At 72.0% G+C, this 56383-nt stretch carries 56 protein-coding genes and 1 pseudogene (2 of these 57 only partly in view); 29 read left to right on the plus strand and 28 right to left on the minus strand.

Annotation, left to right across the window (positions count from 1 at the left end; genetic code table 11):
* A protein-coding gene (locus DFJ68_RS14660; protein ID WP_121034365.1) for a vWA domain-containing protein crosses the window boundary here: on the plus strand, positions 1–539 show its 3' portion. The gene continues 613 nt to the left of window position 1, outside the view; 539 of the gene's 1152 nt are visible here — the last part of the coding sequence; its start codon lies beyond the left edge, outside the window; its stop codon occupies positions 537–539.
* Positions 540–687: 148 nt separating this feature from the next.
* Here the strand turns inward: DFJ68_RS14660 and DFJ68_RS18980 are convergent, their stop codons facing one another.
* Positions 688–1155 (minus strand): Rossmann-fold NAD(P)-binding domain-containing protein, encoded by a 468-nt coding sequence (locus tag DFJ68_RS18980; RefSeq protein WP_276330708.1) that lies wholly within the window; start codon positions 1153–1155, stop codon positions 688–690.
* 101 nt (positions 1156–1256) lie between these two features.
* Positions 1257–1598, minus strand: a pseudogene (locus DFJ68_RS19035) (NAD-dependent epimerase/dehydratase family protein); the annotation flags it as partial.
* 277 nt (positions 1599–1875) lie between these two features.
* Here DFJ68_RS19035 and DFJ68_RS14670 point away from each other — a divergent pair.
* Positions 1876–2544 carry a TetR/AcrR family transcriptional regulator gene (locus tag DFJ68_RS14670; RefSeq protein WP_121034367.1) on the plus strand — a complete coding sequence of 223 codons (669 nt, stop codon included), beginning with the start codon at positions 1876–1878 and terminating at the stop codon, positions 2542–2544.
* Complete coding sequence (locus tag DFJ68_RS14675; RefSeq protein WP_121034369.1) at positions 2541–3770, plus strand: lycopene cyclase family protein; 1230 nt, start codon at positions 2541–2543, stop codon at positions 3768–3770. The genes DFJ68_RS14670 and DFJ68_RS14675 overlap by 4 nt, the downstream gene beginning before the upstream one ends.
* Here the strand turns inward: DFJ68_RS14675 and DFJ68_RS14680 are convergent.
* The gene (locus DFJ68_RS14680) at positions 3748–4242 is read right to left on the minus strand and encodes a DUF1772 domain-containing protein (protein ID WP_147431607.1); all 495 of its coding nucleotides are present in this window, start codon (positions 4240–4242) and stop codon (positions 3748–3750) included. The genes DFJ68_RS14675 and DFJ68_RS14680 overlap by 23 nt on opposite strands.
* Before the next feature lie 105 nt (positions 4243–4347).
* Here DFJ68_RS14680 and DFJ68_RS14685 point away from each other — a divergent pair, with 105 nt between their 5' ends.
* The gene (locus tag DFJ68_RS14685; protein ID WP_121034373.1) at positions 4348–5436 is read left to right on the plus strand and encodes a DNA glycosylase AlkZ-like family protein; all 1089 of its coding nucleotides are present in this window, start codon (positions 4348–4350) and stop codon (positions 5434–5436) included.
* 30 nt (positions 5437–5466) lie between these two features.
* Here the strand turns inward: DFJ68_RS14685 and DFJ68_RS14690 are convergent, their stop codons facing one another.
* Positions 5467–5922, minus strand: a complete 456-nt coding sequence (locus DFJ68_RS14690) for a hypothetical protein (RefSeq protein WP_211333377.1) — start codon at positions 5920–5922, stop codon at positions 5467–5469.
* 166 nt (positions 5923–6088) lie between these two features.
* On the opposite strand from DFJ68_RS14690, the gene DFJ68_RS14695 reads away from it, so the two are divergent.
* The 6 genes from DFJ68_RS14695 (at position 6089) to DFJ68_RS14720 (ending at position 11565) form a co-directional block, all read left to right on the plus strand.
* Entirely contained in the window at positions 6089–6370 is a 282-nt protein-coding gene (locus DFJ68_RS14695; protein ID WP_121034377.1) for a DUF427 domain-containing protein, read from the plus strand.
* Positions 6371–6507: 137 nt separating this feature from the next.
* Positions 6508–6735 carry a DUF4287 domain-containing protein gene (locus DFJ68_RS14700; protein ID WP_121035411.1) on the plus strand — a complete coding sequence of 76 codons (228 nt, stop codon included), beginning with the start codon at positions 6508–6510 and terminating at the stop codon, positions 6733–6735.
* Between the two features lie 262 nt (positions 6736–6997).
* On the plus strand, positions 6998–7888 hold the full coding sequence (locus DFJ68_RS14705) for a carbon-nitrogen hydrolase family protein (RefSeq protein WP_121034379.1): 891 nt from the start codon (positions 6998–7000) through the stop codon (positions 7886–7888).
* Entirely contained in the window at positions 7885–9534 is a 1650-nt protein-coding gene (locus tag DFJ68_RS14710) for an amidohydrolase (RefSeq protein WP_121034381.1), read from the plus strand. The genes DFJ68_RS14705 and DFJ68_RS14710 overlap by 4 nt, the downstream gene beginning before the upstream one ends.
* Positions 9531–10967 (plus strand): APC family permease, encoded by a 1437-nt coding sequence (locus DFJ68_RS14715; RefSeq protein WP_121034382.1) that lies wholly within the window; start codon positions 9531–9533, stop codon positions 10965–10967. The genes DFJ68_RS14710 and DFJ68_RS14715 overlap by 4 nt, the downstream gene beginning before the upstream one ends.
* A 121-nt stretch (positions 10968–11088) precedes the next feature.
* Positions 11089–11565, plus strand: coding sequence for a DUF4385 domain-containing protein (locus DFJ68_RS14720; RefSeq protein WP_245963672.1), 477 nt, complete (start codon positions 11089–11091; stop codon positions 11563–11565).
* A 17-nt stretch (positions 11566–11582) separates the two neighbouring features.
* On the opposite strand, the gene DFJ68_RS14725 is transcribed toward DFJ68_RS14720, so the two are convergent.
* Positions 11583–12461 (minus strand): CHAD domain-containing protein, encoded by an 879-nt coding sequence (locus DFJ68_RS14725; RefSeq protein ID WP_121034384.1) that lies wholly within the window; start codon positions 12459–12461, stop codon positions 11583–11585.
* A gap of 549 nt (positions 12462–13010) precedes the next feature.
* Between DFJ68_RS14725 and DFJ68_RS14730 the strand changes: the two genes are divergently transcribed.
* Complete coding sequence (locus DFJ68_RS14730) at positions 13011–13442, plus strand: SRPBCC family protein (protein WP_121034385.1); 432 nt, start codon at positions 13011–13013, stop codon at positions 13440–13442.
* Between the two features lie 2 nt (positions 13443–13444).
* Here DFJ68_RS14730 and DFJ68_RS14735 read toward each other — a convergent pair whose 3' ends face one another.
* Both DFJ68_RS14735 and DFJ68_RS14740 read right to left on the minus strand, forming a co-directional pair.
* The gene (locus DFJ68_RS14735) at positions 13445–13648 is read right to left on the minus strand and encodes a hypothetical protein (protein WP_147431608.1); all 204 of its coding nucleotides are present in this window, start codon (positions 13646–13648) and stop codon (positions 13445–13447) included.
* Between the two features lie 164 nt (positions 13649–13812).
* Positions 13813–14214: a DUF2500 domain-containing protein gene (locus DFJ68_RS14740; RefSeq protein WP_245963673.1), complete on the minus strand. Its 402-nt coding sequence runs from the start codon at positions 14212–14214 to the stop codon at positions 13813–13815.
* A gap of 121 nt (positions 14215–14335) precedes the next feature.
* Between DFJ68_RS14740 and DFJ68_RS14745 the strand changes: the two genes are divergently transcribed.
* Positions 14336–15478 (plus strand): glycoside hydrolase family 76 protein, encoded by a 1143-nt coding sequence (locus DFJ68_RS14745; RefSeq protein WP_245963674.1) that lies wholly within the window; start codon positions 14336–14338, stop codon positions 15476–15478.
* Here the strand turns inward: DFJ68_RS14745 and DFJ68_RS14750 are convergent.
* Both DFJ68_RS14750 and DFJ68_RS18835 read right to left on the minus strand, forming a co-directional pair.
* On the minus strand, positions 15460–16020 hold the full coding sequence (locus DFJ68_RS14750; RefSeq protein WP_121035412.1) for a dihydrofolate reductase family protein: 561 nt from the start codon (positions 16018–16020) through the stop codon (positions 15460–15462). The two genes, DFJ68_RS14745 and DFJ68_RS14750, sit on opposite strands and share 19 nt — an antisense overlap.
* Positions 16021–16094: 74 nt before the next feature.
* Positions 16095–16511 carry a hypothetical protein gene (locus DFJ68_RS18835; protein WP_245963675.1) on the minus strand — a complete coding sequence of 139 codons (417 nt, stop codon included), beginning with the start codon at positions 16509–16511 and terminating at the stop codon, positions 16095–16097.
* On the opposite strand from DFJ68_RS18835, the gene DFJ68_RS14755 reads away from it, so the two are divergent.
* A complete protein-coding gene (locus tag DFJ68_RS14755) occupies positions 16492–17352 on the plus strand; it encodes an alpha/beta hydrolase family protein (protein WP_245963676.1) in 861 nt (286 codons plus the stop codon). The two genes, DFJ68_RS18835 and DFJ68_RS14755, sit on opposite strands and share 20 nt — an antisense overlap.
* A 71-nt stretch (positions 17353–17423) precedes the next feature.
* On the opposite strand, the gene DFJ68_RS14760 is transcribed toward DFJ68_RS14755, so the two are convergent.
* The 3 genes from DFJ68_RS14760 to DFJ68_RS14770 all read right to left on the minus strand — a co-directional run bounded on the left by DFJ68_RS14760 (position 17424) and on the right by DFJ68_RS14770 (position 21756).
* Positions 17424–19322 (minus strand): glycoside hydrolase family 15 protein, encoded by a 1899-nt coding sequence (locus tag DFJ68_RS14760; protein ID WP_245963677.1) that lies wholly within the window; start codon positions 19320–19322, stop codon positions 17424–17426.
* Positions 19319–20215, minus strand: a complete 897-nt coding sequence (locus DFJ68_RS14765; RefSeq protein WP_121034390.1) for an SDR family oxidoreductase — start codon at positions 20213–20215, stop codon at positions 19319–19321. The genes DFJ68_RS14760 and DFJ68_RS14765 overlap by 4 nt, the downstream gene beginning before the upstream one ends.
* 308 nt (positions 20216–20523) lie before the next feature.
* Positions 20524–21756: an FUSC family protein gene (locus tag DFJ68_RS14770; RefSeq protein WP_121034391.1), complete on the minus strand. Its 1233-nt coding sequence runs from the start codon at positions 21754–21756 to the stop codon at positions 20524–20526.
* A 143-nt stretch (positions 21757–21899) separates the two neighbouring features.
* On the opposite strand from DFJ68_RS14770, the gene DFJ68_RS14775 reads away from it, so the two are divergent.
* Entirely contained in the window at positions 21900–23117 is a 1218-nt protein-coding gene (locus tag DFJ68_RS14775; protein ID WP_121034392.1) for a TerC family protein, read from the plus strand.
* Between the two features lie 187 nt (positions 23118–23304).
* The gene (locus DFJ68_RS18985) at positions 23305–23436 is read left to right on the plus strand and encodes a hypothetical protein (RefSeq protein WP_260164983.1); all 132 of its coding nucleotides are present in this window, start codon (positions 23305–23307) and stop codon (positions 23434–23436) included.
* Positions 23437–23563: 127 nt separating this feature from the next.
* Here DFJ68_RS18985 and DFJ68_RS14780 read toward each other — a convergent pair whose 3' ends face one another.
* Positions 23564–24067 (minus strand): hypothetical protein, encoded by a 504-nt coding sequence (locus DFJ68_RS14780; protein WP_121034393.1) that lies wholly within the window; start codon positions 24065–24067, stop codon positions 23564–23566.
* Positions 24064–24717, minus strand: coding sequence for an RNA polymerase sigma factor (locus DFJ68_RS14785; RefSeq protein ID WP_211333379.1), 654 nt, complete (start codon positions 24715–24717; stop codon positions 24064–24066). The genes DFJ68_RS14780 and DFJ68_RS14785 overlap by 4 nt, the downstream gene beginning before the upstream one ends.
* A 206-nt stretch (positions 24718–24923) precedes the next feature.
* Between DFJ68_RS14785 and DFJ68_RS14790 the strand changes: the two genes are divergently transcribed.
* The 8 genes from DFJ68_RS14790 (at position 24924) to aqpZ (ending at position 29119) form a co-directional block, all read left to right on the plus strand.
* Positions 24924–25502, plus strand: a complete 579-nt coding sequence (locus DFJ68_RS14790) for an Asp23/Gls24 family envelope stress response protein (RefSeq protein WP_245963678.1) — start codon at positions 24924–24926, stop codon at positions 25500–25502.
* The gene (locus DFJ68_RS18350; protein WP_211333380.1) at positions 25499–26020 is read left to right on the plus strand and encodes an Asp23/Gls24 family envelope stress response protein; all 522 of its coding nucleotides are present in this window, start codon (positions 25499–25501) and stop codon (positions 26018–26020) included. Before DFJ68_RS14790 ends, DFJ68_RS18350 begins: the two co-directional genes overlap by 4 nt.
* Complete coding sequence (locus tag DFJ68_RS14800; RefSeq protein ID WP_121034395.1) at positions 26017–26220, plus strand: hypothetical protein; 204 nt, start codon at positions 26017–26019, stop codon at positions 26218–26220. Before DFJ68_RS18350 ends, DFJ68_RS14800 begins: the two co-directional genes overlap by 4 nt.
* Positions 26213–26704, plus strand: coding sequence for an Asp23/Gls24 family envelope stress response protein (locus DFJ68_RS14805; RefSeq protein WP_121034396.1), 492 nt, complete (start codon positions 26213–26215; stop codon positions 26702–26704). The genes DFJ68_RS14800 and DFJ68_RS14805 overlap by 8 nt, the downstream gene beginning before the upstream one ends.
* The gene (locus DFJ68_RS14810; RefSeq protein WP_121034397.1) at positions 26701–27291 is read left to right on the plus strand and encodes a DUF6286 domain-containing protein; all 591 of its coding nucleotides are present in this window, start codon (positions 26701–26703) and stop codon (positions 27289–27291) included. The genes DFJ68_RS14805 and DFJ68_RS14810 overlap by 4 nt, the downstream gene beginning before the upstream one ends.
* Positions 27292–27293: 2 nt before the next feature.
* On the plus strand, positions 27294–27899 hold the full coding sequence (locus DFJ68_RS14815) for a hypothetical protein (RefSeq protein WP_121034398.1): 606 nt from the start codon (positions 27294–27296) through the stop codon (positions 27897–27899).
* Positions 27900–27991: 92 nt separating this feature from the next.
* The gene (locus tag DFJ68_RS14820) at positions 27992–28165 is read left to right on the plus strand and encodes a CsbD family protein (RefSeq protein ID WP_121034399.1); all 174 of its coding nucleotides are present in this window, start codon (positions 27992–27994) and stop codon (positions 28163–28165) included.
* 174 nt (positions 28166–28339) lie between these two features.
* Positions 28340–29119: an aquaporin Z gene (aqpZ, locus tag DFJ68_RS14825; protein ID WP_121034400.1), complete on the plus strand. Its 780-nt coding sequence runs from the start codon at positions 28340–28342 to the stop codon at positions 29117–29119.
* A gap of 144 nt (positions 29120–29263) precedes the next feature.
* Here the strand turns inward: aqpZ and DFJ68_RS14830 are convergent, their stop codons facing one another.
* The 3 genes from DFJ68_RS14830 to DFJ68_RS14840 all read right to left on the minus strand — a co-directional run bounded on the left by DFJ68_RS14830 (position 29264) and on the right by DFJ68_RS14840 (position 31144).
* Positions 29264–29461 carry a BldC family transcriptional regulator gene (locus tag DFJ68_RS14830; protein ID WP_121034401.1) on the minus strand — a complete coding sequence of 66 codons (198 nt, stop codon included), beginning with the start codon at positions 29459–29461 and terminating at the stop codon, positions 29264–29266.
* A 323-nt stretch (positions 29462–29784) separates the two neighbouring features.
* Positions 29785–30234 carry a DoxX family protein gene (locus DFJ68_RS14835; protein ID WP_121034402.1) on the minus strand — a complete coding sequence of 150 codons (450 nt, stop codon included), beginning with the start codon at positions 30232–30234 and terminating at the stop codon, positions 29785–29787.
* A gap of 232 nt (positions 30235–30466) precedes the next feature.
* Positions 30467–31144, minus strand: a complete 678-nt coding sequence (locus DFJ68_RS14840; RefSeq protein ID WP_211333381.1) for a GntR family transcriptional regulator — start codon at positions 31142–31144, stop codon at positions 30467–30469.
* Positions 31145–31169: 25 nt separating this feature from the next.
* Between DFJ68_RS14840 and DFJ68_RS14845 the strand changes: the two genes are divergently transcribed.
* Both DFJ68_RS14845 and DFJ68_RS14850 read left to right on the plus strand, forming a co-directional pair.
* The gene (locus DFJ68_RS14845; protein WP_121034404.1) at positions 31170–32357 is read left to right on the plus strand and encodes a CaiB/BaiF CoA transferase family protein; all 1188 of its coding nucleotides are present in this window, start codon (positions 31170–31172) and stop codon (positions 32355–32357) included.
* A complete protein-coding gene (locus DFJ68_RS14850) occupies positions 32354–33310 on the plus strand; it encodes an HpcH/HpaI aldolase/citrate lyase family protein (RefSeq protein ID WP_121034405.1) in 957 nt (318 codons plus the stop codon). Before DFJ68_RS14845 ends, DFJ68_RS14850 begins: the two co-directional genes overlap by 4 nt.
* On the opposite strand, the gene DFJ68_RS14855 is transcribed toward DFJ68_RS14850, so the two are convergent.
* A complete protein-coding gene (locus DFJ68_RS14855) occupies positions 33311–34726 on the minus strand; it encodes an FAD-dependent oxidoreductase (protein ID WP_170165788.1) in 1416 nt (471 codons plus the stop codon).
* 266 nt (positions 34727–34992) lie between these two features.
* Between DFJ68_RS14855 and DFJ68_RS14860 the strand changes: the two genes are divergently transcribed.
* Positions 34993–36075, plus strand: a complete 1083-nt coding sequence (locus DFJ68_RS14860; protein ID WP_121035415.1) for a PLP-dependent cysteine synthase family protein — start codon at positions 34993–34995, stop codon at positions 36073–36075.
* Between the two features lie 45 nt (positions 36076–36120).
* Here the strand turns inward: DFJ68_RS14860 and dpgD are convergent, their stop codons facing one another.
* Genes dpgD through DFJ68_RS18990 form a run of 10 tightly spaced genes read right to left on the minus strand, consistent with a single transcriptional unit; the run spans position 36121 to position 54130 of the window.
* Entirely contained in the window at positions 36121–36900 is a 780-nt protein-coding gene (dpgD, locus tag DFJ68_RS14865; protein ID WP_211333382.1) for an enoyl-CoA-hydratase DpgD, read from the minus strand.
* A 26-nt stretch (positions 36901–36926) separates the two neighbouring features.
* Positions 36927–38183: an MFS transporter gene (locus DFJ68_RS14870; protein WP_211333383.1), complete on the minus strand. Its 1257-nt coding sequence runs from the start codon at positions 38181–38183 to the stop codon at positions 36927–36929.
* On the minus strand, positions 38159–39571 hold the full coding sequence (locus tag DFJ68_RS14875) for an enoyl-CoA hydratase/isomerase family protein (RefSeq protein WP_121034408.1): 1413 nt from the start codon (positions 39569–39571) through the stop codon (positions 38159–38161). The genes DFJ68_RS14870 and DFJ68_RS14875 overlap by 25 nt, the downstream gene beginning before the upstream one ends.
* Entirely contained in the window at positions 39568–40242 is a 675-nt protein-coding gene (gene dpgB, locus DFJ68_RS14880) for an enoyl-CoA-hydratase DpgB (RefSeq protein ID WP_121034409.1), read from the minus strand. Before dpgB ends, DFJ68_RS14875 begins: the two co-directional genes overlap by 4 nt.
* Before the next feature lie 40 nt (positions 40243–40282).
* A complete protein-coding gene (gene dpgA / locus DFJ68_RS14885) occupies positions 40283–41404 on the minus strand; it encodes a 3,5-dihydroxyphenylacetyl-CoA synthase DpgA (protein WP_121034410.1) in 1122 nt (373 codons plus the stop codon).
* Entirely contained in the window at positions 41401–45315 is a 3915-nt protein-coding gene (locus DFJ68_RS14890; protein ID WP_121034411.1) for a non-ribosomal peptide synthetase, read from the minus strand. Before DFJ68_RS14890 ends, dpgA begins: the two co-directional genes overlap by 4 nt.
* The gene (locus DFJ68_RS14895) at positions 45312–46154 is read right to left on the minus strand and encodes a methyltransferase domain-containing protein (protein WP_121034412.1); all 843 of its coding nucleotides are present in this window, start codon (positions 46152–46154) and stop codon (positions 45312–45314) included. The genes DFJ68_RS14890 and DFJ68_RS14895 overlap by 4 nt, the downstream gene beginning before the upstream one ends.
* A complete protein-coding gene (locus tag DFJ68_RS14900; RefSeq protein WP_121034413.1) occupies positions 46151–52489 on the minus strand; it encodes a non-ribosomal peptide synthetase in 6339 nt (2112 codons plus the stop codon). Before DFJ68_RS14900 ends, DFJ68_RS14895 begins: the two co-directional genes overlap by 4 nt.
* Positions 52479–53816, minus strand: coding sequence for an aminotransferase-like domain-containing protein (locus DFJ68_RS14905; RefSeq protein WP_121034414.1), 1338 nt, complete (start codon positions 53814–53816; stop codon positions 52479–52481). Before DFJ68_RS14905 ends, DFJ68_RS14900 begins: the two co-directional genes overlap by 11 nt.
* Positions 53816–54130, minus strand: coding sequence for an MbtH family protein (locus DFJ68_RS18990; RefSeq protein ID WP_121035417.1), 315 nt, complete (start codon positions 54128–54130; stop codon positions 53816–53818). Before DFJ68_RS18990 ends, DFJ68_RS14905 begins: the two co-directional genes overlap by 1 nt.
* Positions 54131–54608: 478 nt before the next feature.
* Between DFJ68_RS18990 and DFJ68_RS14915 the strand changes: the two genes are divergently transcribed.
* From DFJ68_RS14915 to DFJ68_RS14925, 3 genes are all read left to right on the plus strand, one after another.
* Positions 54609–55217 carry a class I SAM-dependent methyltransferase gene (locus tag DFJ68_RS14915; protein WP_211333384.1) on the plus strand — a complete coding sequence of 203 codons (609 nt, stop codon included), beginning with the start codon at positions 54609–54611 and terminating at the stop codon, positions 55215–55217.
* A gap of 84 nt (positions 55218–55301) precedes the next feature.
* The gene (locus DFJ68_RS14920) at positions 55302–55784 is read left to right on the plus strand and encodes a GNAT family N-acetyltransferase (RefSeq protein ID WP_121034415.1); all 483 of its coding nucleotides are present in this window, start codon (positions 55302–55304) and stop codon (positions 55782–55784) included.
* Between the two features lie 119 nt (positions 55785–55903).
* A protein-coding gene (locus tag DFJ68_RS14925) for a GNAT family N-acetyltransferase family protein (protein WP_121034416.1) crosses the window boundary here: on the plus strand, positions 55904–56383 show its 5' portion. Its footprint extends 111 nt past the window's final position; the window shows 480 of its 591 coding nt (coding positions 1–480); it begins with the start codon at positions 55904–55906; its stop codon lies beyond the right edge, outside the window.

Consider the following 56383-nt stretch of genomic DNA (forward strand, 5'->3'; position numbering starts at 1 on the left):
CCCCCTCGTCCACCCGCCCGGCCACCGACCCGGGTGCGCCGGGAGGCGGACCCGGCGGGCCGGCATCCTCACCCGGTGGGCTCGCCCCCGAGATCGTCGTGCTGCTCACCGACGGCGCCAACACGCGCGGTGTCACCCCGCAGCAGGCCGCGCAGCAGGCGGCCGAACGCGGGGTTCGGGTGTACCCGATCGGGTTCGGCACGAAGAACCCGACGCAGCTCGTGTGCTCGCGCGACCAGCTCGGCGACGCCTCGCCCCGGTTCGGCAGGGGCGACACCTCGCAGCGGTACACCGACGCCGGCGGGCGCAACTACCTCGTCGTCGACGAGCCGGCGCTGCGCGTGGTGGCGCAGACGACGCAGGCGCAGTACTTCTCGGCGACGGACGCCGACCAGCTGACCTCCGTGCTGCGCGACCTGCCGCGGCACGTCACGGTGCAGCAGCAGGACGTCGACCTCAGCGCCTGGTTCGCCCTCGCGGCCGCGGCCCTGCTCGTCGGTGGCCTGGCCCTGTCGCTCCGCTGGAGCACCCTGAGCTGACGTCGGGCCGCACCCGCGACGGACAGGCGCACACCGTGCGGACGGCGACGCACCCTGCACGGTGCGCGGCCGTCGGTGAGGTGTGCGGCCGTCCGTGGGGTGTGCGCGCGTCCGCCGGGTGACGGCCGGATGACCTCAGGCGCACCGGTCAGGCGTAGCGGCCCGCCTCGAGGTCGTCGAGCAGGGTCGGGCCCTGCGGCTGCCAGCCGAGCAGCTCGCGGGTGGCCGTGCTCGCGACGACGGTGTCGACGCCGACGAACTCGCCGAGGAAGCCGAGGCGCTCGCCCGCCTCCTCGGGCGTCACCGACACGGCCGGCACGCCCAGGCGCCGCCCGATGGCCTCGGCCACGTCGCGGAACCGGACCCCCTCCTCGGCGACCGCGTGCAGCGTCGTGCCGGCGGGCGCCCCCTCGAGCGCGAGGCGGTAGAGCCGCGCGACGTCGGAGCGGTGGGCCGCCGGCCAACGGTTGGCGCCGTCGCCGACGTAGACCGACGCCCCCTGTGCGCGCGCCGCACCGACGATGGCGGCCATGAAGCCGTTGTCGCCCTCGCCGTGCACCGTCGGCGGCAGCCGCACCACCGCCGCCCGCACGCCGCGCTCGGCGTACGCGAGCACCCGCTCCCCGTTGGCGACCCGGGCGCGGGCGCCGGTCTGGCCGGGGTCGACCTCGTGCCCGTGCTGCTCGGTGACGGTCTCGCCCTCCTCGGCGAGGCCGATGAGCCGGAGGCGTTGAGGAACGGCCGGTCGCTGCCCGCGAGCGCCTCGCCGATCGCGTCGATGGCGGCCCGGTCGGCAGCGATGGCGCCGGCGAAGTCTCCCGAGAAGGCCAGCTCGTGCTTGAAGGCGAGGTGCAGGACGCCGTCGCTCTCGCGGGAGGCCTCCGTGAGGAGGTGAAGGTCGTCGATGCCGCCGTGCAGGGCGGTGGCGCCGGCCTCCTCGAGCCGCTCGGCGGAGGCGGACGACCGGGCCAGGCCGACGACCTCGTGGCCGGCCGCGAGCAGCTCGGGCACGACGGCCGAGCCGATCCAGCCCGATGCACCGGTGACGAGAACACGCATGACGAGCTCCTGGGGTCAGGTCCCGCCGCCCGTGTCCTCCGACCGTGGGTCGTGAGGATGCCGGGTGGCCGGGAGTGGGGGCCGACGGCGGCGGATGCCGGTCGGCCGGGGGTGGGGCAGGGGTGGTGCGTGGGTGGTGCGTGGGTGGTGCGTGGGTGGGGCGTGGGTGGGACAGGGCGTGACAGCGGGCCGACGGTCATGTCAGTGGCTGACATGACCACCGTACGCCTGATGTCAGTCGCTGTCATCAGGTCGTCCCGCCGGTAGGCTCGCGCTCATGGGTCGCTGGGAGCCGGACGCGCGAGGTCGCCTCATGGCCGCCGCGGTCGAGCTGTTCCTCGAGCGGGGGTACGACGCGACGACGGTGGCCGACATCGCCGACCGCGCCGGACTGACGGAGCGGACGTTCTTCCGCCACTACGGCGACAAGCGCGAGGTGCTCTTCGCCGGCCCGGTCGACGTGCACGACGTCCTGCGGACCGGTGTCGTCACCTCCACCCGCCCCGGCGTCGCCCCCCTCACCCTCGTCGCGGGCGCCCTCGACGCCGTCTGCGCGCTGCTGCAGGGCGACCGCGAGCGCTCGCGACGGCGCCAGCAGGTCATCGACGCCCACGACGTGCTGCGCGAGCGTGAGCTGATCAAGCTGGCGGCGATGGCCGACACCATCGCGCAGGCCCTGCGCGGGCAAGGCGTCGCCGATCCTGCGGCCAGCCTCGCGGCCGAGGCCGGGCTCGCCGCCTTCAAGGTCGGCTGGGAGCAGTGGATGACCGACGACTCCGGCGGCCGCGACCTCACCGACCACGTCCGTGGCTGCCTCGACGGGCTCGTCGGCCTCGCCGGCGGTTCGCCGGCACCGCAGTCGCCGACCCAGGCTCAGGCCACGACGAAAACCCGGACGCAACCCGTGAAGGACAGCCCGCGCCCCCGCGAGGGCCGCCCCGCGTGAGCCCGACCCACGAGCGGCCAGATGCGACAACGGCATCCGTCGTCGTTCTCGGCCTCGGACCGGCCGGGCGCTCGGTCACGCACCTGCTCGCCCGCGCCGGCGTCGACGTCGTCGCCGTCGACACCGCCCCCGACCGCCCGTGGCGCCCCACCTACGCCGCGTGGCACGACGAGCTGCCGGCGTGGCTGCCTCCGACGGTCGTCTCGACGACGTCACCCGCCCGCGCCTTCGCGACGTCGGAGCACGAGCTCGCGCGCCGCTACTGCGTGCTCGACACCGTGGGGCTGCAGCAGCACCTGTCGCTCGGCGGCGCGCGGGTCGTCGCCGCCCGGGTCCTCGACGCCGACGCGCACCGGGTGCACCTCGACGACGGCACGGCCCTCACCGCCGACCTCGTCGTCGACGCCCGCGGCAGCCGGCCCGACCCGACGCTCGCGCAGCAGACCGCGATCGGCGTCGTCCTCCCGCGCTCGAGCGCGCCCATGCTCGAGCAGACGTGGTTCATGGACTGGCGGCGTGACAACGGCACCGGCCCGGGCGACCCGCCCTCGTTCCTCTACGTCGTGCCCCTCGACGACGAGCACGTCCTCGTCGAGGAGACGTGCCTCGTCGGCCGTCCCGCCCTCGGCTTCGACGAGCTGCGCCGCCGCCTGCACACCCGCCTGGCCGCCCGCGGCATCCGCCTCACCGGTGACGAGCGCGAGGAGCACGTGCGCTTCGCCGTCGAGGCCCCCGCCGCCCCTGCTGACCCGACCACTCCCACCAGCACGGCGCGGATGCCGGGCGGCCGGCGACCGACAACCCTGCGCCTCGGTGCCCGGGGCGGTCTCATGCACCCGGCCACCGGCTACAGCGTGGCGCTGGCTCTCGACGTCGCCGAGCGGGTGGCGACGGCGGTCGCGGACGGCACCACCACGGCATCCGACCTCGAGGCCCTCGTGTGGCCGCGCCCGGCGCGACGCGTGCAGGCGCTGCGGGCCATCGGACTGACGACGCTGCTGCGGCTGCCCGCCGACGGGGTGGCGCAGTTCTTCGAGGCGTTCTTCCGGCTGCCGACCGCGCTGCAACGGGGGTACCTCACCGACCGGGAGCACCCGGCGCTCACGCTGGCCGCGATGGCGTCGATGGCGGCGCGGCTGCCGCCGTCACTGACGAAGGTGGCGGTGACGTCGGCGCTGCCCGCGCTGCCGTCGACGGCCTCGGTCACCCGGCGGCGCGTCCGCTGACGACGACCGCGACGATCGCGACCAGCAGCGCGCCCGCCGCGACCGAGGTGGCGACGACCCGGATGTCGAAGAAGTGCTCCCACCGGGCGCGGGTCCGCTCCCAGTCCGAGGGCGGGTCCGACACGTCCCACCCGCCCATCGCGACGTTGATCGGCAGGTCACCGCGCAGCACGGCGACCAGGGTGACGACGAGCGCCACGAGGGCGGCCACCGCCGCGACACCCGGCACGGCTCCGGCGGTCGAACGCGTCAGGACGGCGACGGCCACCGTGACCGCCGTGACGGCGAGGGCCGTGAGCAGCAACGGTCGGGCCAGTCGCGGGGCGTCGTGGTCGAGGCGCTGCTTCACCGGTACGTAGCGCTCGTACGGCAAGGACCGAAGCAGCGGCACGAGCATGAGCCGGCCGGTCAGGTGCACGCCCGCCAGCAGACCGGCCACGAGCAGCGAGACGGCCGCAGACACGACGAGCACGACGCCCTCCTCCCGGTCTCGGCCCGACCCACGCGGGACCGTGGCACCGGCCGAGCGTCGACCCGCACCGGCCCACCCGTCAAGGGGTCGCACTATCCTCGCGGCATGGTGGTGCACCGGCTGAGCCTCGAGCAGGCGCGCCGCATCGCGGTGCACGCGCAGTGGCTCGACCTGCCGCGGCCGACCGATCTCGTCGATGTGGTCGAGCGCCTCACGCTGCTGCAGATCGACCCGACGGCGGCCATCGCCCCGAACGCCGACCTCGTGCTGTGGAGCCGGCTCGGTCGCGCCTACGACCCGGCCGACCTCGTCGCCGCGCTCGAGCGCGACCGCACGCTCGTCGAGACCGTGGCCTACGTGCGGGTGCCCGACGACGTGCCGGCCGCCATCGCCGAGGTGCGCGAGACGGAGCCGTACCCGCAGATGGCGCGCTGGCTCGCCGTCAACGAGCCGTTCCGGCGAGACGTCCTCGCCCGGCTCGAGGCGGAGGGTCCGCTGCTGTCGCGCGACATCCCCGACACGTGCGTCGAGCCGTGGCCGTCGACTGGGTGGACCAACAACCGCAACGTGACGAAGATGCTCGAGGCACTCGCGCTCCGCGGCGACGTCGCCATCTCGGGTCGCCAGGGCCGCCAGCGCCTTTTCGACCTGCCCGAGCGGGTTCACCCACCGGGCCGGCCGCGCCTCACCCTCGACGAGGCGGTACGCCACCGCAACGCCCGTCGGCTGACCGCATTGGGCATCGCCCGCTCGACCGGCACCGTCATGCCGGGCGAGGACCCCTACGTCGGGGATGCCGGTGAGCCGGCCGAGGTGGAGGGCGTCCCGGGTACGTGGCGGGTGCATCCCGAGTACCTCGAGCTGGGCGGGTTCCGTGGCCGCACAGCGCTGCTCAGCCCGTTCGACCGGCTCATCCACGACCGGGTGCGGGCCCAGCAGCTGTTCGGTTTCGAGTACGTCCTCGAGATGTACAAGCCGAAGGAGAAGCGGCGGTGGGGCTACTTCGCGCTGCCGATCCTGCACCACGACCGGCTCGTCGGGAAGCTCGACGCCCGGGCCGACCGCAAGGCCGGGACCCTCGTCGTCGACGCGGTGCACGAGGACGTCCCGTTCACGAAGCGAGTGCGCGCCGACATCGACCGCGAGATCGCCGACCTCGCCGCCTGGCTCGGGGTCGCGGTCGTCCGGGCCTGACCCTCGGCGGCGTCGGTCGCGGCTCGGCGTTCAGGCGAACGACTCGAGGTCGCGGCGCATCACCTCGAACTCGCGGTGCGCCCCGTAGACGTCGGTGAGCACCCGCAGCCCGGCGAGCACGAGCTCCCGACCCTCGTCGTCGACCTGGCCGGTCAGCCGCAGCAGGGTGAAGCCGGCTCCCACGACCATGGTGGCCGTGTCCACGTCGTCACCGGCGTCGTCGTCGGTGGGCCGCGCCAGACCGCCGAGGACGTCGTCGAGGTCGGACGGGTCGGTGAACGCCTCCGCGAGGAGGCGGCGCAGCGTCGAGTCCTCCCGGAGGTCGCCGGGGCGGTCCGACCACTCGGCGAGCAGGTCGGCCCCCTCGTCCGACCCGAACGGCGCGAACTCGCCGGCCGGGTCGTCGTAGAGCGGGTCGGTGAAGTGCGCCGCGAAGGCGGGATGCACCGGCGCCCCCGTGCCGTATGAGTCGTCGTCGGTCTCCATCAGCTCTCCGTCCTGCTCGCGCGTCGTCGGGTCCACGCTGCCAGACAGCGGTGACGACGGCCCTCCGTCCGGAAGGATCGGGCGCCCTCCGTCGTTGTGCAGGGAAGGGAGCCGACCGGCATCCTCGAGGGTGGGTCACCCGCCCGGGCGACGAAGGAGAGACACCATGCGCGCAGTCTGGAACGACACGGTCATCGCCGAGAGCGACGACACCGTGGTGGTCGAGGGCAACCACTACTTCCCCCGCTCCTCGGTGCGTGAGGACGTGCTCGTCGACAGCGACACGCACACCACCTGCCCGTGGAAGGGTGAGGCCTCGTACCTCACGCTGTCCGTCGACGGCCAGACGAACCGCGACGCCGCCTGGTACTACCCGCAGCCCAAGAACGCCGCGGCCGAGATCGAGAACCGCGTCGCCTTCTGGAAGGGTGTCGACGTCACCGAGTGACGACGTCCGCGACGGCCGGATGCCGGTGGGCGGGCGCGGCGAGAACGTGACCGATCGCGTGTCGAGACCGGGCCCGCTCGTTCGACGACAGGGTGAGCGTCGGCATCGTCGGCGCGCCCCAGACCCGAGGAGACATCATGAGCAGCACCCCGACCGACGGCGTCAAGGGCCCGGCCTCGTACTTCCCGTCCATCGAGAAGCGGTACGGGCAGCCCGTGGCGCACTGGATCTCTCTGGTCTCGGCCCGGCGCGAGGCAGGCACGACGAAGCATGGCGAGCTCGTGACGTGGCTCAAGACCGAGCACGGGCTGGGCCACGGTCACGCCACCGCCGTCGTGGCGCACGTGCTCAAGGGCGGCGCCTGACCGATCGGCACCCCCGACGTGACGGGGGTGCCGAACGCGCATCCGGTCGCGCGATCGACATCCCTGAGCGGTCGCAGGTGCCGGACACGAGGCCGCCCCGCCCTGTGTGATGCCAGCCGCGGTGTCGGGCTGCTTGTGTGATGCGAGACGCGGCGTGCTCGTCCCGTCTGGCATCACGCAGGAGCGAAGAAGGCGCCTCCGGCATCACAGAAGGCGTCGCGCCGGACCCCCGCCGGGCCGGCGGCACTGGCAGCATCGGGGCATGGCGCAGGACGAGCAGCACGACCCGCGGCCGGGCGTCGTCAAGGTCGCCGTCTGGCAGTTCCACCCCACGCCGCGCGACCCCGACACCAACCTGGCCCGGCTGCGCGCCGTCGCCGAGGAGGCCCGCCACCAGGGGGCCGCCCTCCTCGTCACCCCCGAGCTCACCCTGACCGGCTACGACGTCGGCGAGCTCGACGGCCTCACCCGCGACGACGACGTCGACCGGGTGGCGGCGGTCGCCCGCGACGTCGGTATCGCCCTCGTCGTGGGGCTCGCCCTCGCCGCGCCGCCGGACCACGGACCGCACCACGGCCCACACCACGTCAACGCGTCGGTCGTCGTCGACCGCGACGGCACGGTGCGAGCGACCCACCGCAAGGCCCACCTCTTCGGCGACCTCGACCGCAGCCGGTTCACCCCAGGCAGTGAGCCCTTCGCGATGACCGAGCTCGACGGCATCCGGGTCGCCACGATGATCTGCTACGACGTCGAGTTCGCCGAGGGAGTGCGGGCCGCGGCGCTCGTCGGCGCGCAGCTGCTCGCCGTGCCCACCGCCAACATGCGACCGTTCGAGATCGTCTGCGAGCAGGTCGTGCCCGTGCGCGCGTGGGAGAACCAGATCGCGATCGCGTACGCCAACCACTGTGGCCGGGAGGGCGAGACCCACTACGTCGGCCGCAGCGTCGTCGTCGGACCCGACGGGCGCCCGCTCGCCGTGGCCGGGCCCGACGACGAGCAGCTCGTCGTCGCCGACGTCGACCTCGGCGCTGTCGCCGACGCCCAGCGGGCGAACCCCTACTTGACCGACCGGCGCCCCGAGCTCTACGAAGACCTCGTGACGCCTCGCCCGCCCCGCCGCAGCACCCCGTCGGACACCGATATGGAGTGAGTGTCGTCCGGCCACCCGAGCCCTCCGGCACCGTGCTGCACGGGGGCGTCGTGTGGTCACCCGGCGACGACCTCGACCACCACGCCGTCGCCGTGCACGACGGTCGCGTCCTGGCCCTCGACGAGGATGCCGTCGAGTGGGGTCGCGCTCATGACGCCGAGTTCGTCGACGTGGCAGGGCGGTTCGTCATGCCGGCGTTCGCCGACGGCCACGCCCACCCGCTCTTCGGCGGCCTCGAGAGCGACGGCCCGCAGGTGCGCGCCCAGACGAGCGTCGACGGCATCGTCGCCGAGGTGGCCCGCTACGCCGCCGCACATCCCGACGACGAGTGGGTCGTCGGGGCCTCGTACGAGTCGAGCCTCGCCCCCGACGGTCTCTTCGACGCCCGCTGGCTCGACGCCGCGGTGCCCGACCGCCCCGTCTTCCTGCGGGCCTGGGACTACCACACGGCGTGGGTCAACAGCCGGGCTCTCGAGCTGGCCGGCATCACGGCGGACACCCCCGCGCCGGTGCTCGGCGAGCTGCCCCGCCGGGCCGACGGGTCGCCGCTCGGCACGCTGCGGGAGTGGGGCGCGGTCGACCTCGTCACCGCCGTCATGCCGCCGCGCACCGTCGAGGCCCAGGTCGGCGCCCTCGAGCGCGCGGGCCGGCACTACGCTTCGCTCGGGCTGACGTGGGTGCAGGACGCGTGGGTCGAGCCCGAGCAGCTCGACGCCTACCTCGCCGCGGCAGAACAGGATCGGTTGCCGATCCGCTTCAACCTCGCCCTCTACGCCGACCCGCGCCGGTGGCCCGGCGACCTCGGCGTCCTGCTGGAGGGACGGGCCCGCGTGCAGGCCCTCGGCCGTCCGAGGCTCACCGCGAACACGGTGAAGTTCTTCGCCGACGGCGTCGTCGAGAACGCGACGGCGGCTCTGCTCGAGCCGTACACGACCGAGCCCGACAGCCGCGGCATGCTCGTGTGGAGCCCCGAGCAGCTCGCCGAGGCCGTCGCCGCGGTCGACGCCCACGGCTTCCAGCCGCACATCCACACCATCGGCGACGACGCCGTGCGCGTCGGGCTCGACGCCGTCGAGCACGCCCGGCGTGTCAACGGCGACCGCGACCGCCGGGCGGTGCTCGCCCACGTCCAGCTCGTCGACCCCGCAGACCGTGAGCGCTTCCACGAGCTCGGTGTCGTGGCGAACGCCGAACCGCTGTGGGCCCAGCTCGACTCGCTCATGAACGTGCTCACCGTCCCGCGCCTCGGAGACCGCCGTGCGGCGACGCAGTACCCGCTCGCGTCACTGCTCGGCCACGGCGCCCGGCTCTCGTTCGGCTCCGACTGGCCGGTCTCGTCGGCGGCCCCGCTCGAGGGGGTCGCCGTCGCCTGCAGCCGCCAGACCGACGAGCGCGAACCCGCCGCCGGCTGGACCCCGCACGAGCGGCTCCGGGTCGAGCACGCCCTCGCCGCCTACACCTCCGGCACCGCCCACCAGGCCTTCCGCCGCGCGGGCACCCTCCGCCCGGGCGACGACGCCGACCTCGTCGTCCTCTCGGGCGACCCGCGCACGGTGGCGCACCCTCGCGACCTCGACACCCTGGCCGTCACGAGCACCTGGCTCGCGGGCAGACGCATCCACTCCGCGACGGAAGGACAGCCATGAGCGAGCACACGGGCGGCAGGCACGACGGCGGCGCCGGCCACCCCGGGGAGGCCAGCGACCACGGCACCGTCGACCGCGGCATCCTCGACCGCGACACGACCCTGAAGCGTGCGCTGCGCCTGCCCGCGCTCACCCTCTTCGGCCTCGTCTACCTCGTGCCGCTCACGGTCTTCACGACGTACGGCCTCGTCACCGAGCAGACCGGCGGGCGCCTCGCCACCGCCTACGTCGTCACGCTCTTGGCCATGGCGTTCACGGCGTTCTCGTACGCCGCGATGGTGCGCGCCTACCCCGTCTCGGGCTCGGCCTACACCTACACGAGCAAGGCGTTCGGCGGGCACGCCGGCTTCCTCTCCGGGTGGGCGCTGCTGCTCGACTACCTCTTCCTGCCGATGCTCAACTACCTCGTCATCGGGATCTACCTCAACGCCCAGTTCCCGGGCGTGCCGATCGGCGTGTGGGCGCTCATCGCCATCGCCCTCGTGACGGTGCTCAACGTCGTCGGCATCACGACCATCGCCAACGTCAACGTCGCGATCATCGCCGCGCAGGCCGTCTTCATCGTGCTCTTCGTCGCCCTCGCCGTGAAGACCATCGCCGGCCAGCCGGTCGACCTGCTCGCCCCGTTCACCGGCGACGGCAGCGTCACCGGCAACGGCGCGGTCTTCGCCGGCGCGGCCGTGCTCGCCCTGTCGTTCCTCGGCTTCGACGCCGTGTCGACGATGGCCGAGGAGGCGGAGAACCCGCGCCGTGACATCCCCCGCGCCATCGTCAGCGTGACGGTCGGCGGCGGCATCCTGTTCATCATCCTCAGCTGGCTGTCGCAGGCGGCCTACCCGGCGACGACGTTCGAGGTCGCCGACTCCGGCTCACTCGACGTCATGGTCAAGGTCGGCGGGCAGTTCCTGTCGACGTTCTTCACCGCCGCCTACGTCGCCGGCGCGTTCGGCTCGGCCCTGACGTCGCAGGCCTCCGTGACCCGCATCATGTACACGATGGGCCGCGACGGGGTCTTCCCGAAGGTGCTCGGCACGCTGCACCCGCGCTTCCGCACGCCCGTGCTCGCCATCGCCATCGTCTCGGTCATCTCCCTCGCCGCCGAGCTGATCAGCCTCGCCACCCTGGCCAGCCTCGTCAGCTTCGGGGCCCTGTTCGCGTTCTCGGTCGTCAACCTCTCCGTCGTCAAGACGTACTGGGTCGACCGTCACGAGCGCGGAGGCGGCGCCGCCCTGCGCTACCTCGTCGCGCCCGTCGTCGGGTTCGCCCTCATCCTCTGGCTCTGGACCTCCCTCAGCAGCACGGCTCTCTGGACCGGCCTCGCCTGGCTCGCCGTCGGCGTCGTCTGGCTGGCGGTGCTGACGAAGGGCTTCCGCCGTCGCCCGCCCGAGGTGGAGTTCAGCGAGCAGGCCGAGGGCGCCATCCCGCGCCACTGACCCCCGCGTCGGCCACCTCGACCGCCTCGACCGCCTCGACCGCCTCGACCGCCTCGACCGCCTCGACCGCGAGAACGACGACCGGATGCCGCCCGGCCCGTCGGCGGGGCAGGATGGCGGCGTGAGCGACGAGAGCGAGCAGCCCGACGTGCGAGCGCACCCCGAGCTCTACCGGGTGGCGCGCGGCGAGCAGGGCGTGCTCACGGTGCAGCCGTACAAGGGCGAGCTGCTTCCCCTGTGGCGCTTCAAGACGCCCGAGCTCGCGCGCGAGAGCGTCGCGGCCCTCCGCGCCCGCTTCGACGAGTACCTCGCGGCCGGTGACCTCGTCGGGGCCGACATGGCGCGGAAGTACCTGCAGATGGGCTACACGCGATCGCGGCGCTACGCCAACCACCCCGGCGGCAAGAAGTACGACGGCCCGGTGCCGGCGGATCGCAAGGGGCAGAGCGGTGCCCACGGTCGACGCGAGCTGCCGCGCGGGCCCGAGGACCCGGTCAAGGCGGAGTCCGCGCGTGTCTTCAAGGCCGCGTGGGATGCCGTGGAGCAGGTCACCGAGTACACCGACCTCCGCGAGGCGCACCGTCGACGGCACGGCTGACCCCGGCGGCGCGGTGCTCAGCCGCGGAGCCGGTCGACCTCGTCGCGGGCCTGCGCCTCGAGATCGGCGGCCCGGACGCCCTCGAGGGCGTGCCAGCGGCCGTAGGTGAACGACGGCTCGCCCGCCGCGTCGGCCTCGGCGGCCGTCGCGAGCAGGACGTCCCGGGTCACGAGGGCGTCGTGGTGGTCGCCGAGCCGCTGCTGGAGCGCCGTGGCGCGCCGGGCCAGGCGGCGGGAGCGCGTGGGGAGAGCGGGGGTCATCGCCTCTGCCGCGTAGCGCAGGCGCTTGGCAGCCTTGCGCGCGTCGTGCAGGGCCTCGCCGCGGGCGTGCTCGTCACCCAGCGCGACCGCGGCGTCGGACCGTTCGACGACACGGGCCACCTCCCGGGCGAGGCGACGCTTCTCGAAGCGTCGGCCGGGGCGGGTCGCCGCGTCGGTGAGGGGCGGGTCGTCGGCGACGACGCCGAGCAGGGTCAGGGCCGCGGCGTACCGCGTCCCCGCCAGGGTCGCCTCGACCTCTGCGCCGCCCTCGGACCTTGCCGTGCGGGTGAGCGACGCGAGACGCTCGGCGACCGGGCCTCGCACGAGGGCCTCCGGCTCGTCGGCGAGCAGGGCCTCGAGCCGTTCGACGACGACCTCGTGGTCACGCGCCCGACCGAGCTCGCCGGAGACGTGTCGCAGCTCATCACGGAGCGGCTCGGTGACGCTGCGGTCGAGCAGCGGCCGGAAGGTGGCCAGGGCGGTGCGCACCCGACGCATCGCCACGCGCAGGTCGTGCAGCGCCTCGGGGTCGTCGCCGGCGCGGAGAGCCGCGTCGGCGGCCTCGACCCGGTCCCGCTGCTCGCGCAGCCGCTGGCGCAGCAGGTCGCCGGCAGGAGCGTCCGCACCGTCGCGCATGGGCACCTCGTACCCGGTGCCGGCCCACCGGCATCCCGGCTCGTGCCCACGCTGGTGCCCACCGGCATCCGACTCGGCACCAGACCCCGCATCCGACCCGGCACCCCGCCAGCCCCCCACCCGGCACGCCCGACGGGTCGCGCCGAAACACGCCGTTCACCGCGCTCTCACCGCGCTTTGACCTCGGTGGGTCACCATCAGGAGGGCGGCGACCACGACGGCCGCCGCCGACAGGTCGCGACGACGCGCCCTCGCACGACCACGCCCGGCCGACCCGGCTGGGGGACACCGCTGCAAGGGAGATCGAGATGAACCGAGTCCGCCACCTCATCGGCTGGGTCGACGGCTGGACGCTGTGGGCGTTCAACCCCGGGCCCCTGACCCCCGGCGCGAGCACGCACCGGGCCGGGGCCGCCTGAGCCCGGGGCGTCGGCCGCCCCCGCCCCGCGCGGGTCGGGGGCGGCCGCGTCCGTCACGGCACCGGTGGTCGGGCGGCCGGGGCGACGGGTATGGCTCCCCTGTCCACGCACCCGCGCCCAGGAGGTCGCCATGCCCGTCGTCTCACGTTGTTTCCAGGTGGAGGCCGAGCCGCAGCAGGTGCTCGACTACCTCAAGGACTTCTCCAACGCGACGGAGTGGGACCCGGGCACGCAGTCGTGCACCCAGGAGGGCTCCGGCCCCGTCGGGGTCGGCACGACGTGGCACAACGTCTCGAAGATCGCCGGCTTCACGACCGAGCTGACGTACGAGCTGGTCGAGGTCACGCCCGACCGCGTCGTGCTGGTCGGGCGCAACAAGGGAGCCACGTCGACCGACACGATCACGGTGCAGCCGTCGGGCACGGGCAGCGAGGTCACCTACCACGCCGACCTCGAGATGCACGGCGTCTCCAAGCTCGCGACGCCGGCCATGAAGGTCATCTTCGAGAAGCTGGGCGACGAGGTGCAGGAGAACCTCACCCGGGTGCTCACCCGCCGCTGAGGTCAGGGCCCCCGGAGGCGCTCACCCTGCCAGACGACGAGGCCGGCGGCCACGACGGCTCCGGCCACGACGCCGGCCGCCAGCCCGCGACCGACGTTGCCGGTGAGCGCGCCGCCGAGCAGCCCGACGAGCGCACCGATCGCGGCGCAGCCGGTGATGGTGGCCACGACCTTGGCCCAGAACGGCGACGGGGTGGGTTCGGCCATGGCGGCAGCGTAGTCGCGGCGGGTCGGGCCTGGCGGCACCGTCAGCCGCCCACGCCCGGGACGTCCACACACGTCGGGGACTGGCGCACAGCGCGGGCGGTGTGCGGCCGGCCGTAGGCGTCGCCCCCGTCCGTCAGGGGTGCACCCGAGGCAGACGGCGCCTGCTACTGGCTGGCGATGCTCGTCCGGGCGAAGCCGCGGAAGCGCGTGCCCTGCGAGGTCAGGCTGCCGACGTCGCCCTCGGCCAGCAGCCCGAACTCACGGCCCGGCACGGCGAGCTCGGTGCGCCCACCGGTCGGCGTCTCGAACGTGGCGAAGTAGCCGGTGCGGGCGCGTCGGTCGCCACCGCCTCCTGACACGTCGGTGCGCTTGGCCACGACGCGCACCACCTGCGTCTGCACCGGCGCGGCGTTGTCGCGCCGCCACCCGCGCACCCCTCTGACGACGGCCAGCGTGATGACCGTGACCGCGGTGAGCGCGATGAGGACGAAGACCACGACGAACACCGTCGGCGGACCGGACATCATCGACTGCGAGAACGGCGACTCGTCGAGAGGGTCGGGCACGGGAGGCTCCTTCGTCGGGTGGCCGCGAGGTCGGCCCGGGCTCACCTTCGATGCCCGGTGGTCGCGAAGTGTTCCACAGCCGGGCCTCCCCGGTGCGGGCCTCGCCGGTAGCGTCGTCGTCGTGACCCCAGCGCCCGCCCCGACCACCCCGGAGGCCCGGGCCGCGAGCGCCGAGGCGGCCGTCACGAGCCAGTTCACCGGCCGGCTGCTCGGCGTGCCGGGCACCCACCTCGCCCAGGTGTCGCACCCCGCCCCTCCCTTCGTCGGCGGGTCGTGGAACTACTGGTGGCAGGCCCACTACCTCGACGCCGTCGTGGATGCCGGCCTGCGGGCCCTGCGCGCCGGTGACCGTGAGGGGGCCGACCGTCGAGCGCGGCTGGGCCACCGGCTCGTCGGCACGATCCGGGTGCGCAACGTGCTGCGCTTCACCAACCACCTCTACGACGACATGGCCTGGCTCGCCCTCGCCGTCGACCGCCTGCGGCTGCTCCGGGCCGCGCTCGACCGCCCCGGCACCCGGCGCCTGCGCACCGCCGAGCGGGTGCTGACGACGCAGCTGCGCTCGGCGATGACCGACGACCTCGGCGGAGGACTCTTCTGGAGCACCCGCCGCGACTTCAAGAACACGCCGGCCACCGGCCCGGCGGCCCTGCACCTCGCCCGCCTCGGTGACACCGCCGCGGCCCGGTCGCTCGTCGACTGGCTCTACGACCGCCTGCTCGACGGTGAGCGCGGGCTCTTCCTCGACGGCATCCGGCTCGACGGACCGGCCCGCACCGAGCGCATGGTCACCGACGTCTACACGTACAACCAGGGCACGGTGCTCGGCACGCTCGTCACGCTCGCGGACGCCACCAGCCTTGAGCGTGCCACCCACCTCGTCGCCGCCTGTCGTGACCACCTCACCACCGCGGGTCCGCCCGGTTCGCGGGGGCGCCCCTTGCGCACCCACGGTGACGGCGACGGCGGGCTGTTCACCGGCATCCTCGTGCGGTACCTCGCACTCGCCGCGCAGCACCCCGGCCTCACCGCCGAGACCCGTTCTGCCGCAACGACGCTCGTCGACGACACGGCCGACGCCCTGTGGTGGGGGCACGGTCCGCGCAGCGACGACGACCCCCGGCTCGTCTTCTCGCCCGACCCCGTCGTGCCGGTCGCTGCGTCACAGCCCCCCGGGTCGACGGTCGAGCTCTCGACCCAGCTGCAGGCGTGGATGACGTTCGAGGCGCAGGCGGCGCTGCGCGCTCAGCCCAGCACGCGGTAGGCCGCGAACGTCGCGCCCTGCTCGAAGCGCGCGGTCTCGACGAGCTCGAGGTCGAGGCGGATGCCGGTCGGCAGCGTGGGCGTCCCCCCGCCGACCACCGCGGGCACGGCGTACACCTCGAGGTCGTCGACGATGCCGGCCCGCAGCGCCTCGTGGGCGAGGGTGGCACCACCGATCGAGACGTCGCCCGGGGCCGCGTCGACGAGCCGGCGCACCGCGGCGGGGTCGAACTCACGCTCGAGCCGGGTGCGGGACGTCGTGACCCCCTCGAGCGTGCGCGACCAGACGACCTTCTCGGCCGCGCTCCACATGCGCCCGAAGTCGCGGGTGGCCTCGGTCTCGGACTCGTCCTGCGCCCACTCCTCCCAGACCGCCATGGTCTCGTACATGCGCCGGCCGTAGAGGTAGGTGGTGCGCGGCCGCTCCCGCTCGAGCACGAAGGCGAAGAGGTCGTCACCCGGCATCGCCCACTCGAACCCCCCGCCCGCGTCGTTGACGTAGCCGTCGAGCGAGGCGATGGCCGAGTACACGAGACGTCCCACCGGTGCCTCCTCGTCGAGTCGCCGTCGGCCCGCGCGGCCCGGCCCGACCACTGTGGCACGGACTCGACCGCGGGTCACGAAACGGTTGCCATCGTGGGCGGGGCGTCGCCGGCCGCTGGTGGATGCCGGGTGGCCGGGTGAGACTGAGTGATGCGTCGCCGACCCGCATCCATCGTCCCTGCCGCCCTCCCCACGCGCCGACCCGCGTCTCGCTCGCTACGTGCAGGTGTCACCGCCGGGCTCGCCGTCGCGCTCGTCGCCGCCTGCTCGTCGGCCGACCCGGTCGCGGGCAGGACCGACACGGTCTCCGGCCCGGTGGCTTCGGCGACCGCCACCCCGCCCGGCGCCTCCGGGCCGTCCGGCGCGACGAGCGCCCCGGCATCCACCCCCTCGGCCACCTCAACCACGTCGGCGACACCCAGCACGACGCCCAGCACAACCGCCCCGGCCAGCCGACCGGCGGCCAACCCGGTGTCGATCCAGGCGCTCATCGACAAGACGTACACCGGTGGCGACCTCAGGCTCGGCACCGAGCGCGGCAGCACGTCGGCGTACCGCCAGTACTACGCCACCTACCGCGGCAACGGGCTGACCATCTCGGGGCGCATCAACATCCCGCGCGGCGACGGGCCCTTCCCGGCGGTGGTGCTCGCCCACGGGTACGTCGACGTCGACGAGTACACCAACGGCGAGACGATGCTGCGCGAGCGTGACTACCTCGCCCGGCAGGGCTACGTGACGCTGCACATCGACTACCGCAACCACGCGCAGTCGAGCAAGGACCCGGACGCCGAGGGCAACCTGCGGCTGGGGTACACAGAGGACGCCATCACGGCCGCGCTGGCGCTGCAGAAGGACTCGCGCGTCGACCCCGACCGCATCGCCCTCATCGGACGGTCGATGGGCGGGGGCGTCGTCTACAACGCGCTCGTCGTCAAGCCCGGCCTGTTCAAGGCGGCAGTCGCCTACGCGCCGGTCAGCTCGGACACCGTCGACAACTTCGACAAGTGGACGCGCGGCGACGACGAGCGGTCCGGCGCAGCGGCGCGCATCATCAAGCAGATCGGCACGCCGGAGGACCAGCCGCGCAACTGGGCCGCCGTCAGCCCGCGCACGTACTTCTCGCGCATCACCGAGCCGCTCATGATCCACCACGGGACGGCCGACGAGGACTGCCCCATCGCCTGGAGTGAGGAGACTGTGGCGGCGCTGAAGAAGGCCGGCAAGCCCGTGACCTACCACGTCTACCCGGGGCAGCGGCACACGATGGTGGCGCAGTGGCCGCTGTCCATCCGACGTTCGGAGGCCTTCATCGCGGACGCCATGGGCTGAGTCCCGTTGCGAGGTGGCCCTTTTCGATCTGGTCAGGTCCGGGTCCGGGTCAGGTCCGGGTCAGGTCCGGGTCAGCGGACCCCGGTGTGCACGGTGATGGCGGCGTTGACGAGGGCGAGGTGGCTGAGCGCCTGCGGCAGGTTGCCGAGGAAGGCACCAGACTCCGGCTCGATCATCTCGGCCAGCACCCCGACGTCGTTCGGGGCCGTCTGCAGCTCGTCCATGAGCGCCCGCGCCTCCTCGTCGCGGCCGACGAGGGCGAGGGCCGACACCATCCAGTACGAGCAGGCGACGAAGAGGCCCTCGTGCTCGTCGGCGCCGCTGAAGCGGTAGAGGTGCGGGCCCGAGCCGAGGTCGCGTCGCAGGGCGTCGAGGGTCGACGACATCCGCTCGCCGCGGTCGAAGCCGCTGATGGCGTGCAGCAGGATCGAGGCGTCGAGCTCGGACGTGCCGGGGTACCAGACGTAGGCACCCTGCTCGGCGTCCCAGGCGTTCTCGTCGACCCAGCGGCGGATCCGGTCGGCCTCGGTTCGCCAGCGTTCGGGGCTGCCGGGGATCTGGCCGATGTCGGCGAGGTGAGCGGCGTGGGTGAGCGCCTGCCAGCAGCCGAGCTTGGAGGTCGTGTAGTGCCGCAGCTCGGTGAGCTCCCACATGCCGCTGTCGGCTCGGCGCCACGCGTCGGCGGCGAGGTCGGCGATCTCGGCCAGCAGGCGGCCGGTGCCCTCGTCGAGGATGTTCCCGTTCTCGACGTAGAGGGCCACGATGTTGAAGACGTCGCCGTAGACGCCGAGCTGCAGCTGGTCACCCGCGCGGTTGCCGGTGACGACCGGCCCGACGCCGCGCCAGCCGGGCGAGTCGTGCTCGGTGACGTCGGAGTCGGGGGCCGACCCGTCGAGCGGGTAGAAGACCGAGGGCGCGATGCCGTGCTCGCGGATCGTGCGCAGCATCCAGCTGATGGCGGCCTGCGTCTCCTCGCGCTCTCCGAAGCGGAAGAGGGCGGTGAGGCTGTAGGCGGTGTCACGTACCCAGGTGAAGCGGTAGTCCCAGTTCGCCTGTCCATGCAGCGATTCCGGTAGGGACGTCGTGGCCGCGGCCGCAACGGCGCCCGACGGTCCGTGGATCAGCTGCTTGAGCAGCATGGTGCTGCGACGCACCGCATCGGCCCAGGGCCCGTCCCACTCGAACGCGTCCGACCAGCGCTGCCAGGCCTCGACGGTGCGGTCGACGGCGCGGTCCATGTCCTCCGGGCGCGGCAGGAAGACGGGCTCGCCGAGGGTGGCGACGAGGCCGAGCAGGTGCCGCGAGCCCGTGCTCGTCAAGAAGTGCGCGGTGACGCCGTCGTCGTGCATCTCGACCCCGTCGTCGTTCAGCGTGCGCGGCGCCATGATGACTCCGTTGACGCGCAGCACCCGTCCGTGCACGGTCTCGTTGACCCACGGTGACACGGTGCGCAGACCCGTGCCCGGGGAGATGACGCCACGCAGGCGCACGGTGCCGCTGACGCCGTCGATGCGGCGGGCCAGCTCGGTCCAGGGCAGCCGACCGGTGACCCCGGTGTTGAGCGAGTCGGTGACGCGGGCGACCCCCGTGGCGGTCGTGAAGGTCGTCTCGAGCACGTTCGTGCCCGGTACGTAGCGGCGCCGCACCGTGAACGGCTCGACCGGGGCGAGCGACAGCTCGCCGCCCTCGTCGGCGTCGAGCACCGCCGCGAACGGCGACGGGCAGTCGACGGAAGGCAGCGGCAGCCAGTCGATGCGACCGTCGCGGGCCACGAGACCGACCGTGCGGCCGTCGCCGATGGTGGCGTAGGTGCGCAGGTCGGCGTACCCGTCGGCGTCACGCTCCGTCACGGTGACGTCGGCGGACTCGCCTCCACGCCAGATGATCTCGTCCTGCGCCACCCGCGCGACCGGATGCCGGGCACCCGCGGGGGTGCCCGGCATCCGGTCGCTGCGTGGTGCGTCGGTCACAGGGTGGGCATCCCACCGTTGACGTGGATGGTGGCGCCGGTGACGTAGCTCGACTCGGCCGAGGCGAGGAACACGAACGCGGGAGCGAGCTCGGCCGGCTGGCCGGGGCGACCCAGGGGGGTCTGCTCGCCGAACTCCGGCAGGTCCTCGACGGGCTGGCCACCGGCGGTCTGCAGCGGGGTCCAGATCGGGCCCGGAGCGACGACGTTGACGCGGATGCCCTTGGGCGCGAGCTGCTGGGCGAGCGCCTTGCTGAAGGTGTTGATCGACGCCTTGGTGGTCGCGTAGTCGAGCAGGTTCTCCGACGGCTGGTAGGCCTGGATCGAGCTCGTGTTGATGATCGTCGAGCCCGGCCCGAGGTGCTTCACCGCGGCCTTGGTGATCCAGAACATCGCGTAGACGTTCGTCTTGAACGTGTCGTCGAACTGCTCGTCGGTCAGCTCGTCGATGCTGTCGCACGACTGCTGCTTGCCGCCGTTGTTGACGAGGATGTCGAGGCCGTTGAGCTGCTCGACGGCCTTCGCGACGAGGTCGACGCAGTACTGCTGGTCTTTGAGGTCGCCGGGGAGGGCGACGGCCTTGCGGCCGGCCTGCTCGATGAGCGACACGATGTTCTTGGCGTCCTCCTCCTCCTCGGGCAGGTAGGAGATGGCGACGTCGGCGCCCTCGCGGGCGAAGGCGATGGCCGTGGCCGCGCCGATACCGCTGTCGCCGCCGGTGATGAGCGCCTTGCGGCCCTCGAGGCGACCGGAGCCGCGGTAGGTGTCGTCGCCCAGGGCGGCCTTGTTGTCGAGCTTGGCGTCGAGCCCGGCGCCCGGCTGTGACTGCGCGGTCGTGTCGATGTCGGCGTACAGCTTCGTCGGGTCGGTCAGGGTGTACTGGTCGTTGCTCATGTCAGTCCTCGATGGCGCTGTCTGGTGGTGTCTGGTGGCGCGGTCGGCGCCGTCACGGTCGGATCTGTCCGTCGGCCCGCGCGATGTCACCGCCGGCCACTCCTCGCATGCCCCGTCACCGCGACCGGCAAACATGCGTCGGGCGCGGCCCGCCCCTAGGGGTGGGGTGACGGTCGTCGGCGTCGCGGGTCAGGTCGCACCTCATGTCGCGCGAGACGGGGTCATCACCACACCAGCCGCGACCTGACCCGCGACATGACCGCCCGACGATGCCCCGGTAAGCCCTGACCAGCGTTGACCAGCCCAAGTCAGCGGCCGGGGCGCCGCCAGGGCACGTGCTTGGCGCTGCGCTGCACCTTGACCCAGACCTCCGACTCGGTCGGCGGCAGCCGCAGCGGACCGGTGTCGGTCGGCACGACCGCGGCCTCGCGCGCCGACCGCAGCTCGGTCGTCATGCGCAGCCCGTCGCTGAGCAGGGACCCGTAGACCGGCCACTCGTCGGGGTCGTCGAGCTCGGTGTTGCGCACCTCGTCGCGCAGGGTCGTGAGGATCTCGGTGGCCCGCCCCGTGTTCTCGTCGAAGACCCGCAGCGTGTCGTCGTCGTGGCGACCGAACTGCTCGAGCGCCGTCCCGAGCGAGTCGAGCGCCTCGGCGTAGCGCAGCAGGAACGACTCCTTGGGCCGCGGCTGGTGCTCGCGCCGCTCGCCGGCGTCGACGAGCACGCGCGCGATGCCGGTGGTCTGCCAGAGCAGCCGGCGCAGGGCTCGCACCGTCGCCTCGTAGCCCTCCCAGTCGACGTCGAGCGGGCGCAGGTTGTCGCGCAGGTTGAACCGGGTGCTCTCGCGGCCGGTCTCGATGTCGTCGATGATGCGCGGCGCCCGCTCGGTGATCGCGGCCGACCGCTCGAGCCACTCGCGGGCCTCGGCGCCGGTCCACTCGCGGCGGATGCCGGCGGCCATGTCGTCGAGCAGCTGCCGCACCTCGGTCGCCAGCCGGGTGACCCGCTGCCGGGGCTTGATGACGTGCAGCGGCGTGAGCACGAGCGCGTTGACCCCGACCCCGATCAGTCCACCGGCGATCGTCTCGACGATGGTGAGGTAGGTGAACTGCTCGTCGGTGCCGCCGACCGTGATGAGCGAGAGCAGCACCATCGAGGGCACCTGGATGCCGTGGTCGCCGAGCCGTGACCACCGCCCGATGACGAGGGCGACGAGCACGACGCCGAACATCGTCCACCACGTCACGCCGAAGAGGCTCGCCACCACCCAGGCCACCCCGAGGCCGAGCACGACGGCCGCCACGCGCTGCGCGCTCGCGAGCAGGGAGCGCACCATCGTGCGGTCGACGACGAGCAGGGCCGCCATGGGGGCGTAGAAGGGGATGCGGCTGTGCAGCACGTGCACGGCGAACTGCCACGCGACCACCGTCGCCACCGCCGCCTTGACAAGCAGCAGGAGCGCATCGCGCTCGGGCCCCGGCCGGCGGAAGGCCGCCCGGAGGGCCTGCACCCGGGTGCGGGTGTCGGATCGCCACTGACTCACCGGCCCTTCCTACCCGCTGTCCGGATGCTGTGACCACCCCTTGGGGGTATGACCTGCGCACCGCACGGGCCGGGTCACGACCGTCCCCGCGCCGGGCCCGCCGATCGCCGCGGAGGGTCCTCCTGCGAGCACCCGAGGTCGCCGTGGTCTCCCCCGTCGTCTGGACCGCCACCGTGGTCCTCATCATCGCCCTGCTGGCGTTCGACTTCTTCTTCCACGTCCGCAAGGCCCACACCCCGTCCCTCAAGGAGGCGGCGACCTGGTCGGCGGTCTACGTCGGCATCGCCATCGCCTTCGGGCTGGCCGTCGTCGTCTTCGGCGGGTCCGAGATGGGCACCGAGTACTTCGCGGGCTACATCACCGAGAAGGCGCTGAGCGTCGACAACCTCTTCGTCTTCCTCATCATCATGACGAGCTTCAAGGTGCCGGCCGCCGACCAGCAGAAGGTGCTGCTCTTCGGCATCGTCTTCTCGCTCATCGCCCGCACCTCCCTCATCTTCGTCGGCGCCACCCTCATCAACCAGTTCGCCTGGGTGTTCTACCTCTTCGGCCTCATCCTGCTCGTCACCGGCGGCAACATGCTGAGGTCGCACGGCGAGAACGGCGACGACGGGGAGAACATCGTCATCCGCCTGACCCGCCGCCTGTTCCACACCACCGAGCACTACGACGGCGACAAGCTCTTCACCCAGGTCGACGGCAAGCGGGCCCTGACGCCGATGCTCATGGTGATGATCGCCATCGGCGGCACCGACATCCTCTTCGCCCTCGACTCGATCCCGGCGATCTTCGGCCTGACGCAGAACACGTTCGTCGTCTTCACGGCCACCGCCTTCTCGCTCATGGGTCTGCGCCAGCTCTACTTCCTGCTCGACGGGCTGCTCGACCGCCTCATCTACCTCAGCTACGGGCTGGCGGCGATCCTCGCCTTCATCGGCGTCAAGCTCATCCTCCACGCCCTCCACGAGAACACCGTCCCGTTCATCAACGACGGCGAGCCCGTCACCGTCACCGAGATCAGCACCAACGTCTCGCTGAGCGTCATCCTCGGTGTCCTCCTCGTCACGGTCGTCGCGTCGCTGCTCAGCCCCAAGGGCCGGGCGCAGACGGCGATCAACAACGCGCGCCACCACGTCGACCGCTATCTCGACATGTCGTACGAGACCGACCAGGAGCGGCGCGAGGAGACCTACGCCAAGCTGCAGCGCGAGAGCGCCGCCATCAAGCTGCTCCCGCCCAAGTACCGCAAGCTGATCCGTGAGGAGCCCGAGCTGCTGCGCAAGCTCGAGCGGGCCAAGCAGATCCACGACAAGCGCATCGACGAGGGGCACGGCTCGAGCATCGCCCGCTCCCTCCCCTGACGCCCTGGATCCACCGTCCCCGACGCCCTGCACCTCCCCGTCGGATGCCGGTCACGCCCTCACCGTGGAAAGGACCGCCCGCGACCGTGACGTCCGGCCGCCTCGTCTCGTCGAACGAGGCGAGACGGGCCACCGGCACCACCGGTGGCGTGCACCGTCGACGAGACCCGACAGAAGGAGCAGCACCATGGCCCGTGCCAAGAAGAACGCCTTCGCCGCCCTCGGATGGGTGGCCTGGCAGGCCCTCGCCAAGGTCGGCGTCCCCGCCGCCAAGCGGAAGCTGAAGAGCGGCGACAACCGGCGCCCGTCCGGCTACTGACGCCTCGCGCCCGAGAGACACCGAGAGGTGCCGACCGCATGGTCGGCACCTCTCGGTGTCTCTCGGTGTCTCTCGGTGTCCCTCGGTGTCTCTCGGTGTCCCTCGACGTCTCGGGGAGTCCGCGCCGTCAGACCGTCTCGTCGATGAGGTCGACGACGGTCACGTCGACGCCCTCGATGCCGAACGGCGGGTCGGTCGGGCCGAGCAGGTCGCGGAACACGGCGTAGGCGACCGTGCGCACCTCGTCCGCGAGCACCCGGTAGTCCTGTCCGTAGCGGCCGACGACGTCGAGGGCGGCACCCGTACACGTGTCGTCCTCGCCGACGAGGGCGACGTGGTCGAGCTCGCACCCGTCGAGGTCGGCGACGGCCCGCCGCAGCAGGGCGAGGATGACGCGGTCGGCGACGAACATCGTGCGGCCCGAGTCGGTGACCGCCCGGACGGGGCGGCTGCGGCGGGAGACCGTCTTGAGCCGGTCCTTGATCGAGTCGGAGATGTCGGTCCACCCCGGCACGGGGGCGTCGCGCAGCTGGCGGGCCGCGACCGCGAGGACGTCGTCCCCGGTCTCCTGCAGTCGTCGGGCGTCACGGTCGGTCATCGGGCCCTGCGCCTCCTCCGGCGTGGTGGTCATGGCTTCCACCCCTCGAGCATCGTCTGCAGCCCGGCTCTCGCCCGGGCCAGCTTGCCCCGCACGGCCGTCTCGGTCGTGCGCTGCACCTGCGCGATCTCCGCGTAGCTCATCTCCTCGACCTCCCGCAGCAACCACACCGACCGCTGGGACTCGGGCAGGGCGGCGAGCGCGGTGTCGAGGGCCTCCACGAAACCCGACCCCTCACCGACCGACGGACCCGGGGTGGCGCCCACGGCCCGCTCGAGCAGCTCGTCGTCGGTGACCGGCAGCGGTCGGCGGCGGCGGACGAGGTCGATCGCCTTGCGCCGCGTGATGGTGAACAACCAGGTGCGCAGGGTGGAGTGGCCCCGGAAGTCGGGCAGGGTGCGCCACGCCGCGACGAAGGCGTCCTGCACGGCCTCCTCGGCGTCGCCGCGGTCGTTGAGGGTCCGGCTGGCATAGCGCAGCATCGCCGGGCCGTGTCGACCCACGATCTCGTGGAAGGCGTCGATGTCGCCGAACGTCGCCGCCCGGCGCAGGGTGCTGTCGGCCGCCTCCGCCCACGTCCGGGGCCGGGATGGCTCCCGTCCGCCCGTCCCGGCGTCGGCGGCATCCGCCTCGTCGGGGGGCGCGTCGGGGGGCGCGTCGCGGCCCGGTGACTCGTCGCTCACGAAGTCCGGCATACCCGATGGGCGCCGACAGCTCGCCCGTGCCGTGGGCGCCGAGGGTATGTGCAGACGGAGGAGGTCGTCGCCTCCTCACGCTCACGGACCGTGAGCCTGTTCACACTCCGCGAACGGGCCTCGACCGTGACGATCGCCGGTGTCGATCCGACTAAACCAGTGACACCGACGATCACAACAGAGAGGACGGACCGATGACCGAGTCCACCACGCACGAGACCACCTCCAGCACCACCTCCGACCACAGCACGGGCAAGGAAACCGACATGAGCACCGACACGGGTTCGACGCAGGCTCAGGGCGGCTCGTCCGCCGGGCGCGAGCTCACGCCGACCAAGGGCAGCGAGCACGGCCGCACGACCATCGCCGACACCGTCGTGTCGAAGATCGCCGGCATCGCCACCCGTGAGGTCGAGGGCGTGTACGACCTCGGCGGCACGACGGAGCGGGCGATCGGCCTGCTGCGCGAGCGCATCCCGGTCGGCAACACCAACCTGTCGCAGGGCGTCTCGGTCGAGGTCGGCCAAAAGCAGGCGGCCGTCGACCTGCAGATCATCGCCGAGTACGGCGTCAGCATCGCCGACCTCGCGACCGGCATCCGCCGCAACGTCATCAGCTCGATCGAGCGCATGACGGGCCTCGAGGTCACCGAGGTCAACATCGCCGTCAACGACATCCACATCGAGGACGACGACGCGCCCGCCACGACCGCGGGCGCCGCCGCCCGCGACGCCGGCAAGGACGACGCCCCCGTCGAGCGCCGGGTCCAGTGACCTCGTCCGACGTCGAGCGTGCCGAGCCCGCCGAGCGAGTCGAGCCGGCCACCCGGCCGGCGGCCGCCTCGGCGGGCGAGGGCTCCACGGGTGACGCCCTCACCGGTGTGGGCTCCAGTCCCGACGACGGCATGGCCGACCGCGTCGCCGAGGCCGTGCGGGCCGTGCCCGGTGTGGCGGACCTCCATGGCGGCGTGTTCGGCGAGGTCGCGACGTACCTGCCGGGACGCAACGTCGCCGGGGTGCGGATCACCGACGAGCGGGTCGACGTGCACGTGAGCGTCGTCTACGAGGCCGACGTGCGCGCGACGGCCGAGCAGGTCGCCGACCGGGTCGAGTCGATCGTGGGCCGCGAGGTGCACGTCACCGTCGACGACGTCGTGCACCCCCTGGACCAGACGGCCGACAGCCAGAAGCACCCGGACCGGAGCCAGGACACGGACCAGCGGGAGACCGGTGACGACACCGGCCCCACCACCAGCGAGACCCACACCACCTCAGAAGGAGAACGACCATGAGCAACTCCATGAAGGGCCTGTTCGTCGGCCTGCTCATCGCCATTGCGGCCGCCGCCGGAGGCTTCGTCGGCTTCCTCGTCGCCATCGTGCTCGGCGCCGTCGGCCTCGTCGTCGGCCACTACCTCGACGGCGGGTCGGGCACCCTGTCCGAGAGCGTGGAGGACCTCCTCCCGCGCCGCGGCAGCCGGGGCAATGGCTGACGCGACGACGGCGACGACCACGTCGACGACCACGAACCCTTCGTCGGCCTCGCCGTCGGACGGGGCGGTCACGTCCACCTCGTCGTCGCTGCCCGAAGCCGGTCAGCGCGGCAGCCTCGTCATCAAGGACCGCGTCGTCACGACCATCGCGGAGGCCGCTGCCAGCCGCGTGCCGTCGGTGCTGCGCTCGGGTTCGCACCTGAACCCCTTGTCGCGCAGCCTCCCCCACGCCGACGTGACGTTGACGCCGTCGCACGCCCGGGTGTCGGTCGACATCGCCACGAGCTATGACCGCCCCCTCTACGAGGTGGCCGGCGAGGTGCGTGAGGCGATCGCCACGGCCGTCGCCACCTACACCTCGATGACAGTGGATGCCGTCAACGTCACCGTCACGTCGGTGCGCACCGACGAGCCGCGCGTCGACGACGTCGACACCGACGGCGAGGCGAGCAGCTCGTCCCGCCACGGAAGGAGGGTGCTGTGAGCACCACCGCCACCACCGCCACCCGCGCCACCGACACCGCCAGCACCGACCAGGTGAGGTCGAGCGCCCCCGCCCCCAAGGCCGGCCCGGCCGCGGTCGTCACCGGGGTGCTCGGCGCCCTCGTCCTGCTCGCGATCGCCGTCGTGTTCGTGCACGACGCCCTCGCCGCCGCGGGTGCCATCAGCGACAGCGCCTGGCTCGACGCCTTCGTCGAGAAGGCCAAGGCGATCTCGGCGACCAGCCCCTGGATGGTCTGGGCCGGACCGCTCGCCGTCGTCGTCGGCATCGTGCTCGTCGTGCTCGCCCTCAAGCCTCGTCGCTCGACCCACTTCGCGGTGGGCGACAACGGGGTCTACATCGGGCGATCGGACGCCGCCCGTCTGGCCGCCAACGCCGCCTCGCGCACCCCGGCCGTCGTCGCCGCCGACGGGTCGGCCAAGGGTCGCGGGCTGCGACTCGCCGTGCAGACGGTCTCGGCCGACACGGCATCCGTTGCTCGTGAGGCCGAGCAGGCCGCGGCCCAGCGACTGGGGGCCCTGAGCCCCACCCCGTCCGTCCGTTCCACCGTCACCGTGAAGGAGGACTGACCATGGCATCGACACCTCGTGGCGTCGTCGCCGTCGACCGCGTCGTCACCCTGCTCGCGGGACTCGTGCTCATCGTCGGCGGTGCGGCCGCCTTCGCCTGGCATCAGGGCTACCTCGCCAGCGGCATCGGCTCGCTGCGCACCGATGTCAACCGCATCAGCTTCCCGTGGATGACCGACGCCACCTCGGCGTCCTGGTGGCCCTGGGCCGCCGGCGCCATCGGGCTCGTGCTCACGGTGCTCGCGCTCGTGTGGCTCGGTCGCCACGTCACCGGCTCGCGCGTCAGCACGCTGCGCCTGCCCGGCTCGGGCGGCGAGGGCTCCCTGCGCGTCGACGTGGGCGCGGCCGCCAAGGCGGCGGCCGACGAGCTCGTGCGGCACGACGACATCCGCTCCTGCCGCTCCAGCGTGTCGGTCGAGCGCGGCCAGATCGTGGCCCTGCTCGAGCCCACCCTCGAGCCCAGCGCCGACCTGGCGGAGGTGACGGCGGCGGCCGAGGCCGCAGGCGGCAAGCTCGTCGGCTTCGTCGGGCGCGACGACCTGACCTACCGGGTCCAGCTCAAGGTCGCCCGGCGCGAGCACGCGGAGAACGAACGCCGCGTGCAGTGAGAGACGTCCCGCCGACCACACGGCCGGCGGGCAGGCACCATCCCCAACCCGTCGCGCGACCGTCGCGCGACCACGACAAGGAAGGACCCGACATGGGACTCATCGACAAGGCCAAGAACGCTGCAGACGAGGCCGCCGGCAAGGCCAAGGAGGCCATCGGCAAGGCGACGGACAACGAGAAGCTCGTCGCCGAGGGCCAGGCCGAGCAGACCAAGGCCAACGCCAAGCAGGCCGGCGAGAACGTCAAGGACGCCTTCAAGGACTGACGTCCTCATCCCACGACGGGCCGGCCCCCCTCGGGGCCGGCCCGTCGTGCTGTCCGGGGCCGACACGAGCGCCCACGGACCCGTCCAGCACAACACCGCCCGACCACTCGTCACCGATGACCGGTCACGGGCGACCACCCATCACCATGACCCGACAGATCGGAGGACCCACCCGTGTCCACCCCGTCCACCCCGTCCCTCGCCCGCCGTGTCGGCGCCGAGATCATCGGCACGTTCTGGCTCGTCCTCGCCGGCTGCGGCACCGCCGTGCTCGCCGCCACAGCCACGACGACGGCCACCGCCTCCACCCAGACCCTCTTCGTCGGCGTCGGCTACGTCGGCGTCGCCCTCGCCTTTGGCCTCGCCGTGACGACCGCCGCCTACGGGCTCGGCCACATCTCCGGCGGGCACTTCAACCCTGCGGTCAGCCTCGGGCTCGCCGTCGCTCGTCGCCTCCCGTGGCGCGACCTCCCCGCCTACGTCGTCGGTCAGCTCGTCGGGGCGGTGCTCGGCGCGGGAGCCCTCTACGCCGTCGCCTCCGGCCGCAGCGGCTTCGACGCCGCGACCGGCTTCGCCACCAACGGCTACGGCGCGCAGTCGCCCCAGCAGTACGGCCTGGCCGCCGTCCTCGTCACCGAGGTCGTGCTCACGGCCGTCTTCGTCGTCGTCATCCTCGGCGCCACCGACACGCCGGCCCCCAAGGGCTTCGCGCCGCTCGCCATCGGCCTCACCCTCACGGTCATCCACCTGGTCTCGATCCCGGTGAGCAACACGTCGGTCAACCCGGCCCGCTCCATCGCGCCCGCCCTCTTCGCCGGCGGCACCGCCCTCGGCCAGCTGTGGGTCTTCGTCGTCGCCCCGCTCGCCGGCGGCGTGCTCGCGGCGCTGCTGCACCGCGCCGTGCTCGCCCAGCGCGAGCAGCCCGCGCCGCAGCGGGTCAGCGCCGAGAGCTGAGGATGCCGCCGCGTCCCTCCGCGGCCGCATGCCGTCGGTGCGCCCGCACCGTCCCCGGACGAGGCGGCGCGTGAGGGCACGACACCCCCGGATGCCGGCCGACCGGCATCCGGGGCGAGGCACCGTGCGAGGGCGGGGTCAGGACTAGGACTCGTCCGACGTGGCGGAACGCAGCAGCTCGCGCACCTCCGACTCGATGAACCGACGATGGCCACCGAGGGTGCGGACCGTCGTCAGCTTGCCCGCCTGGGCCCAGCGGGTGACGGTCTTGGGGTCGACGCGGAAGAGTGCCGCGACCTCCCCGGGCGTGAGAAGGGGTTCTGCTGCGAAGCTTTTGTCCACACGGGATCCTTGAGTGCGCTCCCCCGAGCGAAAGGCCTGACGGAGAACCTAACCTGCCTGGCCGTCGTTGTCCGGCACTCGCACCGGACGGCACGAGGACGGTCGCGGATGGCGTCCGTTCCGCCCGGCTGGACCCTTTTCGGCCGGACACGGAAAGTAGAGGGTCTCCGTCGTCCCCTCCGCTTCCCAACGTACATCGAACCCGTGGCCCAGCGGCGGGATGCGGGGATACGGAAGGACCCGGCCGCGAACCGGTCGGTGGTCCTCTGGTGGTCGTCTGGTGGCCGTCGAGTCGCCGGGTGGTCGTCGACCGGCGGGGACGGTCAGCCGTGGGTGCGGGTCGACCAGCGGGCCCAGGCCACGAGCGCCGGCTGCCCGAGCAGGCGGCCCGCCCGCTTGCCGTCGGTGTCGAGCCCGAACCCGTCGCGGCGGTTGAGCAGCTGCGCGACGTTGCCCGGGAAGACCGCGACGAAGAAGGCCGAGGCGACGTCACCCACCCGCTCCCGGTACCGGGCGGGGGCGAGCGCGATGGCGGTGCCGAGCGCGATCTCGACGACGCCGGAGGCGAGCACGACCTGGTCGGTCGTCAGCGGCAGCACGTCGATGACGGTGTCGGGCACCTGGGCCCGGAACTCCTCCCGGGCGAAGGTGAGGTGTCCGAGGCCGGCATAGACGAGCGCCCCACCGAGCGCGAGGCGGGCCACGTGGCGGGCGGTGCGGTGCGAGGCCCCGGTGTCGGAGTCGGGGGCCTGGACGTCGTGGCGGGTGCTCATGGGTCTCCTGACCGTGCACGCGGCGGGCGGCCCGCACGGGGCTGATGTGCCGCCGACCCCGTACCGACCCGGTGCAGTCGGTCCTACCCCGCGGGGGGCGTCGGGTGTCACCGACGCCCGGTCAGGCACGGTCTCGGCGTCAGGGGCAGGCCACGGCCTCGGCCGGGGCGGACGACGGGCCGCCGCTGAGCCGGCCGACCGGCACCCGGCCTGTTCGCCCGGTACGACCCGGTCAGTGGCGCGTTCGGTGACCCTGTGCGTCGATGCGGAACTGCCCGGATGCCGTCACGTGCGCGACCATGACCCGCTCGGCACGCGCAGGGTCACGGTCGCGCAGCGCGGCGATGAGGTCGGCGTGGGCCGCGAGGTTCGCCTCTCGCAGCTCGGGGTCGAGCCAGAGCGAAGCGCCCTGCGGCACAGGGAAGCTCGTGCGGATCGCGCGCGCCTGGCCGCCGAGGAACGCCGGCCCGCCGATGTCGGTGACGGCGAGGTGCAGCTCGTCGCTGAGGGCGGCGAGGCGAGCGGTGCGCCCCCGGGCCGCGTCGCGCACCATGCGGTCGTGCAGCGACTCGAGACGCTCCAGGCCGGCCGCGTCGATGCGGGTGGCGGCGAAGCGGGCGCCGACGCCCTCGACGGCCGCACGCACCCCGTAGAACTCCCGCAGCGCGTCGGGGCCGAGGTCGACGACGGTGGCGCCGCGGTGGGCGGCGTAGGTGACGAGCCGGTCGGTCTCGAGCCGGCGCAGTGCCTCACGCACCGGTGTGACGGACACCCCGAGGCGGGCGGCGACGGCCGCGGCCCGCAACGACGTGCCCCCGGGCAGACGCGACTCGTGGATCTCGCGCCGGAGCACGTCGTAGACGTAGTCGGCCTTGCTCGGGGGTGGGCTGACGGGTCCGGGCTGCGCCACTCTCATATCTTATACGATCGCCACCATGAGCGCCCTGGACGGCCTGCGGGTCATCGACATGTCCACCCTCTTCGCCGGGCCGACGGCGGCGATGATGCTCGCCGACCACGGGGCCCACGTCGTCAAGATCGAGCACCCACGTCGCGACGACCCGTCACGCGGGCACGGCACGGCGGTCGACGGCGTCGGCCTGTGGTGGAAGACGATGTCGCGCGGCAAGCTCGCGACGTGCGTCGACGCCTCGCACCCCGACGGCCAGGCCGTCATCCGCAGGCTGGTCGCCGACGCCGACGTGCTCATCGAGAACTTCCGCCCCGGCACCCTCGAGCGCTGGGGCCTCGGCCCCGACGACCTGCACGCGATCAACCCGCGGCTCGTGATCGGACGCATGACGGGCTTCGGCCAGGTGGGCCCGATGGCGTCGCGGCCCGGGTTCGGCACGATCGCGGAGGCGATGAGCGGGTTCGCCTCGCTCACCGGGCAGCCTGACGGTCCGCCGACCCTCCCGCCCCTCGGGCTCGCCGACGGGATCGCCGGCATCACGATGGCGTTCGCCGTCATGACCGCCCTGCGGGCTCGCGACACGACCGGGCGTGGGCAGGTCATCGACCTCGCCATCATCGAGCCGATGCTCTCGATCGTCGGCAGCCTCGTGACGGCCTACAAGAAGGCCGGTGTCGTCCCCGTGCGCACCGGCAACCGCTCGAGCAGCAACGCCCCCCGCAACGTCTACCGCAGCCGTGACGGTCGGTGGCTCGCGGTGTCGACGAGCGCGCAGCGCATCGCCGAGCGGGTGATGGTGCTCGTCGGCCGCCCCGACCTCGTCGAGCAGCCGTGGTTCTCGAGCGGCACGGGGCGGGTCGCGCACGTCGACGAGCTCGACACGGCGGTCGGTGACTGGATCGCCGCGCGTGACGCCGACGAGGTCGTCGCCGCCTTCGAGCAGGCGGCGGCGGCGATCGCCCCGATCTACGACGTCGCCGACATCGCGGTCGACCCGCAGTTCGCCGCCCTCGGCAGCTTCGTCGACCTGCCCGACGACGAGCTCGGCGAGCTGAGCATCCAGAACGTGACGTTCCGGCTGTCGGAGACACCCGGCCGCGTCCGGTGGACCGGCCCGCCCAAGGGCAAGCACACCGACGAGGTGCTGCGCGAGGCCGGCTACGACGACGACGAGATCGCGGCCCTGCGCGAGAGCGGAGCGGTGCGGTGAGCGACACGCGCGGCACGCCCCGCACGCACGGCACGCACGGTCACGGGCGGCCGTGGCTGAGCTGGCTGTACGTCCCCGGCGACCGGCCCGAGCGCTTCGACAAGGCCGTCGCCAGTGGCGCCTCGGTCGTCATCCTCGACCTCGAGGATGCCGTGTCGCCGGCCCACAAGGACGCCGCCCGCACGCACGTCGTGACCTACCTGAACGAGCGGTCGCAGGGCTCGACACCGGTCCACGTGCGCATCAACGGTCTCGGCACGGCGTGGGTCGACGACGACTTGGCTGCGTTGGCGGCCGACGACCGGGGTGGTGACCGCGGTGGTGACCGCGGTGGTGACCGCGGAGGTGACAGTGGCGGCGCGGCAGCGCGCCCAGACGGCATCCGTGTGCCCAAGGTCGAGTCCGTCGCCGACCTCGACCGGGTCGCCGAAGCGGTGGGGCCGTCGATGCCGCTCTACGCGATCCTCGAGTCGGCCCGCGGACTGCGGTCGGTGGACGCGATCGCGGCGCACCCGTCGGTGGCCGGAGTGGCACTCGGTGAGCAGGACCTCCTCGCCGAGCTCGGCGTCACCGCCCCGGCCGCGGTCAACGCCATGCGCCTCCAGGTCGTGCTCGCCGCGGCGGCGGCCGGCAAGGGGCCGGTGCCGATGTCGGTGTTCCCGCGCCTCCGTGACGACGCGGGCTTTCTCGAGACCTGCCGCGAGGGGCGCGCGCTCGGCATGGTCGGTCGCTCCGTCATCCACCCCACGCAGGTCGCCCTGACCCGTCAGGCGTTCCGACCCGAGCAGCGCGAGATCGGCTGGGCCGCAGAGGTCGTCGCGGCGGCGGGTGACGACGACACGCCCGGGGCCACGACGACGACCGACGGCCAGTTCGTCGACGCCCCAGTGCTCGCCCGCGCCCGGGCCCTGCTCGCCCTCGCCGACGCGACGCGCGAGCCCGACGGCACCTGATCAGGCGGCCGGGCCGACGCGGGGGTGCACGACGGCACCGCGTACCCTGCCGGGACGCGTCGCCGCCAACACCCTGGCCAGGGTCACCGGCGACGCGAGCGACAGCGGCGGCGCGTCGAGGTTGAGCACGCGGTTGAGACGCCGGGCCACGGGCAGCGACGAGTGGGTCGCGCGCATGACCCGGTCGACGTAGAGGTTGACGACCGCCGACCCTCGTGGACGCTCGCCCACGGTCGCGGAATGCGCGAAGTCGCCGCCGACCGCGATGGTCCACGGGACGTCGATGATGCGAGCGGCCTTGCGGTGGAACGACATCGGTAGCCGACCGTCCGCGATCGCGCCGGCCCCGCCGCCGAGTCCCACGAGGGCGCGGCCCAGGGCCTCGGCCTGCAGCGCGGACGAGGACATCCCCTGCCCGTAGACGGGGTCGAAGCTGCAGGCGGCGTCGCCGACGGCGACCAGGCCGGCCGGCATCCGGTCGAGCCGCTCGAAGTGTCGGCGACGGCTGGCGGGGTAGCGGAACACCGCCACCTCGGACACCGGCTCGCACCGACGCAGGATCTGACCGACCACCGGCGACGGCAGCGACTCGGCGAAGGCCGCGAAGCCCTCGTCGTCGGCGGGTGGCGCGTCGCCGTGCATGCCGGCGACCGTGATCTGCCACCGGTCGCCCTCGACGGGCATGGCGGCGCCGACGCGCAGACCGTCCTCGGGTGCGGAGGCGATGACGGCGAACTGCCCCGAGAAGTCACCCGGCGAGCGCCGGAGCAGGCGTGAGGCGTAGGCGACGTCGATGCCGACCTCGGTCGTCGGCGGGACGAGCACGCCGTCGGCGGCGAGCCGGTGCAGCAGGCGCGAGCTGCGGCCAGAGCAGTCGGCCACGAGGTCGGCGGCCCACGTTCGGTCGCCGGACCGGACGCCCGTGACCCGGTCGCCGTCGAGCGTCACCGCGTCGGCCCGGACGCCCTCGACGACGGTCACGTTCGGCAGCGCCGCCACCCGCCGACGGACGACGTGCTCGAGGAGGGGACGCGTGAGGCTGAGCGTGCTGCCGCCCCAGTCGCCCCGGGCGCGGTAGCCGCCTGACTGCCACACCCAGCCCCCGGTGCCATCGACCGTGACCGCGCCCTCGGCGACCAGCTCGGAGCGGATGCCGGGGAACCACTCCTCGAGCAGGCGCAGCCCCGCCGCGAGCAGCGCGTGCAGGTGCCGGCCCTGGGGGACGTGGCCGCGGGCTGTCGCGTCGACGGGCAGGGACTCGCGCTCGAGCACGACGACCTGCGCCGCGTGGTCACTGAGGACGCGCGCGGTGAGCAGCCCGGCGATGCTGCCGCCGACGACGACCGCCCGACCGGTCGTGACCGTTGCTGCGGCGTCGGGTGGTGGCGCCGACGATCCGGTTCGTCGCAGCTGCACGGCCGTTCCTCCCTGCCGGTGCCACCGCACCCCGGACGGCCGCGTCGACGCGTCCACGCTAACGACGTGGGGGCCCGCCGTGAAGACCCGTCACCCACGTCAGGCGCACCGACGCACCTGCCGGGCTCGACGGCATCCGGGCGGCGGGTGACCCTCGGTAGGGTGCGTCGGTGGCGGCCGACCGGGCCACCTCGACACACCCCCGACCGCGAGGACCGACCGTGACCGCGACCGCACCGCCGCCCGACGCGCCCCGCGACTCGGTCGTGGACGTCGCGAGCGCGCAGCCCATCGACCGCACGTGGGTGCAGTGGGCGGTCGGGCGGCTCGAGGCCGACACACGGCGCAGTGCCGACACGCACCTGCTACCGCTGCGGCCCCCGGCGGAGCGATCGGTCGACGTCTACCTCAAGGACGAGTCGACCCACCCGACGGGCAGCCTCAAGCACCGACTGGCGCGCTCGCTCTTCCTCTTCGCCCTGTGCAACGGTCAGATCGGTCCGCGCACGACGGTCGTCGAGGCCTCGAGCGGCTCGACCGCCATCAGCGAGGCGTACTTCGCGCGGCTGCTCGGGCTGCCGTTCGTGGCCGTCATGGTGCGCACGACGAGCCGCGAGAAGATCGCGCTCATCGAGCGCGAGGGTGGGCGCTGCGAGCTCGTCGACTCCGCGGGCGAGGTGTACGACGTCGCGCGGCGGCTCGCCGACGAGTGCGGCGGCCTCTACCTCGACCAGTTCACCAACGCCGAGCGCGCGACCGACTGGCGCGGCAACAACAACATCGCCGAGTCGATCTTCGAGCAGCTCGAGCTCGAGACGCACCCGGTGCCCACGTGGGTCGTCGTCGGCGCCGGCACCGGCGGCACGAGCGCGACCATCGGGCGCTACCTGCGCTACCGCGGCCTGCCGACGCGGCTGGCCGTCGTCGACCCCGAGGGCTCGGCGTTCCTGTCGGCCTACGCGGGCCAGGGCGACGCCGGTCGCGGGTCGCGCATCGAGGGCATCGGCCGCCCGCGCGTCGAGCCGTCGTTCGTGCCCCAGGTCGTCGACCGGATGCTGGGGGTGCCGGATGCCGCGTCGGTAGCGGCCATGAGGTTCCTGAGGTCGCACCTCGGCATCGCGGCCGGGCCCTCCACCGGGACCAACCTCGTCGGGGCCCTGCGGCTCGCGTGCGAGATGCGTCAGCAGGGCGTGGCGGGCTCGATCGTCACGCTCATGTGCGACCGGGCCGAGCGCTACGACGCCACCTTCGACGACGACGGGTGGCTGCGGGCGCAGGGGCTCGACTGGCAGGCGTGGAGCGGGCGCATCGAGCGGGCGTGGTCCGAGCTCGAGTGGCCGGTCGCTTGACCCCCACCTCACTCGAGTCGCTCGCCGGCGCACCCTCGGCGGCAGTCAGCTCCCGGTCCAGACCGGGTCACGCTTCTCGGCGAAGGCGACGACTCCCTCTCGCGCGTCACGACTCTGCCGTCGTCGCTCTTCCTCGACGTAGGTCCGCGTGAAGGCGTCGGGCAGAGGCAGGGCCTGCGACTCGTAGAAGGACTGTTTGATCGCGCGCACCGAGAGGGGGGCGGCTCGGAGGATGGCCTGGACCAGGTCGTCGACGGACCTGTCGAGGTCCTCACGGGGCACCACCGCATTCACCAGCCCGAACTGCAGAGCGCGCTCGGCCGACATCGGCCGCCCGGTGAGCAGATGCTCGAGGGCCACCCGAGGTGGCACCTGACGCCCGAGGCGGAAGACACCCCCCGCCCCGGGGACCAGTCCCCGGAGGGCCTCGGGCAGCCCGAACGAGGAGTCGTCGGCCGCGACGATGAGGTCCGTCGCCATCGCGAGCTCGAAACCGCCCCCCAGAACGTGTCCGAAAACCCGGGCCACCACCGGTTTGGTGATGTCGAAGCGGTCGGTGAGTCGAGGCGCGCCGGGCTTGCCGGCGCTGCCGAACGACACCGCCCGCACGGCATCGGTGTGAGCCGCCGTCTCCTTGAGGTCCTGCCCGACGCAGAAAGCGCGCGTGCCCGCGCCGGTGAGAACGGCCACCCGGACGTCCGTGTCGCCCTGCACGACCTCCCAGGCGTCCGCGAGCCGGCGGTGCGTCTCGCTGTCCAGGGCGTTGAGCACCTCGGGACGGTTCAGCGTGATGCGCGCGACGTGGCCCTCGACGTGCACGATCACCGGAGACCGGTCGGAGATCGTCGCGCTCACACCTCCTCCGGCCAGTCGGCCCGCCGGATGGCGGGTGAGGCGTATCCGACGAACATCGCCACGAGCAGGAGCGCGGCGAGGCCGCCGACGGCGACCCAGGGAGCGAGCTCGAGGAGCAGACCCGACACGAGCACGCCCAGGGCTGAGCCCGTTCCGAGCACGGTCATGAAAGCCGTGACGGTGCGGCCACGCTGCTCGTCGCTGACCTGACGGAAGATGAGGATGTCGACGAGGATGCGCACGGTCGGCCCGCCGACCCCGATGAGAGCGAGCACGACCGCCATCACCCACGGCCCCCGGACGACCGACAGGGCTGCGATGAGGATCGTGGTGAAGGTTCCGACGACGAGCAGCAGCACCCCGGGACGGAAGATCCGTTGCATCGGCTTGACGAGGAGGGTACCGAGCAGACCTCCCACCGCGAGGCCCGCGGAGGTGGCCCCGATGACGAGCGGGGGCGCGTCCTGCTGCTGGAGGATGAACACGACGATGAGGATGAGCGGGGCGATGGCGAGGTTGGACGCGGCGGCGAACACCGTGCCGAGCCGCAGTACCGGGTTGCCCCAGAGGATGCGCAGGCCGGCCGCCGGTCCGGCGGCGTCTCGCGGCGCCCCTGGGTCGATGCGGCCGAGCGACCGGTCGACGAGGGATGCGAGCAGCAACGCGAGACCCGACAGGGCGCCCGCCACGACGATGGGGACGCCCGCCCCGAAGCCGTACGTGTACCCCGCCACCGACGGGCCGGCCAGGCTGACCGTGTTTCCCCTCACCTCGTCCTGGGTGAGCGCGCTCGTCAGCTGCTGTGGGGGGACGGCCTTGCGGACCATGAGCATCCGCGAGGCCCCGGCGAAGGGGGCCGCGGCCCCCATGACCGCCGCACCCGCGAGAAGCATCCAGACCTGGGCTCGTCCGGTCAGGAGAGCAGCCGCGACGAGCAGCAGCACGGTGGCTTTGAGCGCCTCGGCGCACAGCAGGAGCCGGCGCCGGTCGTGGCGGTCGACCCACGCACCCGCCGGAATCCCGACGAGCACCGACGCGGCGAGCTGCACGGCGCCGTAGAGGCCGGCGAGCGCCGGGGAGTCCGTGAGGCCGAGGATGACGAGGGGAAAGGCGACGACCCCCATCTCGTTGGCGAAGAGGGTGAAGGCAGTCCCACTCCAGAGCAGCTGGAAGTTCTTGTTCCGCCACAGGGGGACCACGACTGCTGCCGGGCGCTCCCGGCTCGTGCTCACAGGTCCGGACGACTCGGCCAACGTGGTGCTCCTTCGGGAGGTACCGGGGCGGGCGGGAACGGTGGGGTCGTGTGGCCCGAGGCCGCGGTCACCGTACCGTCGTCGGCACGGTGGACGTGGACCTGACCGCGGGTCTGTGCATCGGTCCGGTCGTCGGTCCGGTCGTGGTCGGGGGTGTCGCCCCGGCCGAAGGCCGACGCCTTGCCGAGCACGTCGTCGCTGCGAGCCCTCTGGGCCTGCAGGAGCGCGAAGTCGGCCAGGTAGCGACGCAGGTCGTCGGGCGACTCCAGGGAGGCGTTCACCATGTGCCGGTTCGCCCGGACCGCGGGCTCGGCCATGGCCAGGCACTCCTCGTCGAGCGCCGCGTCCATCTCCTCGGTCGACACCACACGGTCGAACACGAGGTGGGCGTCGTCGTCATCGGTCCTCACCGCCCGTCCCGTGAGGACGAGCTCACGGGTCATGCGAGCACCGACCTGCCGGATCAGCCGCATGTTCGCCGCGCCCGGGATGATGCCCTCCTGCGCGGCAGGCAGGGACGCGAAGACCCCCTCTGCAGCCACCACCCGGTCGCAGACGAGGAGAAGCTGTGTCCCGCCACCGATGGCGAAGCCGTCGACCCCTGCGACCCAGGGTTTGGACCGGACCGACCCTCGTCCCCCCGTCGACAGGCCGTGCAGGATCTTCGCGAGGTACCCGGCCTCCCGCTCGAGGAGGTAGCCCACCAGTGGGATTCGGCCGGCGGCCAGCTCGCGCAGGTTGATGCCGGCGCAGAAGACCCGTCGGCCGCGGTACTTCGGGTGGGACATCACCCCGCCACGGAGCAGGACCACGCTGGTGAGCGGGTCGAGGAGACAGAGGTCCGCGAGGTACTCGAGCGACCGCAGCTGGTCGAGGTCCTCGGCGTTGAGGTGCAGACCGTCCTCCATCTGCACCAGGGACACTGCGCCACGACGTTCGAGCGTGACCGTCCCGGACCGCGCGCGGCCGGATGCCGTGTACGCGGCGAGGTCCCGCTCTGCCGCCGGGGTCGGACGACGCATCGAGTCGAGCAGGTGCAGGCCGGAGGACTGGTCCGACAGGACGTGGTGGAGGAGGATCGCGTGGTCCACCTCCCATCCCCGCTGCTCCTCGAGAGGTCGCGCCGCGTCCTCCGCCCTCTGGTCACGGGTGGGGAGGAGGCCGGGGACGAGCTCGGCGACCCGGTCACCGAGCTCGACCATCCTCAGCCGGACGCGTCCGTCATCGGTCGCCGTGCGGTACAGGTCAACCGCACCGGCCTCGAGGGCGTCGTGGAGGGCCACGTCGAGCTCGGCGCGGCCGGTGCCGGGCGACGCACCATGGGCGGATCGCAGGCCGGCCACCCGTTCGACGGACCCGGCGTCGACGGGGCGGGCGTGCGAGTTCACTCGTCGATCCGACGCAGCAGCCGCTCGATGGCGGCGAGATGGCGTCCCAGCGCCTCCTCGAAGGACGAGCTCCCGGCGTCGAAGATGAGCTGACGGTGTCGGGCGTGGTCCGGGTTGGGGAGACGACTGGTCACACTGAGCATCCGGAGTGCCTCGGCCCTGGGGTCGTCGACCAGGCGGTCGACGAGGGCGACGTCGAGGGCGTCCTGGGCCGAGAGCTCGCCCTGCTCGACGAGCAGCCGACGCGCGACGTGCGCCCCGATCTGTGTCACGACCCGGTGCAGGGCCATGCCCGGCCAGACCCTGCCGGGGTCGGCCAACGCGAAGGTCGCGGTCGGCGAGGCGATGCGCACGTCGGCGGTGAGGAACACCTCGAGTGCCCGCGCGTGGCACGGTCCGGTGGCAGTCGCCACGATCGGCACGTCAGCCCGCTCCAGGGACCTGAGGGCGGCCTCCCACTTGTTCACCACCGTGAGCTCGGGCGCAACGTCCTCAGCACCTCTGCCCGACACCTGCAGGACGAGGGCGGTCGCCTGCGCGGACAGGGCCGCGGTCTCGGTGATCGTCTCGACGGCTGCGCGGTCGAGACCGTCGTCGAAGTTCAGCTCGACGAACGTCGGACCTGAGCGTCCGCCCGTGGGGGTGTCCGTCGTGGGTTCTGCAATGGTCATGTCGATCCGTTCGTCGTGGGGATGAGGTGTGCGGCCGGGGTCAGGTCCAGGCGAGCAGGGCGGTCTCGATGGTCGAGCCCGGGCCCATCGTCATGAGGACGCCGAGGTCACCGGACTGGACCGCTCCCTCGGCCACCAGGCGTGAGAACGAGAAGAGGAACGAGCCGCTGGAGAGGTTCCCGAAGTCGCGCAGCACCGTCAGCGTGTGACGCACGTCGTGAGGCGTGAGGCCCAGGTTGACCATGACGGCGTCGATGACCTTCTTGCCGCCCGGATGAATGACCCAGTGCGCGACATCGTCCCTCGTCAGGCCGTTGGGCTCGAGCAGGGCGTCGACGGTCTGCTCGGCGTTCGCGCCGACGACGTACGGGATCTGCGGGTCGAGGAAGAAGCTGAACTTGCCCGCGTCACCGTCCCAGTCGTACCGCATGGCGTCGATGGCATCGACGATGATCCGGCTGCTGAAGTCCAGGATGCGAGGGACGGGAACCGGGACGGCGCCATCGACTCCGACCAGCGGGCCGGACTCGAGGGTGATGGCTGCGGCCCCGTCGCCGAAGAGGCTGTTCACGACGGCGGTGCGCATGGACCCGTCGAAGACGTACGCGGCGGAACACATCTCGATGCACGCCATGACGGCCAGCCGACCCGGGTTGGCCTGTGCCCAGCCCGCCACCGGGGCGAGACCGTTGAGACCGGCGTTGCAGCCCATGCCCACGACGTCGAGCCTCGAGGTGGTGGGCTTGAGCCCCAGGGCGCGGATGAGGTGCGCCGACAGGCCGGGGGCGAGGAACCCGGTCGTGGTGATGCAGCACAGGTAGTCGACGTCCTCCAGGGAGTGCCCCGACGCCTCGACGGCTTCGCGGATCGCCTTCGAGCCGATGTCGATGCTTCCCTTCAGGTGCTTGGCCAGCAGCTGGCCCTGGTCCTCGTCCATGGGCACGCCGTCGTCACCCAGCTCGGGCAGGGTGAGGTGCCGCTGCTCGATGGCTCCGTTCTGGAAGACCGAGCGGACCCTCGGGTCCGCGATCCGGTAGAGGTCGAGCACCTCGTCCTGGGTGTACGCCTGTGCGGGGTTGGCCGTGCCCACGCCCGTGATGGCCGGCCGGTGGTCGGTCGTCAGGGCGAGGGACGTCGGCTTCGCCGTCGACTCCGTCGTCATCGTGGGTCCTTTCCGAGGGGCTCGTCGCCGAGCCAGCGGTTGATGTCGAGCTGGTCGACGTAGGGGCTACGGCCGATCTGCACGTGGTCGCAGTGGACGGGGTCGACGGTCAGCGTCCCGGTCGTGAAGCGGGACCACTGGTCACGCAGCCCCTGGACACCGGGCGGACGCCCCTCGACGGCCTCGAACACGTGCACGGTGAGGTCCGACGGCGTCGGCCGGTAGTGCGCCAGGCAGTGGGCGTTGGTCTCGGACAGCGCTCGCAGACGCGCCATGCCCTCGAGCCCAAGGTCGGCCAGAGGGCTGCCGCGCAGCTCGAGCTCGTCGAGCAACACCCTGTCGGTGACGTCGACGAGACGGTCGCGCTCGATGGCCCCGTCGACGGCGGCCCAGAGGATGTCGACGGACGTCGGCGTGATCGCCTCGAGCGAGGCGATGCGGGAGTCGAGGAGGACCACGCGGTCGGCAGGTCGACCCGCCGCCTGCAGCAGGACACCCATCTCGTACGCGAGCACCCCGCCGAACGACCACCCCACGAGCAGCGGTCGCTGTCGCGCCACGTCGTCGGGCACGCACCGGACCAAGGCGGCGGCGATCTCCTGCACCGTCGACCGAGGTGCTGTGTCCCGCCCGTGGCGCGGGTCGACGAGCCCGAGCACCTCGCGGTCTCCGTCGATGGCCCGGGACAGGTCCGAGTAGGCCCACGGCAACCCGTTCACCGGCGGCACGAGGACGACGGGTCGCCCCGTGCCCGCGCTCCGGAAGCTCACGACCGATCCGGTGATGGCCGCGTCCTGGTCGCCCTCCAGCCACGACTCCATCGAGAGCACGGAGGGGTTCTCGAAGACACGGGCGACGGACACCTTGCGTCCGAGCCTCTCCGACAACCGGGCGGCCAGCAGGGCGGCGCTCAGGCTGTGACCGCCCGCGTCGAAGAAGTTGGTCCCGGTCCCGACCGTTGGGATTCCCAGTGCGTACGCAAAACAGTCGGCGAGCAGACGCTGCAGGTCGGTCTCCGGACGTCCCTCCCCCGCGTCCTCGACCGGCGCGGGCAGGGCTGCGGTGTCGATCTTGCCGTTGCTGGTGCGCGGCAGGCTGTCCACCACGACGACGGCCCGCGGGACCATGTAGCCGGGCAGCCGGGTCGACACGGACCGGCGCAGCACCTCAGGGGTCGGCGCGGCCCCGTCCTTCGGGAGCACGTGAGCGACCAGGGCGGTGTCCTCACCGTTCCGGCGCACCGACACGTAGGCGTCGGCCACGCCGTCGCAGTCGCGCAGCGCAGAGGCGATCTCGCCCAGCTCGACCCGCAGACCCCTGATCTTGACCTGCCCGTCCTCGCGGCCGAGGTACTGCAGGCGACCGGACGCGGTCCACCGCCCCACGTCGCCGGTGCGGTACAGACGGGTGCCGTCGCCGAGCGGGTGCGCGACGAACCGCTCGGCGGTCAACGCCGGGCGACGCCAGTAGCCGTGGGCCAGGCACTGACCACCGAGGAAGATCTCTCCGGTCCCGCCGATCGCGACCGGGCGCAACCCCGCATCCAGGACGTGCACCTCGACGTTGTCGAGGGGGCGACCGATGTCGGGAGGCCCGGTGTCGGGGCCGACCTCACCCCCGGTCGCCCAGACGGTCGCCTCCGTCGGTCCGTAGAGGTTGACGAGGCCGGATGCCGTCGCGCTCACGTCGCGCGCGACGCCCGGGGGGAGCTCCTCGCCCGTCGCCACGACGAACCGTCCCTCGAGCAGGGTCGGGTCGAGGGTGAGCAGGTGACGCAGCTGCGTCGGGGTGGCGACGACGTGGGTCACGTCGTGACGCCTCACCAGCTCGGCACACAGCGACAGGTCGCCGGCCTCCTGCTGGGAGACGAGGACCAGCCGGGCACCGACGAGGAGGGCGGGGAGCGTCTCCCCCAAGGACACGTCGAACGACGGTCGGGCCAGCGACAGGACGGTCGCCCGGTCGGACAGGTCGAGGCGCCGGGTCACGTCCGCGGCGAGGTTGCTCAGGCTGTCGGTGCCCACCAGCACGCCCTTGGGCGCCCCGGTCGACCCCGAGGTGTAGAGGATGTACCCCGCGGCCGGAGCGGCGGCCCCCCGCGCAGCCGGCGCCGTGGTGGACGCTGGCACCGCGGTGAGGCCCTCGTCGTCGAGACCGTCGACCACCCAGCCCGAGGCGCTGTCCTCAATCATGTAGCGCTGGCGCTCCGCCGGTGCGGTGGGGTCGACCTGGACCGCGACACCGTCCAGGGACAGGACGGCAAGGAGCACGGCGAGGTTGTCGAGACGGTCACCGATGCGGACGGCGACGTGGTCCCCGGGGTGGACGCCGCCGGCCGTCAGCCGTTCGGCCACGGACCCGACGAGGTCGACGAACCCGCCCCGGTCCAGGGTCCGCGTGCGGGTGAGGAGGGGGCTGCCGGACCGTCGCCCCAGGATCGCGGCGACGACGTCCTCGTGCTCTCCGGCATGCCCCCTCGACCAGGTGCTGTCCGGCGGGGCGAGCCGTGCCGGCAGCGGGCGCGAGAGGTCGCCGATGCGCACGGTGGGGTCGCCGACCACCTCGTCGAGCGTGTCCACGAAGGCGCGACACACGGCAGCGACCGTCGACTCGTCGAAGAGGTCACTCGCGTACTCGGCCGCGACCAGCAGCCCGCCCTCCTCCGGTTTGGCGGTCACATAGAAGGACAGGTCGAACTTCGCGACGGCGAGCTCGAACGGCACCGGCTCGGCGAAGAGCGGCGGCCGACTCTCGTACTCGTCCGCCGCCATCTGCAGGAACACCTGGAAGAGGGGGTGGCGGGCCAACGACCGCGGCGGGGACAACACCTCCACCAACTGCTCGAACGGCAGCTCCGCATGATCGAACGCCGCCAGATCCACCCCACGAACCCGACCCACCAACTCCACGAACGACGGATCCCCACTCGTATCCGTCCGCAACACCAACGAATTGACGAAGAACCCCACCAGATCCTTCAACTGCTCATCAGTACGACCCGCCACCACCGTGCCCAACGGCACATCAACCCCACACCCCAACCGCGTCAACAACGCCGCCAGACCCGCCTGCACCACCATGAACAACGACGCATCCACCGACCGCGCCAACCCCACCAAACCCGCATGCGTACCCGCCGAGACCTCGAACACCACCCGCCCACCGCGATAGCTCGAGCGCACCGGACGAACCCGATCCACCGGCAACGCCAACTCCACCGGCACACCCTCAAGAGCCCCCGACCAGAACCGCACCAACCGATCCCGCTCCACCGAACCCGAACCAGAACCCGAACCCGAACCCAACAGATCCTGCTGCCACAACGCGAAGTCCCCGTACTGCACCGGCAACGCCTCCCACCCCGGAGACCGCCCCGCACACCGCGCCTCATACGCCACCGACAGATCCGCCGACAACGGACCCATCGACACCCCATCAGCAGCAATGTGATGAATCGTCACCACCAACCGATGGTCATCATCAGCCACCGACAACAACTCCACCGCCACCGGAACCTCACGCTCCAGGTCGAACACCCGCGAACACGCCGACTCCACCGCCGCATCCACCTCACCCACCCCCACCCGGGCATGCACGAACGGCACCTCCACCCCCTCCAACACACACTGCACCGGCTCCCCGTCCACCTCCCGGTACACCGAACGCAACACCTCATGCCGACCCACCACATCACCCACCGCAGCCCGCAACGCCCCCACATCAACCACCCCACGCACCCGCGTCACCACCGGCACGTTGTACGTCGCCGACGCACCCTCCAACCGAAACAAGAACCACAACCTCCGCTGCCCGAACGACAGGGGGAGCACCTCGGGCTCACGGTCCTGCGCCGAGGGGTCGGGCGCGCCCTGCGTCGTCTCGCCGACGTCGCGCACGGTCTCTCCGCTCACCGGTGACGCATCCAGATCGAGGTGTGCGCGTCGAAGTAGTCGTACTCCCTGATGTTCTGGCGGAGCACTCCACTCGTCTCGAGCTCACGGACGAGGTCGAAGTCGGGAAGGAGCAGCTCGGACAGCTGCTCCTGGGCCGTCGTCCCGTCGGGGTCGCCGAGCCACTTGTCCGGCTCGCTGAAGGTGGGATACCACGACCACGGGCACGCGATCATGAGGAACCCCCCGCGTCGCAGGAGGCGCTCGTCGGTGAACTGGCGAAGGCAGTCGGCGGGGTCCGGGACCCGGTCCAGGACGTTGGACAGGACGATGGCGTCGTAAGGCTCGTCGGGCAACGAGATCGCGGAGGCGTCGCCGACCTCGAACCGTCGCGGGCACAGCCCCCCGTCGAGACGGATCTCGAGGCGGTCGAAGGCGGCACCGTCGGTGGTGATGTCGTAAGCCCCCCCACCGGCATCCGCCAGACGCCGGGCGACCTCCACCGACGCCTCGGACACGTCGATCCCGACGACGTCGCCCGTCACCCACGACGCGAGCACCGTCGTCAGGCCGCCGACCGAACACCCGACGTCCAGGGCCCGGGCCACGTCCGACCCCTGCTCGGCGGCGGCGAGGTGCAGACCGTTGGACAGCCGCTGCACGAAGCCGTACGAGCTCGCGAGCACGTGCCGCGGGTCCGGGAAGGTCTCCTCGGCCGTGCCGTAGTGCATGAGCAGGTACTTCGCGAGCTGGCGCGGTCCGTCGTACGACTCGTCGTCGACCGACGTCAGGCTCTCGCGATCGACGAGCAGCGGAAGGGACGTGCCACTCAGGCTGGTCGGGGTGGTCGGGGTACTCATCGGTTCCTCCTGGACGTCAGCTTCGGTCGGTTCTGGTCGACCACGACCAACAACGGCTCCAACGCACGCGGCGTCGGCGCCTCGAACAACGAGCTGATCGAGACCTCACACCCCAGAACAGCCCGCAACCGGTTCACCAGACGAACCGCCAACAACGAATGACCACCCAGATCGAAGAAGCTGTCATCCGGACCCACCGCATCCAGCCCCAACACATCCGCGAAAACCCCACACACCATCTCCTGCCGCGGCGAATCCGCCACCCCCGAGGGCACATGACCCACGAACGACGGCTCCGGCAACGCCGCCACATCAAGCTTCCCGTTCGCCGTCAACGGCAACGACTCCACCGCCACCACCGCAGCAGGAACCATGTAGTCCGGCAACACCCGAGCCACCCCCGAGCGCACCGACTCCACATCGACCCCAGCCCCCACCGGCACCACGTAGGCCACCACCCGGACCTCACCCGAACCACCAGCCGAGCCACCAGAACCACCAGCGGTGGCCGACGCGTCACGACGCGCCACCACCGCCGCATGCCGCACCCGCTCATCCCGCACCAGCACGCTCTCGATCTCCGACAGCTCGATCCGGAAACCACGCACCTTCACCTGCGAGTCGTTACGCCCCACGAACACCAACCGACCCGACACGTCCCACCGCACCACATCACCCGTGCGGTACATCCGCTCACCCGCACCACCGAACGGGTTCGCCACGAACCGCTCAGCCGTCAACCCGGGCTGACCCACATACCCCCGCGCCAGACCACCACCAGCCACGAACAGCTCACCCGCCACCCCCACCGGCACCGGCCGCAAACCCTCGTCCAACACCATGACCGACATGTTCACCATCGGCTCGCCCAGCGGGACGACCGACCCGGGGACCTCGCCGGCGCGCCAGCCGTGTTCCAGCAGGCACAGGGTCGCCTCGGTGGGGCCATAGGTCGTGCGGACGACGATGTCGGGGCAGGCGTCGACGACCCGTCGCGTCGCCTCGGGCGAGACGACGTCCCCTCCTGTCGTGACCGAACGCAGGCCCTGCAAGGCCCCCGGGTCGTCCTGACCGATGACCCGGAAGAGCCCGGCGGTGAGGCTGAGCTGCGTGACGCCCTCGCGGACGAGGCGGGCGAGCGAGGAGGCCTCGATCGGCCCGTCCGGCGCCACCACGACGGTGCCGCCGGTCAGCAACGGCGCCCAGATCTCCCACACGGTCGCGTCGAAGGCGTGCGGTGAGTGGAACAACGTGCTGTCGTCGGGGTGCAGATCCCAGCACGGGTCCGTGCACAGATCGACGACTCCGGCGTGCTCGACCACGATGCCCTTCGGCTTTCCGGTCGACCCGGACGTGTACATGACGTAGGCGGCCGAGTGTGGGTGCACCATCGGCAGCACCGACTCCGCACCGAGGCCCTCCTGCTCCAGGGCACCGGGGGCCCAGACCTCGTGACCGACCTCGCGGCACCAGTCGGCGACGAGCCCGGCCGCGGGCGAGTCGTCGAGCACCACGAGGGCCGGGGTGTCGCCGATGACCTCGCGCATCCGCTCGGGTGGGTAGGACAGGTGGACCGGCTTGTAGGCGGAGCCCGCACGCATGATGCCGAGCAGGACCACGACGAGGTCGAGACTGCGACGCATGAGGACCGGGACGAAGGTGTCGGGTCGCGCACCGTGGTCGACGAGCGCGCGGGCGACTGCTGCGCTGCGACGGTCGAGCTCGGAGTAGGAGAGGGACCGCGTTCCCTCCCTCAGCGCCGTTGCATCCGGCGTCCTCCGCACGCTCTCGAGCACGTCCGCGACGACCGTCGACCGTCCCTCGACGACGTGACCGGCCACGACCCCGGGCCGGCCGGGGCCGTCCAGCCGTGACAGTGGAGTCGAGGGGTCGTCGGCGGCAGAGGCAAGCAGCGCGACGAGCTGCTCGACCAGCGCCCGTGCCGTGACCTCGTCGAAGAGGTCTCTGGCGAAAGTGATGTGAACAGCCGCACCGTCCTGCGCATCCGACACGTCGTAGGTGACCTCGAGGTCGAACCGGGCCTGCTGCAACGGTGTCGGGACCGCGTGCGACCGGGTCCCGGGGAGACCGAGGGATGCCGCGTCCTCGGTGACGGCGAAAGCGACCTGGAAGAGGGGGTGGCGGGCCAACGACCGCGGCGGGGACAACACCTCCACCAACTGCTCGAACGGCAGCTCCGCATGATCGAACGCCGCCAGATCCACCCCACGAACCCGACCCACCAACTCCACGAACGACGGATCCCCACTCGTATCCGTCCGCAACACCAACGAATTGACGAAGAACCCCACCAGATCCTTCAACTGCTCATCAGTACGACCCGCCACCACCGTGCCCAACGGCACATCAACCCCACACCCCAACCGCGTCAACAACGCCGCCAGACCCGCCTGCACCACCATGAACAACGACGCATCCACCGACCGCGCCAACCCCACCAAACCCGCATGCGTACCCGCCGAGACCTCGAACACCACCCGCCCACCGCGATAGCTCGAGCGCACCGGACGAACCCGATCCACCGGCAACGCCAACTCCACCGGCACACCCTCAAGAGCCCCCGACCAGAACCGCACCAACCGATCCCGCTCCACCGAACCCGAACCAGAACCCGAACCCGAACCCAACAGATCCTGCTGCCACAACGCGAAGTCCCCGTACTGCACCGGCAACGCCTCCCACCCCGGAGACCGCCCCGCACACCGCGCCTCATACGCCACCGACAGATCCGCCGACAACGGACCCATCGACACCCCATCAGCAGCAATGTGATGAATCGTCACCACCAACCGATGGTCATCATCAGCCACCGACAACAACTCCACCGCCACCGGAACCTCACGCTCCAGGTCGAACACCCGCGAACACGCCGACTCCACCGCCGCATCCACCTCACCCACCCCCACCCGGGCATGCACGAACGGCACCTCCACCCCCTCCAACACACACTGCACCGGCTCCCCGTCCACCTCCCGGTACACCGAACGCAACACCTCATGCCGACCCACCACATCACCCACCGCAGCCCGCAACGCCCCCACATCAACCACCCCACGCACCCGCGTCACCACCGGCACGTTGTACGTCGCCGACGCACCCTCCAACCGAAACAAGAACCACAACCTCCGCTGCCCGAACGACAGGGGGACGCAGGTGTCCCGGCGTCGAGCGACGAGGGCGGGCCGGTCCCGGTCGACCACGACCAACAACGGCTCCAACGCACGCGGCGTCGGCGCCTCGAACAACGAGCTGATCGAGACCTCACACCCCAGAACAGCCCGCAACCGGTTCACCAGACGAACCGCCAACAACGAATGACCACCCAGATCGAAGAAGCTGTCATCCGGACCCACCGCATCCAGCCCCAACACATCCGCGAAAACCCCACACACCATCTCCTGCCGCGGCGAATCCGCCACCCCCGAGGGCACATGACCCACGAACGACGGCTCCGGCAACGCCGCCACATCAAGCTTCCCGTTCGCCGTCAACGGCAACGACTCCACCGCCACCACCGCAGCAGGAACCATGTAGTCCGGCAACACCCGAGCCACCCCCGAGCGCACCGACTCCACATCGACCCCAGCCCCCACCGGCACCACGTAGGCCACCACCCGGACCTCACCCGAACCACCAGCCGAGCCACCAGAACCACCAGCGGTGGCCGACGCGTCACGACGCGCCACCACCGCCGCATGCCGCACCCGCTCATCCCGCACCAGCACGCTCTCGATCTCCGACAGCTCGATCCGGAAACCACGCACCTTCACCTGCGAGTCGTTACGCCCCACGAACACCAACCGACCCGACACGTCCCACCGCACCACATCACCCGTGCGGTACATCCGCTCACCCGCACCACCGAACGGGTTCGCCACGAACCGCTCAGCCGTCAACCCGGGCTGACCCACATACCCCCGCGCCAGACCACCACCAGCCACGAACAGCTCACCCGCCACCCCCACCGGCACCGGCCGCAAACCCTCGTCCAACACCATGAGGGCGGTGTTGACGACGGGTCCCCCGATGGTCACGGGCTCGGCCACCTGAAGCGGGCCACCGGATGCGAAGACGGTGACCTCGGACGGTCCGTAGGAGTTGATGAGCGTGTGGCGCCCGGCCCAGGCGCTGACCAGGCCGTCCGAGCAGGCCTCGCTGGCCGTCACGAACGTCCGGCCAGAGGGAAAGGCACCGGGATCCAGTGCGGCGAGCATGGACGGTGTCACCGTCGCATGGGTGAAGTCGGTCCGTTCGCCCGTCAGGAAGTCCTGCGGCTCCGTCGGCAGCACGACCGCGCCACAGAGCAGACCCATGAGGATCTCGAAGAGGGACCCGTCGAACCCGATGGAGGCCATGGCGACGACCCTCGACGTGTCCGTCACCGCGAAGTCGTCCCGGAACCGTGCTTCCAGCTTGACGAAGCCCTCGTGCGGCAGGAGCACTGCCTTCGGTCGTCCCGTCGTCCCGGACGTGTGGATGACGTAGCTACCGTGCGCGAGGCTCAGCGTCTCGGGACGGTTCGCGTCGGTGACCGGTCGGTCGGACGCTCGGGCCACCCATGCGTCGAGATCCATCTCCAACGCAGGGTCGGAGGCCGGCGCGACCCCGGTCGAGTCCGCGACCACGAGAGCACCGTCGAGGGAGCCCAGGATCTCGGCGGCGCGAGCCGCGGGAAGGGCGGGGTCGAGCGGCACGTAGACGGCTCCACTGCGGATCACCGCGGTCAACGCCACCACCAGCGCCGCCGAACGACGACCCGAGACCACGACCGGGCGGTCCGGACCTGCCCCCAGCGCGAGGAGTGTTCGCGCGAGACCGGCGCTGACGGCATCCAGCTGCGCGTAGGTCAGGCGGCCGTCCCAGGCCTCGACGGCGGGTGACAGGGCGCCGGCCTCGAAGGACTCGTCCAACAGGTCGGTCAGCAGTCGTGCGGGCCGCTCCGGACCCCGGTGCGCACCATCGGGCACGGAGGCGGCCGCGCCGAGCCGGGAGAGCGGTGTGTTCGGCTCGCGTGCGGCCGTCGTCAGCATCTCGACGAAGAGGTCCATCCAACGCCGGACGGTGTCCTCGTCGAAGAGGTCGGTCGCGAACGTGACGGTGCCCGTCAGCGGTCCGTCCTGCGCGGCCACCATACCGACGAACAGGTCGAACTTCGCGGGCTCGACGGGACGGTCCGCCTCGGAGCAGTCGAGACCGGCGATGCGCAGCGGCAGACCGTCGTCGAGGGTGAAGGCGACCTGGAAGAGGGGGTGGCGGGCCAACGACCGCGGCGGGGACAGCACCTCCACCAACTGCTCGAACGGCAGCTCCGCATGATCGAACGCCGCCAGATCCACCCCACGAACCCGACCCACCAACTCCACGAACGACGGATCCCCACTCGTATCCGTCCGCAACACCAACGAATTGACGAAGAACCCCACCAGATCCTTCAACTGCTCATCAGTACGACCCGCCACCACCGTGCCCAACGGCACATCAACCCCACACCCCAACCGCGTCAACAACGCCGCCAGACCCGCCTGCACCACCATGAACAACGACGCATCCACCGACCGCGCCAACCCCACCAGACCCGCATGCGTACCCGCCGAGACCTCGAACACCACCCGCCCACCGCGATAGCTCGAGCGCACCGGACGAACCCGATCCACCGGCAACGCCAACTCCACCGGCACACCCTCAAGAGCCCCCGACCAGAACCGCACCAACCGATCCCGCTCCACCGAACCCGAACCAGAACCCGAACCCGAACCCGAACCCGAACCCAACAGATCCTGCTGCCACAACGCGAAGTCCCCGTACTGCACCGGCAACGCCTCCCACCCCGGAGACCGCCCCGCACACCGCGCCTCATACGCCACCGACAGATCCGCCGACAACGGACCCATCGACACCCCATCAGCAGCAATGTGATGAATCGTCACCACCAACCGATGGTCATCATCAGCCACCGACAACAACTCCACCGCCACCGGAACCTCACGCTCCAGGTCGAACACCCGCGAACACGCCGACTCCACCGCCGAATCCACCTCACCCACCCCCACCCGGGCATGCACGAACGGCACCTCCACCCCCTCCAACACACACTGCACCGGCTCCCCGTCCACCTCCCGGTACACCGAACGCAACACCTCATGCCGACCCACCACATCACCCACCGCAGCCCGCAACGCCCCCACATCAACCACCCCACGCACCCGCGTCACCACCGGCACGTTGTACGTCGCCGACGCACCCTCCAACCGAAACAAGAACCACAACCTCCGCTGCCCGAACGACAGGGGGTAACGGGTCGTCTCAGCCGACATGGCTCTCCTTGGTGTTCGTGCTGGTCTCTGTGAGGAAACGCGCGAGCCGCTCGACCCCTCTGTCGATCTCGTCGGGGTCGGTGAAGCTGTAGGACAGGCGCATTCCTGCGGGCGCGGGATGGGCCCCGTAGAAGTGCCGTAGCGGGGTCCACAACACCCCGAACTCCTCTGCCGACCGGAGGAGCTCGTCGTCACCGAGATCGAAGGTCGTGTCGAGCTGGAGGAAGAAGCCGGAGTCGGGCGTTGTCCAGCTGACACCGTCGATGTCGGACAGGCGTCGGCGTAGAGCCTCGACCATGGCGGTCCGGTTGCGCCTGTAGGTCTGGGCGACAGCGGAGTTCGCATGTCGAAGACTCAAGCCGTTGGAGATGAGGCGGCCTGCGACGCACGCCTGTGCGACCGGCGAGGTGTTGACGCTCACCATGGCTTTGAGGCGCGACATGGTCGTGGCCAGAGTCTCGGTGGTGCCGTCCGAGCGTTGGACCAGGCGGTCGGCCACCGCGTACCCGACCCTCAGTCCGGGGAAGATCGTCTTCGAGAACGAGCCGAGGCGTACGACGGCACCGTCGGGGTCGAGCTCCTTGAGCGAGGGACGCCTGTCGGCCGGGCCGGCGACGAGTGAGTAGGGGTTGTCCTCGATGACCACGAGGTCCAGGTCCCGGGCCACGCCCAGGACCTCGGACCTCTGCCGCTCGGTGAGTGACACTCCAGTGGGGTTGCCCGAGTCCGAGCTGAGGTAGACCGCGCGCGGGCGCCGACCCGCCTGAAACGAGAGCTGGGCTGCGCTCTCGAGGCTCCGTCCCAGGTCTTCGTCGGCGGGTGCGGGTCGGGTGACGAGGCCCAGGCTCTCGGCCGCTCCCCAGACCCCGGGGTAGTTGGGGGCGACGACGAGGAGATCGTCCCGCTCCGGCCGCAGGACGGTGGCAAGAGTCAGCCACAACGCCTCCGCGGCACCGTTCGTGAGCAGGACGGCATCCGGCCTGACGGCGATGCCTTCGTCCTTCGCCAGGTGCTCCACGATGACGTCATTGACGATTCCCGTCGCCGGCCCGTACTGCAGCACCCGGGCCCGGGCCTCGTCGTCGCGGACGCCACGGTCCTGCAGCCACGACCGGTACGTCTGTAGGTCACGACCGATGTCGTCGAGACTCATGAACCCGTCGTGGGGGCGGCCGGCGGCGAACGAGATGGCGTCGGGGAAGCGCGCCGCGACCTCGTTGAGGAAGGTGATCCCCTCCGCCGCATCACTCGCCGCGAAGTCGGCAAGGTCATCGATCGAAAGAGCTTGCGGCCGGGGCGAACTCGCCCCGGCGGCGGGGTCCGTCATCACCCTGCGGTGGTGCCGGACGCCTGACGTAGTGAGAGCGGTCTGAGATCGGTCCAAGCGGCCTCGATGTGAGCGAGACACTGCGCACGCGGGGCCGACTCCAGCACCACGTCCCAGCCGCGCGGGACCGGTACCGCTCCGGGCCAGAGGGAGTACTGCTCCTCGGCGTTGACGAGGACGTGGAACAGCCCCTCGGCGTCGTCGAGGCCGGTGGCCGCGTGGGGCGCCTCGACGCTGCCGTCGGCGGCCGGCGTGAGCTCGTCCTGCGGGTCCGCCTGCTGCTGTGGTGTGGGCGTGCTGTTCTGCGGCGACATCAGCATCTCCTTGAATGTGGACGCGCCCGACACCGGACGGGACATCGGCGGCCCGCCTGGGAATACAACGCGTGCCGACCGGAACGATCCGGTCGCCACGCGCAGGTGTCGAACGTCCCCCTGTCACAAATCTCGGGACTGGCCCGACCCTAGCAACTGACGTCTCTGCGTGCACCGGTAAGACAACGGCCAACGGCCATTCGTACCAAACGCTGTCGATCGGTCGCCAGACACGCTGTTGTGCAACGAGATTGGACGAACCTCCAGTTCCACTCCGCCGTCAGGAAGGCTCAGCCAGGCCGTGTCGACACCGTCCGTCGTCGATGTCCGGACGAGAGCGAGCGCCGATGGCCGAGATCGGGGATGCTGGGTGCGACGAGTGACGACGGTCGAGCGTCGCTCATCGTCGACCACCGCGCCGGCCGTCCGGCACTCGAGCCGCGTCGGCGCAGGGTCTCAACACCGTGGAGGAGGGCATGTGACGACAGTGGAGACCGAGCACGCCATCCGCGCGCGACGTGCGGCGCTGGTCCTGGACTCCGACCGCGCGGTGAGCGATCCGGGCACACGGGCCGCCTGGCGAGACCTGCTGCTGCAGCACCTGCCCGAGCCTCCGGCGGATGTCATAGACCTGGGGGACGGCACCGGCGCGTTGGCCCTCCTGCTTCGTGAGGAGGGCCACCAGGTCATCGGGTTGGTCGGGTCGAGCGGATCGACGAGGGAGCGCGACGGCGGCACCACCCTCGATCCGCCGGCGGAGCAGTGGACGATGGACGCCACCGCCGATCCCGAGACGGAGCTGTCGACTCATCTCGGGCGATTCGACGTCGTGATGGGGCAGCACGTCCTCTCGGGCCTGCCCGACCCCGACGCGTCGGTGCGGCTGTGGCTCCGGCTGCTCCGGCCCGGAGGCCGCCTCGTCCTCGTCGAAGGCCTGTGCGCCGATGGCTTCGGGGTGGCGGCTGAGGAGTGCCAACGACTACTGCTCCAGCACAGGAACCATCTCGACGTGACGAACCTGCCCGAGCACCTCTACTGGGGATGGCCTGTGACCGACGAGCGGTACCTGGTGGTCAGCGCTCGCTGAGGGTTGAGTGAGCAGCACCCGCTGTGATCTCGGGCTCGTCGAGCTGGGGCAGTCCTCGTCGGCCGCGGTGGCTAACCTCGCGTCATGGACCTCGACCTGCGCCTCGCCGGTGCCGACGACTGGGAGGCATTCCGCGCGCTGAGGCTCAGGGCGCTCGTGGACTCCCCCGACGCGTTCGGGGCCACGCTCGCGGAGGCGCGGTCACAGCCCGAGTCGGTGTGGCGCGAGCGGGTCGACGGCTCTGCCGGTCCGGTCGTACTCGCCCGGCTCGGCGGCGTTCCTGTCGGCATGGGCGGGCTGTACGTACCGGAGGGGGGCGACCGGTCGATGGTCTGGGGCATGTGGGTGGCACCCGAGGCCCGCGGGCGGGGTGTGGCCGACGCGATCGTGCGGCGGCTCGTGACTGAGAGCGAGCGGTTCGGCCGTCCTGTCGAGCTGCACGTGACCGACGGCAACGACGGCGCCCGGCGACTCTACGAGCGCAACGGTTTCGTCGACACCGGTCAGCGCGAGCGGGTGCGCGCGGGGTCGGCGCTGATGATGGGCACCCTGCGACTGCGGGACTGAGCGGCCCTGCGGTCGGAGGCGGGACGGCATCCGACCGTCGACGTGCTGGCTGCGTGACGAGGCAGATCACCCCCTCGGGATGCGGTGACCGGCCGCCCCGGCGGGGCTACGGTGCGGTGATGGCCCCCGAGGAGACGTACACCATCGCCACCCTCAGCCCGCAGACGTGGCCGGCGTTCGACGCGATGGTTCAGCGGCACAACGGCATCTTCGGCGGGTGCTGGTGCATCTGGTTCCACCCCGACGGCCCGGAGCGCGGGCAGGGCGCTGAGGCGAACCGCGCGCTAAAGAAGGCCTACGTCGAGCAGGGTAAGGCGCACGCGGCGCTCGTCATGGACGGTGACGAGGCGATCGCGTGGGCCGAGTACGGCACGCCGGAGGAGCTGCCGACGCTGCACCACCGCAAGGAGTACGACGCCACGAAGACCGAGGACCCCGACTACCGCATCACGTGCGTCTTCGTCGACAAGCGATACCGGCGGCAGGGGGTGACCGAGCTGGCCATCACGGGGGCGCTGGAGCAGATCGCCCAGGCCGGGGGCGGACGCGTGGAGAGCTACCCGCACGACCTGACGCACCAGACGAAGAAGATGTCGTCG

It is taken from the genome of Terracoccus luteus, from assembly GCF_003635045.1.
GTDB classification, from domain to species: domain Bacteria; phylum Actinomycetota; class Actinomycetes; order Actinomycetales; family Dermatophilaceae; genus Terracoccus; species Terracoccus luteus.

Excerpts from the sequence above, each read along its gene's own strand:
- DFJ68_RS14670 (WP_121034367.1), top strand. The coding sequence starts at position 1,876 with ATGGGTCGCTGGGAGCCGGACGCGCGAGGTCGCCTCATGGCCGCCGCG.
- DFJ68_RS14685 (WP_121034373.1), top strand. The coding sequence starts at position 4,348 with ATGGTGGTGCACCGGCTGAGCCTCGAGCAGGCGCGCCGCATCGCGGTG.
- DFJ68_RS14690 (WP_211333377.1), bottom strand. The coding sequence starts at position 5,922 with ATGGAGACCGACGACGACTCATACGGCACGGGGGCGCCGGTGCATCCC.
- DFJ68_RS14695 (WP_121034377.1), top strand. The coding sequence starts at position 6,089 with ATGCGCGCAGTCTGGAACGACACGGTCATCGCCGAGAGCGACGACACC.
- DFJ68_RS14700 (WP_121035411.1), top strand. The coding sequence starts at position 6,508 with ATGAGCAGCACCCCGACCGACGGCGTCAAGGGCCCGGCCTCGTACTTC.
- DFJ68_RS14705 (WP_121034379.1), top strand. The coding sequence starts at position 6,998 with ATGGCGCAGGACGAGCAGCACGACCCGCGGCCGGGCGTCGTCAAGGTC.
- DFJ68_RS14715 (WP_121034382.1), top strand. The coding sequence starts at position 9,531 with ATGAGCGAGCACACGGGCGGCAGGCACGACGGCGGCGCCGGCCACCCC.
- DFJ68_RS14725 (WP_121034384.1), bottom strand. The coding sequence starts at position 12,461 with ATGCGCGACGGTGCGGACGCTCCTGCCGGCGACCTGCTGCGCCAGCGG.
- DFJ68_RS14730 (WP_121034385.1), top strand. The coding sequence starts at position 13,011 with ATGCCCGTCGTCTCACGTTGTTTCCAGGTGGAGGCCGAGCCGCAGCAG.
- DFJ68_RS14735 (WP_147431608.1), bottom strand. The coding sequence starts at position 13,648 with ATGGCCGAACCCACCCCGTCGCCGTTCTGGGCCAAGGTCGTGGCCACC.
- DFJ68_RS18835 (WP_245963675.1), bottom strand. The coding sequence starts at position 16,511 with ATGAGCGCCTGGATCGACACCGGGTTGGCCGCCGGTCGGCTGGCCGGG.
- DFJ68_RS14765 (WP_121034390.1), bottom strand. The coding sequence starts at position 20,215 with ATGAGCAACGACCAGTACACCCTGACCGACCCGACGAAGCTGTACGCC.
- DFJ68_RS18985 (WP_260164983.1), top strand. The coding sequence starts at position 23,305 with ATGGCCCGTGCCAAGAAGAACGCCTTCGCCGCCCTCGGATGGGTGGCC.
- DFJ68_RS14780 (WP_121034393.1), bottom strand. The coding sequence starts at position 24,067 with ATGACCACCACGCCGGAGGAGGCGCAGGGCCCGATGACCGACCGTGAC.
- DFJ68_RS14790 (WP_245963678.1), top strand. The coding sequence starts at position 24,924 with ATGACCGAGTCCACCACGCACGAGACCACCTCCAGCACCACCTCCGAC.
- DFJ68_RS14800 (WP_121034395.1), top strand. The coding sequence starts at position 26,017 with ATGAGCAACTCCATGAAGGGCCTGTTCGTCGGCCTGCTCATCGCCATT.
- DFJ68_RS14805 (WP_121034396.1), top strand. The coding sequence starts at position 26,213 with ATGGCTGACGCGACGACGGCGACGACCACGTCGACGACCACGAACCCT.
- DFJ68_RS14815 (WP_121034398.1), top strand. The coding sequence starts at position 27,294 with ATGGCATCGACACCTCGTGGCGTCGTCGCCGTCGACCGCGTCGTCACC.
- DFJ68_RS14820 (WP_121034399.1), top strand. The coding sequence starts at position 27,992 with ATGGGACTCATCGACAAGGCCAAGAACGCTGCAGACGAGGCCGCCGGC.
- DFJ68_RS14835 (WP_121034402.1), bottom strand. The coding sequence starts at position 30,234 with ATGAGCACCCGCCACGACGTCCAGGCCCCCGACTCCGACACCGGGGCC.
- DFJ68_RS14845 (WP_121034404.1), top strand. The coding sequence starts at position 31,170 with ATGAGCGCCCTGGACGGCCTGCGGGTCATCGACATGTCCACCCTCTTC.
- dpgB (WP_121034409.1), bottom strand. The coding sequence starts at position 40,242 with ATGACCATTGCAGAACCCACGACGGACACCCCCACGGGCGGACGCTCA.
- dpgA (WP_121034410.1), bottom strand. The coding sequence starts at position 41,404 with ATGACGACGGAGTCGACGGCGAAGCCGACGTCCCTCGCCCTGACGACC.
- DFJ68_RS14895 (WP_121034412.1), bottom strand. The coding sequence starts at position 46,154 with ATGAGTACCCCGACCACCCCGACCAGCCTGAGTGGCACGTCCCTTCCG.
- DFJ68_RS14900 (WP_121034413.1), bottom strand. The coding sequence starts at position 52,489 with ATGTCGGCTGAGACGACCCGTTACCCCCTGTCGTTCGGGCAGCGGAGG.
- DFJ68_RS14905 (WP_121034414.1), bottom strand. The coding sequence starts at position 53,816 with ATGACGGACCCCGCCGCCGGGGCGAGTTCGCCCCGGCCGCAAGCTCTT.
- DFJ68_RS18990 (WP_121035417.1), bottom strand. The coding sequence starts at position 54,130 with ATGTCGCCGCAGAACAGCACGCCCACACCACAGCAGCAGGCGGACCCG.
- DFJ68_RS14920 (WP_121034415.1), top strand. The coding sequence starts at position 55,302 with ATGGACCTCGACCTGCGCCTCGCCGGTGCCGACGACTGGGAGGCATTC.